The organism is Labrys miyagiensis, from assembly GCF_030160835.1.
Classification (GTDB): Bacteria; Pseudomonadota; Alphaproteobacteria; order Rhizobiales; family Labraceae; genus Labrys; species Labrys miyagiensis.
Genome location: NZ_BSPC01000005.1, coordinates 228,615 through 284,334, shown reverse-complemented (window position 1 = coordinate 284,334; position 55,720 = coordinate 228,615). Strand labels below are relative to the sequence as shown.

Below are 55,720 nucleotides of genomic sequence, written 5' to 3'. Positions count from 1 at the left end.
CCGGGCAAGAGCGGCGCGAAATATGCCTCGATCTGGGACAAGCAAGCCAACGCGTCGCCCTTGCTGGTGATCACGCAGCGCCAGACCGAGAAGCTGGCCGAGGCGATGGCGGCGCGCGATCCGCGCCTCATCGTCGATTTCGCCATGCGCTATGGCAAGCCCAGCATCGCCGAGCGTCTCGACGGCCTGCGCGCCAGGGGCTGCGACCGCATCCTGCTCGTGCCGCTCTATCCCCAATATGCCGCCGCCACCACGGCGACGGTCTGCGACAAGGCTTTCGAGCATCTGATGACCCTGCGCTGGCAGCCTGCGCTGCGCGTGGCGCCGCAATGGCATGACGATCCCGTCTATATCGAGGCACTGGCAAGCTCCGTGCGCCGGCATCTCGCCGGGCTCGATTTCGAGCCGGAGGTGCTGCTCGCCTCCTTCCACGGCGTGCCCAAGACCTATCTCATTCAGGGCGATCCCTATTACTGCTTTGCCATGAAGACGGGCCGGCTGCTGGGCCAGGCGCTCGGCCTCGACGAAAGCCGTTTCAAGATCACCTTCCAATCCCGCTTCGGCAAGGAGGAGTGGCTGAAGCCCTATACGGACGGGACGGTGGAGGCCCTCGCCAAGGCAGGCACCAAGCGCCTCGCCATCGTCGCGCCTGGCTTCGTGGCCGACTGCCTGGAGACGCTGGAGGAACTGGGCGAAGAGAACCGCGAGGTCTTCCAGCACAATGGCGGCGAGAAGTTCGCCTATCTGCCCTGCCTGAACGACAGCCCCGAGGGCCAGCGCGTGCTCGAGCATGTGGTGACGCGGGAGCTGGCGGGCTGGGTGTAGTGCCTGGGTGGGCGGACGTCTCGTCCGCATCTTCCTATCTGTAAACGCACTGCCTCCAAGATGCGGACGAGACGTCCGCGCACCCGGGAATCTAAGGCCTCCCGTGCCGCACCCCACTTGAAAAACCACACAAAATGTTCCAAGTCCAAAAAATCGGCGGCGTGCCCGCCGTTTTAGCGTGTGGGTGACCTCCATGGCCGGGACTCTTCGTAAACGTGACCGGCAGCAGGCAATCCTGGCCGAGTTGCATGCCTCGCCCTCGATCCGCATCTCGGAGCTCGCGCATCGCTTCGATGTGGTGACCGAGACCATCCGCCGTGATCTCGACGAACTCAGCGAGCAGGGCCTGCTCAGCCGTACCTATGGCGGCGCCGCCGGGCCGCCACTCGACCTCGAGCCCTCGCTCGACGACCGCTACCGCACCAAGGTCGACCAGCGCTCGGCCATCGCCCGCGCCGTGCCCGGCCTCCTGCGCAATGGCGACACCATCATGATCGACGCCGGCGCCACCACCATCTATGTCGCGAGACGCCTGGCGGCCGAGCTGAAGAACCTCACCGTCATCACCACCAGCTTCGGCGTCGCCTCGGCGCTGGCCGTCAACCCGAGCATCCGGGTGATCGTCTGCCCCGGCGAGTTCGACATGGGCGATGGCGGCGTCGGCGGGCCGGATACGCTGGCCTATCTGCGCAAGTTCAACCCCACCTACGCCATCATCGGCGCCAGCAGGGTCGACGCCAACGGCCCGAGCGACGAGAACTCGATGTCGGCCTGGAACAAGCGGGTGATGATCGAGCGGGCGGAGGCGGTGATCCTGGTGGCCGATCATTCCAAGTTCGAGCAGGCGGCGCTGGAGCATGTCTGCGCCCTGGACGAACTGGACTATCTGGTGACGGACGGCAGCCCTTCCACGCAATTCGCTGCGGCGCTGAAAAAGGCAGGGGTCGGGGTGAAGGTGGCGGAGGCTTAGGGGCGCGAAAGCGTTTTCTGTGACGCCGGCGGTCGGATGAACACATCGCCGTCTTGTCCATAAAAGGCGCGGGTCATCCTTCCCCGACTGCGGGGAAGGTGGCTGAGCGAAGCGAAGTCGGAAGGGGTAGGGTGGCGCCTGCCTGGCTTGAAAACCGGCTCCGTGGCGTCACTCTCCCCCTTCCGGCCCGGCTACGCCGGTCCACCTTCCCCGGAGTCGGGGAAGGATGATCCGCGCCCTTTGCTGCAATGTGCGAACCTGACAGCCTCGAGGAAGGCCTACTGCGCCCTCGCCCCGATCAGCGCCTCGACGAACTCCGCAAAACCCTGGCCGCCCCGCTTCGTGGTCACCCATCTCGGCGGCGCGCTGAGCTGGTCACGGAAATCGAGTACATTGGCCACCCCTACCGAATTGGCGAAGAAGCCGAACATCGGCATGTCGTTGGGGCTGTCACCGACATAGGCGACGGCTTCCGGCGTCCGGTCCACGTCGACGCCCAGGACATCGGCGAGAAAGGCCCTGCTCGTGGTCAGCTTGTCGTAGTGGCCGAACCAGCCATTGACATGGATGGAGGAGATCTTGGCCGTGGCGCCCGCCTGCTCGAAGAGCTCGACGATCCGCCTGACGGCCGATGGCGGCAGGCGTGGCACATCCTCGCAGAAGTCGATGGCAAGGTCCGCCTCGCGATAGGCCTGGTCGGCCGAGACGGCGGCTCCGGGCACTTCGGCGAGCACCGTCTGGCGGATGGCCTCGAGCTTCTCGCGGTCGATGCGCCTCTCTGCCCGGTCCCTGGCGTAGTGGCGGATCATGGTGCGGCTGGCATCGTCATAGCGGAAATAAAAGGCACCATTCTCGCCCACCACGCCGGCCACCGGCCATTGCCGGGCGATGAGGTCGCACCAACCGGCAGGGCGGCCGGTGACGGGCACCACTGCGATCCCAACCTCGGCCAGCCGCGCCATGGCGTCATAGGCGATGGGGGGCAGGCGACCGTGATCGGTGAGCGTATCGTCGATGTCGGTGAGCACCACCCGCACGATGCGCCGGGCGGCAAGCGGGAAACCGGCCAGCGGATCAAGCATGGGCGGCAGGCCGGGCCGTCTCGGCCGCGATGAAATCGTCGAGCTCCCCGGCGGCCTCGGCGAGATCCAGCACACCGAAGCGGTCGCGGATGCGGCGGGCATTGCGCAGCGCCTCGCGATAGAAAGGCTCGGGAATGCCGACATCGGCGGGTTTGACCGGCGCGTTGACGTTTTCGAGCGCCGCCTTGACCTCCGTCGAGGGGCGGCTGACGGCAAGGAGGCGCCGACGAATGTCGGGCCAGTCGGCGGCAAGGCGCCGGTTGAGCGCGGCGGCGCCCTCCTCGTCCAGCAGCTTGGGCTCGAAGGCGTTCCAGCATTCGGCACCGAGCTCCGCCCCGAATTCGCGGGCGAACACGGCCGGGGTGTCGGCGTTCGCCCGGATGGCAAGGCTGGTCCGGCCGAGCACGCGCTCCTGCAGCCGCGCCACCGTCACCGTGGTCACCGCGATATGCTCGCCGTGATAGGCCATCGGCAGGTTCTGGCCACGCATGTCGATATAATGGGCGATGAGATGCTCGCCCTGGCTGGCGGGATAGGATCCCCCCGCCAGCGTCATGCCGAAGCCGGAAAGCACCAACATGCGGGCGAGCAGGGCGACGGCCGCGCGGTCGCCGGCTATCAGACGGCCTGGATCGGCCATCAGCGCCGCCTCCTCCTCCCTCTGCAGCGCGAAGGGGGTGTCGCGATAGGGCGTGCCGCGGATGAGATGCGACATCAGCCAGTCCGTCTGTGCCGTGCAGCGGCAGATGGAATCGCCGAAGCCGGCAGCGATCAGGCGCTTGGGCGCCGCCGCCAGCACGTCGAGGTCGAGGAAGACGCCCTGCGCGGCGGTGGAGGCGAGCGACTTCTTCAGCCCCTTCTCGGTGATGGCTGCGGAAGAGGAGGTGTAGCCGTTCATCGACAGCGCCGTGCCGAACACGGCATAGGGCTTGCCGGCCAGATGCGCCGCGTGCTTGACGATATCGTTGATCGAGCCCGAACCGACCGCGATGAGCCCATCCGCCTCGCGGCTCCTCGCCCGGACCTCCTCGACCACCTCCATGTCCGGATGGGGATGGGGATCGAGCACGATGCTTTCGACCAGATGCCCGGTGGACAAAGCTCCGGCCACCGCCTCACCCATGGCGCGGCGCGTGTCGGCGTCCATCACCACGGCAAGGCGCCGGCCGAGACCGAGCGGCACCACCAGCTGAGCAGCGACAGGCGCGAGACCCGTACCGATCGTCACCTTGCGGACAGGTACGGACAGGCGCTCGCCGGTTTCGCTATCGGTGAGGGTTCCTTCGAGAAGCCGGTCGAGAAACAATTGCGACATGGGTATTCACACGGGGGTCAACGGGGGGGCTGTCATCGATCGGTCGAGGCGCGACGTCTGAAACTCCCTTCCCCTTGTGGGGAAGGGTCGGAGATGGGGGTCAAGCGGGATAAGGTGAATCCCTCGCCGATGGGCCCCCGCCCTTATATTCCCTCCAGCACCTTCAGCCTGTCCGCCGTTCCCCGGCTTCGCTGCCGCAGGCTGCGAGAACGTCGGCGAGCTGGGACAGGGTCGAGCCCTTGGTCGGGCTGAACGAACCGTCGAAGACGGCCGAACCGATGGTGAAGGCGTCGGCCCCGGCCGCATCGAGGGCGCGGATCTTCTCCACCGAGGTGACGGAGCCGGCAGCAATCAGGAGGCCCGAACCAAGGCCCCGCCGCGCTGCCCGCACAAGCTCGAGCGGATCGGCCTCGGTGGCGCGATAGGCGAGAAGGTCGGCGCCGGCGCAGCCCTTGCGCATGAAGGTGCGGCAATGCTGCTCGATCTCCGGCGCGTGGCCGCCGAGCTTGGTGGGATGGCCTACCGGCCGGCCCGGGAAGGGAAAATAAGCGGTGGGGCTGCCGGCAAGGATCTCGAGCGTCTCATCCACCAGCGTGCCGCCGAGCAGACGGTCGATGCCGAGATTGCGGGCGATGCGGGCCGAGCGCAGGCAGTCCTCCGGGCTGGTGGAGACCACCTCCATATAGGAGGTCGCGCCGGCATCGCGGATCGCCTGTGCCAGGCGCTCCAGCACGGGCAGCGGCACGCCGACATCCTTGAAACCGACATGGCCGAGGCGGAGCGGGGCGATCTCGCGCACCAGCTCCAGGCAATCCTCGACCGTCCGGTCGCTGCGCGTCAGCATGAAGATGAAATCCATGGCGGCGGCTTCTCCTGGTATCGGCGACTGATAGTTGGAAATATCACATTTTATTTTGGAAGAGCAACAAATATCCAACAAAAGATATGCGACAATTGGGCGAGGGGGCGCAACCGGCTCACCTTATCCTCAGGCTCCTCATCTCGCCCAACCCCTCCGTCAAAACATCGGCGTCAGGGCGTCGAACAGTGTCCGGTAGCGTTGATAGGCCACCTCATAGGCTGGTACATCCGCGGCAACCGGTTCAGTGCGGCTGGTCGGGAGCGGCAGACGGGCGGCGGCTTCGGCAAGGGAAGGTTCGAGCCCGGCGGCGGTTGCGGCCAGCAGCACGCCCGCCATCGGCGCGGCATCGACGCTTTCGGCCCGCTCCACCGCCTGGTCGAGCACGCCCGCCCGGATCTCGGCCCAGAGCGTGCTGCGTGCGCCGCCGCCGACGAGGAGGATTCGATCCGTGGCGACGCCGAGCTCGCGCAGCCGGTCGATGACATCGCGCATGGCGAAGGCACAGCCCTCCAGCACCGCCCGCGCGAGGTGGCCGCGATGGTGGTGGGCGGCCAGTCCGTAGAACACGCCCCGCGCGCCCGGCTGCCAGACTGGCGCCATCGCCCCGTTCAGCGCCGGGATGAAGGTCACGCCCCCACTGCCCGCCGGCACGCCGGCGGCAGCCTCGGTGAGAGCGGCCGGATCGGCAAAACCCACCAGATGGCGCAGCCAGGTCACCGCGCCGCCCGAAAGCCAGCCCGGATTCTCGATGAATGAAAAGCCGGAGACAAAGCCATGCGTCTCGACCAGATTGAGGGGATCGATGACCGGATGGGGGTGCACCGCTCCCACCACTTCGGCCGTGCCGAGAGAGCACACAACCGTGCCCGGGGTGACGATGCCGGCACCGAGCGGTCCGGCGAAATCATCGCCCGTCCCGACCGCCACCGGGATGCCTTCGCGCAGGCCGGTGAGCGCGCTGCCCGCTGGCGTCAACCCGCCGGCGCTGGCGCTGGCCTCGCCGATTTCCGGCAGCTCGCTGGCCGAGACGCCGAAGCCCTCCAGCAATTCCGGGCGGAAGCAGCGTTCCGCGAGATCATAGAGCATGGTGGTGGAGGCCAGGCCATGATCGAACACAGCTCGGCCGGTCAGTCTTTCCACCACATAGGAGACGGGCTGGTGGAAACGCACGGCACCCGGCCGGCGCTGCTTCAGCCAGCGGATCTTGGCAGCCATGTGCGAGGGATCAAGCACGCTTCCCGTGCGCTCCCGCACCAGGCCGGCCGGGATATCGGCAATCTCCATTTCGGCGCGCCGGTCCATCCAGATCAAGGCGGGCCCGAGGGCACGGCAGGCGGCATCGACCGCAATGCAGCCGTCGAGCTGGCCGACAAAGCCGAGCGCGGCGACATCGCCGGCTCTCGCTCCTGCGGCATCGAGGCAACCCGCGATCGCCGGTCTCAGGGCGTCGAGCCAGAGCTGGGGGTCCTGCTCCGCTTCGCCTGGCGCCGGCGTCTGGAAGGGATAGGCGATGGAAGCGCTGCCCAGCGGGTTGAGGTTGCGATCGGCGGCCACCGCCTTCAGCGACTGCGTGCCGATATCCACCCCGATCACGATCATGCAGGCGCTCCCCCTGTAGCAAAAGGCGAATCAACGCCTACCTCCGCGGTAAAGGCGCGACGCAAAGGACTCCCTTCCCCCTTGCGGGGAAGGGTAAGGGGATGGGGGTCCCTTAGGAAGGGCTGTTCCCTACCGTCAGAGACCCCCACCCTCTAATCCCTCCCCACAAGGGGGAGGGAAGCAGCAAGCGAATCGCCTTTCCTGTTCAAGCCCTGCTCGATTGGCGCTCCGGTGGGCCTGCAGAAATGACAATCTGTCATTGTTGGAATATTCCACAATAAATATTGCAAGTCCAACATTCTTGGCGCAGTCTGTCACAAGTTGATGTTTGCAGCCGGCAGCCCGTCCAAACGTCCCTGCCGCCGCGAACCGACAAACGAAAGAGGACCATCAACGGTCCCGCGTGCCATCAGCGGAGATCCTTCCATGTCGTCAGTCACTTCGGCAGAACCGGCGCAGCTCAGGCGCAATTCTGTCGGCCTCGCCAGCGCGGTGATCATGTCCGCCGCCATCATGGGGCCGGCGGTCTCGACCTTCTTCAACCCGCAATTCTCGACGCCCTTTTCGGGTGAAGCCACGCCTTTCGTCTATGTCGCCTGCCTTATCGTGATGCTGATCACGGCGAGCGGCGTGATGGAGATGGCGGCGGTCGCCCCCAGCGCGGGCTCCTTCTACACCTATGTCTCACTCGGCCTCGGCCCCACCATGGGCTTCGTCGCCGGCGGGCTGATGTTCGTGGCCTATGCGCTGCTGCCGCCGATCGAGATCGCGCTGATCGGCGCCTATCTGCAACAGACGATCAAGCAGGCCTTCGGTTTCGACATACCCTGGATCGCCATCTCCATCCTGCCCTGGATCGCCATGACCGTGCTGGCTCTGGAGGGCATCCGCTCCACCCTGCGCACCGCGATGACGCTGTTCGTCCTGGAAGTGGCCATCGTACTGCTGATGGCGGTGATCGTCATGGCCTCGGGCGGCGCGCATGGCGTCACCGCCACGCCGCTCACGCCGTCAGCCTCGCCCAGCGGATTGCAGGGCCTGATAACGGGCGGCGTGTTCGCGGCGCTCAGCTTCGTCGGCTTCGAGGGCGCCACCACCCTGGGCGAGGAGGTACGCAACCCCCGCCGCAACGTGCCGCTCGCCATCGCGCTTTCCACCCTCGCCGTCGGCCTCATCTATGTCTTCTGCATCTGGGCCGAGGTGATCGGCCTCGGGCCGGACAAGGTCAACGCCCTCACCGGCTCCTCCACGCCGTGGAACGACCTCGCCTCCCTCTACGCACCCTGGATGACACCGCTGATCATCGTCGCCTCGGTGTCGTCAATGGCGGCGGTGATGGTCAACGGCAACACCGGCGTGGTGCGCGTGCTCTTCGCCATGGGCCGGGAGGGCATGCTGCCCTCAGCGCTTGGCTTCATCGATCCCAAGCATGGCACGCCGCGTAACGCCGTCTATTTCCAGAGCCTGTTCAGCGCCTTGGTGGTGATCGCGGTGGGCGCCGTTTCGGGGGGCCTCGCCAATCCGGACGGCGGCAGCAATGTCTATGGCTATTGCGGCTTCGTGCTGACGCTGGCGATCCTGCTGGTCTATATCCTCGCCAATCTCGCCGCGATCGCCTTCTTCCGCCGCCGCGGCGATGCCCATCCGCTGCGCCAGATGCTGTTGCCGGCGCTCGGAGCGCTGCTGATCGCGGCGCTGTTCATCGCCCAGATCATCTTGCAGACGGACCCACCCTATACCTGGATGCCCTGGATGATCGTAGCCTGGCTCGTCCTGTGCATCGCTGGCGCCGGGTGGCTGCGCATGAACCGGCCCGACGTGCTGGCGAAAGCCGGTGCCGTGCTGGCGGCGGAGGATTGAGGAAGGGCGCGGCGCGCCTCCCCCAGCTTCGTGGGCATCGAATTCACACATCTGCGCCGTCAGGAAGAGGCGCAGGTTATCCTTCCCCGACTGCGGGGAAGGTGGCTGAGCGAAGCGAAGTCGGAAGGGGTAGCGTGGCGCCTACCCGGCCTGAAAACCGGCTCTGTCGCGTCGCTCTCCCCCTTCCGTCACCGCTGCGCGGCGACACCTTCCCCGAAGCCGGGGAAGGATGAGCCGCGCCCTCTACTGCGATGTGTGAATTCGACGGTGACGAAGCTAGGGAAGGCTCAAGTCGCGCCTTCTTCTCGCTACTTCACGATGGCCAGGGCGCGATCGAGCGCCGTACCGAAGCCCTTGAGCGAGACGTTGAAGACCAGCGGCTTGGCCGTGGCGTCGATCGACTTGGTGTTGAGCTTGACCTGGCTGCCGTTGCGCAGCGCCGCGATGGTGCGGGCGTCGAGGCTTAGCGGCACCAGGCAGCCGGCGGGGATGCAGGTCTGGAAGGGCAGCGCCTGCCCGCTGGGATTCTGGTCGAGGGCGAGCGCGACGCCGGCCGAGAACAGGAGGCCGAAGGGCATCACCAGATTGCCCGTCATGCCGCCATCGGGCGTGGGTGAGAGCTCGACGGCCAGGACGCGCTGGCCGCTCTTCTGATCCGACAGCACCTCCTGGAGGGTGCATTGCTTGACATTGTTCGGCGCGCTGCAGAACACCCGCCAGTCCTCATAGGTCTCCTGGAGCGAGGAGGCGCCGCCCGGCAGCGGCGACGGTGCAGCGGCCGGGGTCTGTGGCTGAAGCGGTATCGTGGATTGGCCCTGGGTCTGGGGGGCGGCCTGGGCCGGCGGCGTCTGCGGCGGTGTTTGCGCTTGGGCAACGCCAGCCAGAAGAACGAAGGCAAGGCTCAGGGCGGTCTTCAGCATCATGTCCTCAAAGGGGCCGTGCGCACGCCCCGATTGCGAAAGGGAAGGCAGCCAATACACAGTTCTGGCGTCGTGGCTATAGGCTCCTGTGGAAAAGCAGCCGCTCTCCCTGGAGTATGATGCGACAACCGGATGTCATTGGCATGCCGGAACGGTGACAGCCTTTCGCCTTGACTTCGCACCCCTCCGAACTCAACTTCGGTGGGGATATTTTCTAGAGTGGGTGGCGATCATGGATGTTGAAAAAGCAATTGCGCTGGTCACCGCGGCCGGCATCGGGGTCACAGACCGGCGCCGCAACGAGGAAGACAGCGGCTGGCGCCTCTGCTTTGCCAATGGCGCCGAACTCGAAGTGAAGGACAATGGCGAGCTTGCCGCCTCCGGCAAGGGCGCCGACGACGTGGCCAAGCTTCTCGACCTGCCGGGCAATCCGGGCGCCAGCTGACGGGAGCGCGGACATCTTGTCCGCCCCTGTTTTTATCAGCGAATGCCGCAAACGACAGCGTTTCGAGGCGACGTGTCACATCCGTGACGCCTCATTTTGGCGCGCCGGTGCTTCCAAGAGCGGACGAGACGTCCGCGCTCCCAGGCTTGTACCCATCCGTCAGTGTGCCCAGGAAGGCGACGACATCGTCGATCTCGCTGTCGCTGAGCGCCGGCTTGTCGCCCTGGTGCCGGTCGAAGGGCGGGTCCATGTTGAGGTTGGCCTGTGCGCTCCTGGGCAGGTCGTTGTATTTGTCGACCGTGCCGTCGGGATTGCGCGGATACCATTTGCCCGGGTCGGTCTCACGGTCGACATAGAACGCCACCGCCTGGCGCAGCGAGTGGAAGACGCCGTTATGGAAGAAGGTCTGACGTAGCGCCACGTTGCGCAGGGTCGGCGTGCGGAACAGGCCACAATAGTTGGGCCGGTCACGAAAATCGGTGCGCAGAGGGCCGCACAGGCCGAGATCGTAATAGTTCGGATCCTTATTGGCGGGAATGTCCGGATTGCGCGGCACGCCGAGGGCGATCAGCCCGTAATCGGTGAACTGCGGAGGCGTGCCGTCATTGCCGCGCTGGCTGACATGGCAAGAGGCGCAATTACCCTTGTCGGCATCGTTGAAAAGCTGGAGACCGCGGGCTTCCTGCGCCGTCAGCGTTGCTGTGCCAGCCAGATAGGCGTCATATTTGCTCGAATAGGGATAGAAGGTCTTATAGTCCTGCTCATAGACCTCGATCGCCTTGAGCGCCGTCTGCAGCAGGAGGCGCGGATTGGACTGCGCCTGCGGACCGGCCAGCTCGGCGAGCTTCCCGGCATAGGTTGCCGCCCGCAGGCGGCCGATCAGCACGGCCTCGTCCTTGTTGCCCATCTCGAAATCGGAAAGCAGCGTGATCATCGCCTGGTCGCCGCCGCGGTCGACGCGCCCATCCCAGGTCAGGCCGCCTGTCGGGCCGTTGTCGATGCTCTCGTCGGCATCGTCCTCCGATTCGAAGAAATGCTCGGTGAAGGGCGGCACCACCTGCAGATAGGTGAGCGAGGGCACCGCGCGCAGGCCGGGCTGCCGAAGGTCACCTCCGCCCATCTGCACCGCCAGGGCATTGGCGGGGCCATAGGCATGGGCGGGATCATGGCAGGACGAACAGGCGACCTTGCCCGAGCCCGACAGCGAGGGATCGCGGAAGATGTCGTGGCCCAGCGCCGCCAGGGCCTCCACCTGCCGGTTCACCGCGGCCCGCGACATCACGGGACTGTCCGCTGCCTTGCCGGCAGGATCGTTCGCCGCAACCACGCCCGAGGCCAGGCCGACAGCAGCCAGCGCTAGCGTTCCCGCCACCCAGTGCTTTATTGTTGTGTCGTAAAGTGGCTTTATGTTGAACATACACCCTGGCCTGCGGCACGTTTTCGGACGTTTCGCGAGGTATGGTGCAGGATGCATATGAAGATATCAACACAGGTGGAATAGGAAGGGTGCCAGCATGCGGGCGCGGTTTATTGGAACGGTCTCGGCCCTCAGCCTTATCATCGGGGCGATGACCCCGGCACTTGCGGGTGGGTATAATGATGATCCTTCACTCAACCTGAAGCTGATCGACACCGTGGTGGTGATCTATGCCGAGAACCGCAGCTTCGATAATCTCTTCGGCAATTTCCCCGGCGCCAACGGCCTGCAGAACGCTTCTCCCACGGCCACGGTGCAGCTCGATCGCGACGGCACGCCGCTGAAGGAGCTGCCGCCGACCTGGGACGGCTTCACCGCCAAGGGCGTGACGCCGCCGGTGACGCAGGCCCAGACCGAGCATATGCCCAACCGCCCCTTCCGCGCCGACGATCCCCAGGGCTTCAACCTTAGCCTCGGCACCATCACCCACGACATGTGGCACCGCTTCTACCAGAACCAGATGCAGGTCGACGGCGGCAAGAACGACAAGTTCGTCGCCTATGCCGATGCGGGCGGTGCGGTGATGCAGACCTGGGACGGATCGAAGACAGCGATGTGGGGCGTCGCGCAGAAATACGCCCTTGCCGACAATTTCTTCATGGGCGCCTTCGGCGGCTCCTTTTTCAACCATCAATGGCTGATCTGCGCCTGCGCGCCCTATTACGCCAATGCCGACACCAATCCGGCCAAGCCTTCGATCGCCGCGGTCGAGGCCGATGGCGTGACGTTGAAATTGGCGGCCAATTCGCCGAAATCGGCCATGGACGGCATTCCGAAATTCGCCGCTGACGGCAACCTCACGCCGGACTTCTATGCCGTGAATACCATGCAGCCGCCCTACCAGCCGAGCGGCAATGATCCTGCCAAGGGCGGCGATCCAGCCATGGCCGACCCGGCCAAGCCCACCACCCTACCCCCGCAGACCGAGCCCACCATCGGCGACCTGCTCAGCCTCAAGCACATCACCTGGGCCTGGTATGCCGGCGCCTGGCAGGACGTGCTCGACCACGGCAACAAGACGCCGGTGCCGAACTTCCAGTACCACCACCAGCCCTTCAACTATTACGCCAATTTCGCGCCGGGCACCGCCGCCCGCAGCGAGCATCTGCGTGACGGCGGACTCGTCGGCGCCGAGTTCATCAAGGCGATCGATGCCGGCACCCTGCCGCAGGTTTCCTTCTACAAGCCGCAGGGCAACCTCAACGAGCATTCCGGCTACGCCGACATCCAGTCGGGCGACACCCATCTCGCCGACCTGATCAGCCATCTCGAGAAGAGCCCGCAATGGCCGCATATGCTGGTTGTCGTCACCTATGACGAGAATGGCGGCATCTGGGACCATGTTGCCCCACCCAAGGCCGACCGCTGGGGCCCCAGCAACCGCATCCCGGCGATCATCGCCTCGCCTTTTGCCCGCCGCGGCTTCGTCGACCATACGCCGATGGACACGACCTCGATCCTGCGCTTCATCACCCGCCGCTTCGAACTGCCGACGCTGCATGGCATCGAAGTGCGCGACAATGCGGTCGCCGCCAACAACGAGCCGCCGCTGGGCGACCTGACGAGCTCGCTGGATCTGAAGGGGAAGTAATCCTGGGAGCGCAGGCAGAGATGCCTTGGGCGCGGCTTTGCAAATCAGAGCGCGCCAAACACGGAGTGGCAGTCTCTGACTGCCATCTTGCCTCGGCATCAAACGCCTCGTTTCCAAGAATGGCGATCAGAGATCGCCACTCCACTCCTCCGCCTCACCCGGCAAAGTTAACGCCCATGGAGCAAAGATGCCCGCGATCCCAGGGCGTTACCCCCTCACGATCTCCAGGAACCGCTCCACCTCGCCTTCCTTCGTGGCGAAGGACGTGACCAGCCTCGTCAGATCGGCATCCTTGCCGAGGCGCTCGCTCTCCGGCAGGGCTGCAGCCGGCCATTCATAGAGCTTGGCGCCTTCCTGCCGCAGACGCGCGATCAGCGCCTTGGGCAGCACGGCGAAGACCTCGTTGGCTTCCGTTGGGAAGCCAAGCGCATGGCCTGATTCGACCAGCCCCTCCGACAGGGCCGTCGCCATGGCGTTGGCGTGGCGGGCGAGTTCGAGCCAGTGGTCGTTCTCCAACATGGCCAGGAACTGGGCGGCAATCGGCCAGGCCTTGGAGACGACGTGGCCGCTACGCTTGCGCAGCCACTCGATCTCGGCGGCCTTGTCGGCCTCGAACAGCACCACGGCCTCGGCCATCAGCGCACCGTTCTTGGTGAGGCCGAGGGAAAGCGCATCGACGCCCGCCTTCCAGGTGATGTCGGCGAGCCGCGCCCCGCGATCGGCCTTCTCCAGGAAGGCGACGGCATTGGCGAAGCGCGCGCCATCCATATGCACCTTGAGGCCGCGCGCCTTGGCAACGGCGGTGAGGGCGGAGATCTCCGCCTCGCGATAGACGGTGCCGCTCTCCGTCGCCTGCGCGATCGAGAGCGCCGCGGGTTTGGGGATGGGCGAGCCGGAGCCGCTGCCGCGCGCCACCGCCGCCTCCAGCACCTCCGGTGTCAGCTTGCCGGCAGGGCCAGCGAGCGGGATGAGGCGCGCACCATGGGTGAAGAACTCCGGCGCGCCGGCCTCGTCCCCCACGATGTGGGCGTCCTGATGGGCATAGATGGCGCCATAGGAGGGGCTGAGCGCGCTGAGCGCCAGGGAATTGGCAGCCGTTCCCGTCGCGGCGAAGAGCAGGCCGACATCGCGCCCGAACAGGCTCGACAGCCGCGCCTTCAATTCGCGCGTGAGATCGTCATTGCCATAGGCGGGAGCAATGCCACCCGCGCCGCGGGTGAGGGCATCGATGATCCGGGGGCTGGCTCCAGCCCAATTGTCACTGGCGAAATTCATGCTCTGAAGTAGAGCGGGCCGGTGTCAGGATGCAAGGGGATAGGTCGGACCAAATGTCGCTGGGTGTGCCGACCTCCAGGTCGGCATTCTTTTCTGAGGCGCGCGGCGTCTCCATGCCGATCTGGAGATCGGCACATCAAACGCGGTCCCAAGCCTCAGCGCCCCCGCACCTTCGCGATCAGCGCATCCAGCGAAAACAACCCGCCGCCCCATTTGATCAGCACCAGGCAGCAGACGGCCCAGGGCAGATGCTCGTTGTAGTTTTCGGGATAGATGCTCTCGATCACCGCCGTCATGCCGAGCAGGCCGAGCCCGGCGAAGCGCGTGCCGAGGCCTAAGACGAGCAGGATCGGGAAGAGATGCTCGCAGGTCATGGTGATGGCAGCCATCACGTCGGGCAGCGGAAAGCCGAATTCGATGCCGCCGGGCAGATGGACCTTGAACTCGTTCTCGAACAGATAGGTGGTGGAGTCGTTCAGCGTGAACCAGGTGCCGGGTACGACGCGCGTGCGGGCCGACCACCAGAACACCCGGATCAGGGCAATGCGGGCGGCGATCGCGATCAGCCAATAGGGCAGCAGCGTGCACAACTGGACCGCGCGGTCGAGCAGGGTCGTCGGCGCGGGCGCGGCGGCCGGCGCAGCGGAGGGCATGCTCATGATTTTGTCCTCGATGCCGTCAGCCCGGGAGAGCCGCGGTTTCAGGTTGAAGCTCGAACCGGCAGGCAATGCCGGCATTGACCAGCGCCGCCATGGCGCCGGGAAGATCGAAATCCGCCGCGTCGGCGAAGGCAGTTTCGGCGGCGACGCCCAGGGGCTCTCCTGCCTGCAGCGCGGCGAGGAAGGCATAGCCGCCGGGTGGCAGGATCTGCACGGCGACATCGAGATGTGGGCGCGTCACCAGCACGTCCTCGCCGGACCAGTCGGTGATCTCGCTGATCTCACCGCCTGAATTCATCTGCCAGATGGTCGCCGCCGGGAAGGCCGAGCGCAGTAGGCGCACCGCGGGATGAAAGATCACACGGACGTCGCCGAGCTGGTCGGGCGGCAGGGCGCTCAGCGCGTCGAGCGAGGCGGGCTCGGCATCGGCGGCGTGATAGGCCTGGCTGCGCGCGATCTCGAGCCGCATGACATCGGCGAGATAGGGCACCTCGCGCGCCGGCTCGAAGCCTTCCGTGAAACCGGGCAGCTCGTCGCCATAGGTCAAGAGCAGCGGCGAGCGCGGCGGATGGGCCCGCACGAACAGCGTGGCGAGCGCCCTGAAAAACTCCTCGCCCACCAGCGCGATCGAGGCGGGGAAGCGGCTCTCCACTGCTCCGGCGAGGCCGAGCGTGACGTTGTTGCGGTAGACGGCGAAACGCCGCTGCGGCGCCACGCCATTATGGGCCATGAGGCCGGAAGGCGTCGCTACCGCCGGATCGAGCACAGCCTTGCGGAAAGCGGATTGCAGATCGGCCAACATCTCAGGCCGCCCGCTTGTTGGTGGCCAATTTCTTGGCGGCACGATCCATAGCCGCTTCGGCCAGGGCGGCCTCGCGGGCAAGGACCGGCCATTCGGGCACGTCGTTGTCCCATTCGATCAGGGTGGGCAGGCGGCCTGCCTTGTGGATGACACGCTCATAGAGCGCCCAGACGGGATCGGCGACCGGACGGTCATGCGCATCGATGAGAAGCGGCGCACCGGCATCGTCGACCGTCTCGGCATGGCCGGCGAGGTGGATCTCCGCCACGAGCTCGAGCGGAAAGCGGTCGAGATAGGCCTCGGGCGAGGTGTCGTGGTTGGTGGAGGAGACGAAGACATTGTTGACGTCGAGCAGGAGGCCACAGCCGGTGCGGGCGGCGATGGCGCGCAGGAAATCCGTCTCCTCGATCGTGCTCTCCTCGAACAGGAGATAGGTGGAGGGGTTCTCCAGCAGCATCGGCCGGTTCATCACCGCCTGGACCTCGTCGATATGGTCGCACACGCGGCTCAGCGTCTCCTGAGTATAGGGCACCGGCAGGAGGTCGTTGAGGAAGACCTCCTCATGGCTCGACCAGGCAAGGTGCTCGGAAAAGCTCGCCGGCCGGTAGCGCTCGTTCAGCGCCTTTAGGCGGGCGAGATGTTCCTTGTCGAGGGGTCTGGCGGCGCCGATGGACAGGCCCACGCCATGCAGCGACAGGGGATAGGTCTCGGCGATGGCCCTGAGCTGGGTATGAGGCGGGCCGCCTGCGCCCATGTAATTCTCGGCATGGACTTCGAAGAAGCCCATCTCGGGCCTGCCGGCCAGGATATCTTTGATGTGCTCAGGCTTGAGCCCGGCGCCGGCGCGAAGGGGCAGCGTGTTGAAGCGGGCGGTGCTCATGGGACTCTCCGTGGCATTCGAAGCTTACTACGGCGGCGAGAGGAAAGGTGTTACGTCTCAAGATATGCGACCGGGAAAGTCTCAGGCCTCGACCTGTCATCCCCGCGGATCTTCCCCTCCCCCAACCAGGCTGGGAGAGGGGAAAGGCGCGGCGATCAGCTCTTGATCGGGGTCAGCGAGCCCATGCCGGTCGGTGTCTTCATGGTGACGCAGCTGCCCTTCGGCACGAGCTTGAAGGACTGGCCGTCATAGTCGATGCTCGAGGTGCCGGCGCAGGAATGGTTGCCGGCGGCGCAGTCGTTCTGGCCCTTGAGCGAGACGCCGTAGCACTTCTCCTTGGCGTCGTCGGCACGGGCGGGAGCCGAGAGCAGAGCCGCGGCGCTGGCGACGGCGCCAGCCAGAGCGAAAGCGGTGGTGGCCTTGGTGAAAACGGACATGGGGTGTTCCTTGTGTGTCTCTGGTGCAGGGACCGGGGGAAGGTTGGCGTCCTCTGCATGGACAGGACTATGCCGCGTTCCGCCCTTGCCGCCAAATCAAGTGAGCGTGGCGAAATACGCACTTTTTGCGCGAAAACATGTGATATTTCAGGTTGTAACAAAGGGAGTGGCAGGTTCGTAGGAGGGTGTTGGGCTTTCGAGGTGCTGGGAACGCAGCCCTCGGTGTGCCGGTCTTCAGACCGGCATGCTTTGTGAAGGGCGAGACCTTCTCGGATGTCGCATGCCGTTCCCGCCACATCGACTGAAAGTCGATGTGGCGGGAACGGCACACCGAGCCTGCGCCTCACTCCTAAACGGCGCGAAACTATCGCCTCTTCGATACCCCATAATCATTGACAGCAACATCAATGGCCCCGATATAGCCAGCGTTCCCTTAAACCCGCCCGCGCTCCTCGAGGAGGACCTGCCATGGCCGCCCTTTCCGATCTCGCTGACAAGCCGCACCAGGCCAGCGCCGTCCGTACCGTCTTCATCGACGGCGAGGCCGGCACGACCGGGCTCGGCATCCGCGAGCGATTGGGCTCAGTCCCGGGCGTGACCCTGCGCAGCATCGCGCCGGAGCTGCGCAAGGATGTCGCCGCCAAGAAAGCGCTGCTGCGCGAGGTCGACCTCGTGGTGCTCTGCCTGCCCGACGCTGCCGCCAAGGAGACCGTTGCCCTGGTGCGCGAGCTCGGCGCCGAGGGCCCGAAGGTGCTCGACGCCTCCACGGCCCACCGCGTCGCGCCGGGCTGGGCATTCGGCTTCGCCGAGATGGCTCCCGGCCAGGCCGAAAAGATAGCGAACGCCCGTTTTGTTTCCAATCCCGGCTGCTATCCCACCGGCGCCATCGCACTTCTGCGCCCGCTGGTCGACGCCGGCGCTATCCCGGCCGACTATCCCATCACCATCAATGCGGTGAGCGGCTATTCCGGCGGCGGCAAGTCGATGATCGAGGCCTATGAGGCGGGCACCGCGCCGGCCTTCGAGCTCTACGGCCTGACGCTCGAGCACAAGCATGTGCCGGAGATCCAGGAATATGCCCATCTCGCCCGCCGGCCGATCTTCGTGCCATCGGTAGGCAATTTCCGGCAGGGCATGCTGGTCTCCGTGCCGCTGCATCTCGATACCCTGCCGGGCAAGCCGAAGGCCGCCGACCTGCATGCCATCCTCGCCCGCTATTACGAGGGTGCGCGGCTGGTGAGAGTGCTGCCGATCGACGGCTCTGCCAAGCTGGAGCCCGAGGCGCTGAACGACACCGACCATCTGGAGCTGCGCATCTTCCCGCATGAAGCACACGGCCAGGCCGTCCTGGTCGCAAGGCTCGACAATCTCGGCAAGGGCGCTTCCGGCGCGGCCGTGCAGAACATCCAACTGACGCTGGGGATGTAACGGCCGACTCAACGGTCGGGTGAGCCCGGTCGCGCTGCCCGACGATTCGTATCGTCCTACCCCGCCAATACGTCGTCCACCCAGCCGAGCAATTGCGCTCGATCGAGCGGCTGGGTGGTATCGACCTCGAAGACCGGCCCGCAGCGCAGCGGTTCAGCGCGGCGGGCGAGGGCGTCGAGCTCGGGCAGGAAGGCCTCGCCCGGATGACCGGCATGGCGCAAGTGCAGCCGCGAACGATAGCGCTCGACCAGAACCTCCGGCGGAGCATGGCACCAGATCTCGGCCGTCATGCCGACGCCGGCGCGGGAAAGATGCGCCTTCAGTACCTCGCGGGGCTGGAAGCCGAACCAGGCGTCCGCGATGAAGGTCATGCCCTCCGGCGCATCCCCGACGATCGACCACATCGCCTGGTAGCTCGCCCGCCCGAGCTTGCGGTTGAACTCGCGGTCGCCGATGCCGAGATGGTCGAAGAAGGGCTCCTTGATGCTGTCGAGGGCAAGGATCGCCCAGCCCCGCGCATCCGCCAGGGCGCGGGCAACGCTGCTCTTGCCGCTGGCCGGCACGCCATTGACGAGAACGGCCTTCTTCATGACGTCAGCATATCCCGCTGCGCTCCGGCCAGGCCCGCGCCGATGACGCCGGCATCGTCGCCCAGGGTCGCCGGCTTTACCGGGCACTGATACCATGGTGACACGGCCGGCGCCCATTCCAGCGCTGCGCAGGCCGCCTGGCCGAGCCCGCCGCCGAGCAGGAAGAGTTCGGGATCGACAGCCGCGACGATGCTATCGACCGCCGCCCGCAGCGGCCCGGCCCAGGCCTGCACCACGCCGATCGCCCTGGAGTCGCCGCTACGGGCGAGGGCGAGCAGGCCATCGGCCGTGACGTCGGTGGGCAAGCCGGCCTCGGCGATGTGGCGGCCGAGGGCCGTGCCCGAACTCACGGTCTCGACGCAGCCCCGCCGGCCGCACTTGCACGCCAATCCGCGGGCTTCCACGGTGACATGGCCGAGCTGGCCGGCGCTGCGCCGGCCGCGCAGCACGGTTCCTTCCAGCATCAGGGCGCCGCCGATGCCGGTGCCGATGGTCAGCATGGCCACATGGCGGCAGCCACGCGCGGCGCCGATGGCGACCTCGGCGGTGAGCGCCATGTTGCAATCATTGTCGATGAACACGCGTTTGCCCGTCTCCCGGCCGATGACATCGGCGAGGGAGATGGCGGAAAGGTCGACATAGCCACCCGAGAGCACCAGGCCGCAGCGGGCATCGACCCGGCCGGGCACGCCGATGCCGACCGTGGAGATGCCGGGCCGGTCGAGCTGGCGGACCATGGCGACGAGCCGGGCGACAAGCGCAGGCGCCTCGCGGCAGGTCCTCTCGGTGACATAGTCGAGGATCTGCCCGGAAGCATTGACGCAGGCCGCCCGCACATTGGTGCCGCCGATATCGATGCCGATCGCCTGGGATGGGGGATGCATGACGGGTCCGGCGGCCTCAGGCCGCCTGCGCCGGATTGACGGCGTGGCGGGCGATCACGGTCTGGATCTCGCGCAGGCGCAGCACGGCGACAGTGGTGAGGCGTTTTGCCGTTTCCTTTCGGTCGAGCGAAATGCAGTCCTTCCACAGCGCGCGCCCGGCGATCACGCCGGAGGCGCCGTTGCGCATGGCCGTCTCGACCTGGCCAAGGAAGGTCGAGTGGTCGACGCCGGCCGAGAGCACCGCCCACGGCACGGAGCCGGCGAGCCGGGAGACGGCGGCACAGGCTTCCGGCGTGCCGGGATAAGGCAGCTTCAGCACCTTCGAACCAAGATCGAGGCAGATCCTGGTCCCTTCCACCACCAAGTCCGGTACCTTGGCGGCATAATCTTCCCGGCTCTCGCCCGGCAGGTCGTAGGTGAGGAACTCCACCACCAGTAGCAGGTCCTCGCGGGCGAAATCCTCGATGCAGCGGCGCAGGATCTCGATGTTGTGGCCGTTGGCCTCGGGCTTGTCGGCGCGCAGATAGACCATGATCTTGCCGCCGGTGCCGCCCAGTTCGCGCACACGGCGGGCGTCGATGCCCGGCACCAGGCGCGACAGACGGTAACCCTCCGCTGTCTTGTCGAAGCCGGAGGCATCAAGACCGACCAGCAGCGCCACATCGCGCGCCAGCACACCGTCATCGACCACCTTCGGCACGGCGCAGATGGGATCGAGCAGCACGCAGGAGGCCTGGTTTGCCAGATATTTCACGATATCGGACTTGGTCTCGCCGAGCGTAGCGTCACTGATCGCGGCCTGATCGGCAGGCTCGCTCGCCAGCAAGGTGCGCATGCCGCCCCGCTGGTCGCAGGCGACGACCATCATCGCCCCGTTGGGGCCGCAGATCTGTTGATAGCCGCGAAGTTCCGATGTCGTCATGCTGGCCATGGGCCTGTCCCTATCCTTGTGCTCGCGCCCCGCAAGAGGGGCGGATCGGCCTGCCGGAAAGCGCGCCAAAGGGCATGATAAACTTGCGGCCGATGATCGATTTGCATTGAGCAGGCAGCAAATTTGCTGCACCGCTCGTGTTCCGCCCAGAACGGACGGATGCTTCCCGTTTCACCGGATATCCTGTAACATATTTCTGAAAGGAATTGCAAGCTGTCTGACAATGCCTCCACGGATGGGTCGGCCACACGCAGGACGCTGCACATGGTCGCACGTCTCCACTACGAGTCCGACCTCTCGCAGATCGAGATCGCCCGCCGGCTCGGCCTCTCGACGGCCACCATCTCGCGCCTGCTGCGCCGGGCTCGCGAGGAGGGCATCGTGCGCATCGAGATCCGCGATTTCGCCGCGCCGGAGGAGATCACGCGCGAGCTGATCGAGGCGCTGGGCCTGAAGCAGGCGGCGGTGGTCGATACGGTCGAGGTGGGACTTCTGGGCTCGCTCGCCCAGCCGGTCGGCACGCTCCTCAGGACGGCCGGGCTGAAGGACGGTTCCGTGCTCGCCATCGGTTGGGGGCGCGCCGTGCGCGAGGTGATCCGCGCGGGCCTGCCGCGTATCCCAGGCGTCGTCACCGTGCCGGCCACCGGCGGCATGCAGCAATCCGCCCCGCATTTCCAGATCAACGAATTCGTGCGCCTGGCGGCCGAGCAGCTCGGCGGCGTGCCGAAATTCATCTTCGCGCCCTATCTGCCCTCCCCGCAATATCGCGACGCCTTCGTCAACGACCCGACCGTGCGCGACCAGATCGCACTGTGGGACCGCATCGACGTGGCGCTGGTCGGCGTTGGCCTGCCGCATGCGGTGGATCCGATCCATGCCGGCACCGTCACCTCCAGCGAGAGGGCGCTGGCCCATGTGGCGGGCGACGTGATCCGCCATTATTTTGACGAGGCCGGCACTATCGTGCCGTGGGACGGCGATAAGAGCCTGATCGCCGTCTCGCCGGCGCAGCTACGGGCCGTGCCGCTGGTCATCGGCGTTGCCGTCTCGCCCGAAAAGGCCAGGGCGATCATCGGCGCCGTGCGGGCTGGACTGATCAACGCCGTGGTGACAGATGTCGCTACCGCGCAGGCGATCCTCGGCGTGCTGCAGGGCTGAGAGGCGTGCGATCCGGCTTGAAATGCCGGCGGGAAATGGCGTCTGATGCGGCTATAGCGTTTTGCGATTTGACGGAACCGACAAGAATCGCAAAGACGCGTTAAAACAAGGAGTTAGAGCAATGGGCGTTTACGTGTAAACGCGCTTTGCTCTAGACCAATCAGGGGCGTTTGCCGGGATCGACATGAACATCCATTCCAATCTGCTCGACAGCGTGCCGGAGCTCGTGGCGATCCGGCGCGACCTTCATGCCCATCCCGAGCTTGGTCTCGAGGAGGTCCGCACCTCCGAGCTGGTGGCGCGTGAGCTCGAAAGCTATGGCTACAAGGTCACGCGAGGCCTCGCCAGGACCGGCGTGGTCGCGACGCTCAGCAACGGCACCAGCCGCAAATCGGTCGGCATCCGCGCCGACATGGATGCCCTGCCCATCTTGGAGGAGACCGGGCTCGATTATGCCAGCAGGACGCCGGGCCTGATGCATGCCTGCGGCCATGACGGCCACACCACCATGCTGCTGGGCGCCGCCCGCGCCATCGCCGAGCGCCGCGCTTTCGACGGCACCGTGCACCTCATCTTCCAGCCGGCCGAGGAGAATTTCGGCGGCGCCCGCATCATGGTCGAGGAGGGCCTGTTCGAGAAATTCCCCTGCGACGCGGTCTTCGCCCTGCATAACGACCCGCGCTCGCCCTTTGGCCAGTTCGCCCTGCGCGACGGACCGGTCTGCGCCGCGGTGGACGAGGCCCGGATCACCGTCAACGGCTCGGGCGGCCATGGGGCCGAGCCGGAGGCCACCGCCGATCCCATCGTCTGCGGCGCCAGCATCGTGATGGCGCTGCAGACCATCGTCTCGCGCAACATCCATGCCTGCGATCCCACCGTGGTGACGGTCGGCAGCTTCCACGCTGGCACAGCGAGCAACATCATTCCTGCACGCGCCGAGATGGTGGTGGGCATCCGCTCCTTCGATCCCAAGGTGCGCGACGAGCTGGAACGGCGCATCCGCCTGATCGCCACGGCGCAGGCCGAGAGCTACGGCATGAGCACCACGGTCAACCATGAGCGCTTCTTCGATGCCACCGTGAACCATACGGCCGAAACCGATTTCGTGCGCGAGCTTGCCCGACGCTTCGCCGGGCCGGAGAAGGTCACCGAGCTGCAGCGTCCCTTCATGGGCAGCGAGGATTTCGCCTTCATGCTGAAGGAAAAGCCGGGCTGTTATTTCTTCCTGGGCGGCAGCCGCGGCGAGGGCAGCGACAGGCCGCTGCATCACCCTGCGTACAACTTCAATGACGACCTGCTGCCTATCGGCGCGGCGTTCTGGACGGAGCTGGCTGAGGCGTATTTGAATGCTGGGAGCGCGGACGTCCCTACGACACTCTCTCGAGTGTCGTAGGGACGTCCGCGCTCCCAGCTACTTCACATATTCCCTCGCGGCCTGCTCGAGCTGGCCGTGCAGGTATTCGGCAAAGGAGCGCCAGACTTCGATGTGGAAGTCGTTCAGGCCCTTGCGCCAGAGCACGATCTCGGCCTTGACGAACAAAGTGCGCGTGGCCGTGCCGATCGGGAAGGCCTTGAGGTCGAGGTCGAGCATCACGCCGAAATTCAGCACGTCGGCGGCGAGCGAGCCGGAAACGAGGATGCCGACATTGCGGGGGCTGACATCGACGAGGGAATGGGGCTCGTCCACCGCGCCCTCGATGGCGCCATAGGCTTCCGCCTCACCATTTTCAGGGGCGAGCAGCAGCCATTCGTCCGGGCCAAGCTTGAAGGCGGTGCGGGTGCCGTCGGTGGAGGCCGTGTTGAGCCTCTCCGGCAACGCCAGACCGAAGCCCTGGCCGGCCGCCACCGCGGCGCTGTCGGGCCCGCGCAGCACCAGACGGGCGCCGCGCGGGGCGGCCTCGATGGTGAGGCGGCTGCGGGCCGTGAGCGGAGCGACGCCGTCGAGCGGATCGCGGCGGGTTGCGATATCAGCCATTGAGCCGCGTTCCTTCCTTGTCGATGAAGATGGGGTCGACCACCTTCACGGCGATCGAACCGCCGGGCATCGGCACATAGACCGTCTCGCCATAGCGCGAGCGGCCGCGTTCGAGATTGCACAGCGCGATGGAGCGGCCGAGATTGGAGCTCCAATAGGCCGAGGTGATATGGCCGAGGGCATGTTCGCCGATGGCGGGCTCCGCCATGTCGGTGATCTGGCCGCCCTCTTCCAGCACCACGCCGGGATCGGCGGTGAGAAGGCCGACGAACTGCTTGCGGTTGGCGTCCTTCAGGTCCGGTCGCATCAGGCCGCGCTTGCCGACGAAATCGGCCTTGGCCTTGCCGACCGCCCAGCCCACGCCCGCCTCGTCCGGCGTCAGCGTGCCGTCCGTGTCCTGGCCGACGATGATGTAGCCTTTCTCGGCACGCAGCACATGCATCGCCTCGGTGCCATAGGCGCAGCCGTCATATTTGACGACTTCGGCATGGATGGCCTCCCACACCGCGCGCCCATAGGCGCTGGGCACGTTGACTTCGAAGCCGGTCTCGCCGGTGAAGCTCATGCGGAACAGGCGGGTGGGAACGCCGCAGATGCGGCCTTCCTTCACCGACATATGCGGCATGCCGTCCCTCGAGATATCGATGCCCTCGACCAGCGGCGTCAGCACGTCACGGGCATGCGGGCCCTGCACGGCGATGACGGCCCATTGCTCGGTGGTGGAGGTCAGCCAGACCTTGAGATCGGTCCACTCGGTCTGGAGATAGTCCTCCATATGCGAGAGCACGCGCGGCGCGCCGCCCGTGGTGGTGGTGACATGGAAGCGATCCGCAGTCATGCGGCCGACCACGCCGTCGTCGTAAACGAAGCCGTCGTCACGCGTCATGATGCCGTAGCGCAGGCGCCCCGGCTCCAGCTTCATGAACGGGTTGACATAGATGCGGTGCATGAACTCGGCCGCATCCGGGCCGACCACCTCGATCTTGCCGAGCGTGGTGGCGTCGAACATGCCGACCTTGTCGCGCACCGTCTTGCATTCGCGGTTCACCGCCTCATGCATGCTCTCGCCGCTGCGCGGATAATACCAGGCGCGCTTCCACAGGCCGACATCCTCGAAGGCGGCGCCGAGCGCGGCTTCGGCGTCGTGCATCGGCGTCTTGCGCACGGGGTCGAACAGGTCGCCGCGCGCCGTGCCGGCGAAGAGGCCGAAGGTGGTGGGCGTATAGGGTGGGCGGAAGGTGGTGAGGCCGACCTGCGGCACCGGCTTGTCGATCGCCTTGGCGGCGATGGCGAGTGCATTGATGTTGGAGGTCTTGCCCTGGTCTGTCGCCATGCCCGTGGTGGTGTAGCGCTTCACATGCTCGATGGAGCGAAAGCCCTCGCGGGTGGCGAGCTTGATGTCCTTGGCGGTGACGTCGTGCTGGAAGTCGACGAAAGCCTTGACGCGGTTGGCATCGCGCTCATGCGGCAAGGCGCCGGTGTAGAAGCCCTCCGGATCGACGGCGTCGTCGACATCGAAGGTCTTGAGCGCGCCTTTGGAGAAGCCGGCGTCGCGGCCCGCCTCATGGCCGGCGGCAAAACCGTCATTGATGACGGCGCCGAATTCGAACACGCCGCGGCAGGCACCGGCGGAGCGTTCCTCGTCGCGAGCCGCGCCGGGGATGAAGATCTGTTTGGACTCGTCGAATTTGAGCTTGCCGCGCGACTGCGAGAACAGATGCACCGTCGGCGTCCAGCCGCCTGACATCAGCACGAGGTCGCAGTTCACCGTCTCGCGGTCATTGATGCTGACGCCGTCCGTGCCGATACGGCCGAGGCTGACGGCGCTGACGCGCAGGCGCCCCTTGGTGCCGCGCACCGTGGCGCCGGTGATGACGCGGATGCCCGCGCCTTCGGCTTCCTTCATCATAGCGCCGCCGTGGGGGCGGATATCGGCGATGACGGGCACCTCGACGCCGGCCGCCTTGAGGTCCAGCGCGGCCTGGTAGGCGCTGTCGCAGGCGGTGACAACAACGGCGCGGTTGCCGGGCTTGACGCCATAGCGGTTGACGAAAATGCGGGCTGCATCGGCCAGCATGATGCCTGGGCGATCATTCTCCGGGAACACCAGCGGGCGCTCGATGGCGCCGGCGGCGATCACCACCTGCCTGGCGCGGACCTGCCACATGCGCTCGCGCGGCATCCTGGCATCGGGCTCGGCGACATGGTCGGTGAGACGCTCGCACAGGGCGACGAAATTGTCCGAATACCAGCCGAAGGCCGTGGTACGCGTCATCAGGCGCACGCCGTCGTTGAGGGCCAGCGACATGATGATGTCGGTGGCCCAGTCGCGGGCGGCACGCCCCTCGATGGTCGCCTTGGTCTCCGAGAGCAGCGAGCCGCCGAGTTCGGCCTGCTCGTCGCACAGGATCACCGAGGCGCCGGTCTCTACGGCCGCAATGGTGGCGGCAAGGCCGGCCGGGCCGGAGCCGACCACCAACACGTCGCAATGAGCGAAGCGGTTGAGGTAGCGGTCGGGATCGGCTTCCTTCGGCGCCTCGCCGAAGCCGGCGGCGGCACGGATCTTCGGCTCATAGACATCCTTCCAGAAGCTCTGCGGCCACATGAAGGTCTTGTAGTAGAAGCCGGAAGCGAAGAGCGGCGAGAGCTTGTCGTTGATTTCGCCGGCGTCGACCTTCAGCGAGGGCCAGCGGTTCTGGCTGATGACCGTGAGGCCCTCATAGATCTCGACCTGCGTGGCGCGCAGGTTCGGCGTGGTGCGGCCGGCGTCGCGGATGACGGTGACCATGGCATTGGCTTCTTCCGACCCCGCCGCCATGAAGCCGCGTGGCCGGTGATATTTGAAGGAGCGCCCAACCAGGTGCACGCCATTGGCGATCAGGGCCGAGGCGAGGGTGTCGCCGCGTACACCCTGATAGGCGACGCCGTCGAAGGTGAAGTTAACAGGCTTGGAACGGTCTATGCGGCCGCCGGAACCGGTGCGGAAGGAGGCGCTCACGAGCGGGCCTCCCGATTCACCGGGGCCGAGGCCGCAAGCTGTTCGGCCAGGGCGGTAAGGTCGGGCTTGGGCTCACCCTGCTTGTAGGTCATCACGAATTTGTCGGTCACGGTATGGCGCACGGCGTTGAAGAAGCGGGCGCAGCCGTGGATGTGGCGCCAGCGCTCGGCGATCAGCCCCTTGGGATTGGAGCGGGTGTAGAGGAAGCCCTCCCACTCGACGTCGGTGATCGCCTCGGAAAAGGTCGGGCGGGCGATATGGGCCTCGCCCATGTTGCGGAATTCGAGCTCGGGACGGTCCTGCTCGCAGTAAGGGCAGCGGATGAGAAGCATGGCAGTCCTTAGAGCACGGCTTTGGGTTGAAACAAGAGCGGTTCCGCCACTTCACCCTCCCCTTGATGGGGAGGGTCGGACCAAAGGTCCGGGGTGGGGTGAGAGACGCCACGCCAGTACGAATAGCCGTCTCTCTTCAGAGTTTTTTCGTAAGAAGCCACCCCACCCCGACGCTTCGCGTCGACCCTCCCCATCAAGGGGAGGGTGGGCGTGGCGCTTATTGCCAGCGACCCCATCCCGAACCTCAGTGCGCAACGGCGGCGGCGGCCGCTTCATCGATCAGGCGACCGGTGCGGAAGCGGTCGAGGGTAAAGGGAGCGGCGATCGGATGGGGTTCGCCCGTGGCCACCGTATGGGCAAAGACGTGGCCGGAGCCGGGCGTCGCCTTGAAGCCGCCGGTGCCCCAGCCGCAATTGACGAAGAGACCGGGCACCGGCGTCTTGGAGAGGATCGGCGAGCGGTCCGGCGTGACGTCGACGATGCCGCCCCAGTTGCGCATCATGCGGGTGCGGCGCACGACAGGGAAGAGCTCGCAGATGGCGTCCAGCGTGTGGGCGGCGATGTGCAGACCCCCGGTCTGCGAATAGGAGACATACTGGTCGGTGCCGGCGCCGATGACGAGGTCGCCCTTGTCGGATTGCGACATATAGGCGTGTACGGTGTTCGACATCACCACGCAGGGCATGATCGGCTTCAAGGGCTCGGAGACCAGCGCCTGCAGGGGATAGCTTTCGAGCGGCATGCGCACGCCGGCCATGTCCATGACCACCGAGGTGTGGCCGGCGGCGACGACGCCGATCTTCTTGGTCCGAATGGTGCCCTTGGAGGTCTCGACCCCTTCCACCGCGCCGGAGGCATCGCGCAGGATGCCGGTGACCTCGCAGTTCTGGATGATGTCGACGCCGAGCGCGTCGGCGGCACGGGCATAGCCCCAGGCCACGGCGTCATGGCGAGCCACGCCGCCACGGCGCTGCAGGGCGGCGCCCATGATCGGGTAGCGGATATCCTTGGAGATGTTGAGGATCGGGCAGAATTCCTTCGCCTCTTCCGGCGTCAGCCATTCATTGTCGATGCCGGCGAGGCGATTGGCATGCACGTGGCGCTTGGCGACCTGTACGTCGTGGACATTGTGCGCCAGCATCATCACGCCGCGGGCCGAATACATCACATTGTAGTTCAGCACCTGGGAGAGGTTCTGCCACAGCTTCATCGCGTGGTCGTAGAGCTTGCCGCTCTCTTCCCACAGATAGTTGGACCGGATGATCGTCGTGTTGCGGCCGGTATTGCCGCCGCCGAGCCAGCCGCGCTCGATGACCGCGATGTTGCGCATGCCATGCTCGGAAGCCATGTAATAGGCCGTGGCGAGACCATGGCCGCCGGCGCCGATGATGATGGCATCATAGCTCGCCTTGGGCTCGGGCGAGCGCCATTGCTCGGGCCAGTTCTGGTGACCGCTCAGCGCGTTGCGCGCCAGGGAAAAGACAGAAAACCGCACGTCTTGCCGCCAGTTCGAGGAATCGTGAGGGGGCGACTATCAACATCCCCCCATCGCCCCGTCTAGCACGGAAGCGACGCGCCTTTTGTCGCATCGGAAGAAAATGTTCTGCGGCGGCTATCGCTGATGTCGCCAGAGCGGCGCTTTCAGGATAGTGTTTGACCAGGAGGTCGCAAACGCACATCTTGCATTTGTCAATTTACGACATTAAAAGCGACATCCCGTCGAGTCCAAATCAGAACTCTTCCAGAAATGTCGCAAGATCGCCCCCAGCCGTCGTTTCCAACAAGGCGGCTCAAAGCAACAGAAGTTGCACCCAGGACGCTTCAGACGTCCGCCACCAGTCCCGAGGGTGATCGCTCCATCCGGTGCGCTTTCCCGCTTTCTTTTGTTTCGCATGGCCGGTCTCGATCCGGTCGTGACCCAATGGAGAACAGCGTATGAACATCCGGCCGGATATCGGCGCCACGCACACCGTCGGCTTCCTGCTCACCCCCAATTTCTCGATGATCGCTTTCGCGGCGGCGGTCGAGGTCCTGCGCCTGACCAATTACGTCACGGGCGCCAAGGCCTTCGCCTGGCGACTCTATTCGCCGGATGGCCAGCCGCTCGAAGCCTCCAACGGGGTAGCCGTTGCCGTCGACGGCGCTTATGGCGATGTCGGCCCGATGCCCGAGATCATCGTCTGCTCCGGCTTGGATGTGCAGAAATACGACCACAGCTCCCTGATCGCCAAGCTGCGCAAGCTCGCCTTCTACGGCGTCTCGATCGGCGCGGTGTGCACCGGCACCTATATCCTCGCCAAGGCCGGCCTGCTCGATGACCATCGCTGCGCCATCCATTGGGAGAATTTCGACAGTTTCCGCGAGGAATTTCCGGAGATCGACGCCACGCAGGAGCTATTCGAGATCGACCGCAACCGCTTCACCTGTGCCGGCGGCACGGCCTCGATCGACATGATGCTCGCCTTGATCACCGCCAAGAAGGGTGCCGTGATCGCCGCCCTCGTCACGGACGAGCTGATTCACCACCGCATGCGCGATTCGCATGAACGCCAGCGCATGGAGCTGCGCGCCCGCCTCGGCGTCTCCCATCCCAAGCTCCTGGCCGTGATCGGCGAGATGGACAAGCGCCTGGAGCGCCCGGTCTCCTGCGCCCAGCTCGCCCGCACGGTGCGCCTGTCGCCCCGGCAGCTCGAGCGCCTGTTCCAGCGCTATCTCGACACCACGCCGACGCGCTACTACCTGGAAATGCGCCTCAACAGGGCCCGTCAGCTCCTGCGCCAGACCTCGATGCCGATCCTCTCGGTGGGCCTGGCCTGCGGCTTCGTCTCCGCCTCGCATTTTTCGAAGTGCTACAGCGAGCATTTCGACCGCACGCCCTCGGAAGAGCGCAAGGGCATGCGGGTGGAGCGCAATGTCGCGACGGCGATTGCGTGAGCTGGGAGCGCGGACGTCCCGTCCGCTCTTGAAACGATAACGCTATAGGAAGAGGCTCCAGCCAGCGACATGGCCGGAGCCTTCTTCTTTGACCATTCCGTTTCCAAGAGCGGACGGGACGTCCGCGCTCCCAGCGTCAATTCCCACCCAGCAACCCCGCGGCAATATTGATCGCCAGCGCCAGCACCGTCGCGTTGAAGAAGAACGAGAAGATCGCATGCGCGGCCACCAGCCGGCGCATCAGGCGCGAGTGCAGATTGGTGTCGGAGGTGGCGGACGAGGCACCGATCGTCACCGAGAAATAGACGAAATCCCAATAATCGGGCGGCGCATCGTCGCCGCCGAAGTCGAGGCACGGCTTCGCCGGATGGCCGCCGTCATTGTAGAAGACATGGGCGTAATGGATGGCGAAGATTGTGTGGATGAAGAACCAGGAGCAGACGATGGTCGCCACCATCAGCGGCAGGGCGAGCGCGCTCTGATTGGCGTGGCTGTGGATCGCCTGCAACTCGAAGACCACGCCGGCGAAGCTCGCGGCTGCCGCCAGCATGCTAAGGGCGAGGATGGTGACGGCGCCCTCATCGAGGTCATCGACCCTGCTGCCGAACCGCTGAACCGACAGCATGCCGAGCCTGTAGCTCACCACCACGACGAAGAAGGTGGTTGACAGGCACCAGCCGGCCAGCAGGCGCTCCAGCAGGGGCACGTCGGGCCAGACGAAGGCGAGCACAAAGCCCGCCACGAAGGACCACACCAGCGTCGGCCGGGTGGTGATCGACCGGACGATCTGCCTCATGAGCGCCGTTCCGCCGTGAAGTGCGCGGCAGCCCGCAGGATATCGGCTTCCTCGCCGAACAGCGCGAGGGCGTGCACAGCCTCGTCAACCAGGCGAGCGAGCTCCGCCTTGGCCTTGCCGAGCCCCCACAATCCCACCAGTGTGCCCTTGCCCCGGCCGGCGTCCTTGCCGGTGGCCTTGCCGAGCTCGGCGCTGGAGGATTCGACATCGAGGATGTCGTCGGCGATCTGGAAGGCAGCGCCGAGCGCCCGGCCATAGGAAAGAAGCGCCTGATATTGCTGGGCATTCGCCCGGCCGATAGTGGCGCCCATTTCCACCGCACACGACAGGATCGCGCCCGTCTTCATGGCCTGGAGCTGGCGGATGGCGTGGGCATTGAGCTCCACCTCGGCGCTGAAGCGGCCCTCCGCCTCGAGGTCGAGCATCTGGCCGCCAGCCATCCCGGCCCCGCCGGCGGCCCTGGCCAGCAGCAGGACGAGCTCCGCCCGCATGGCGGGATCGGTGCTGGTGGCGGGATCGCTTAGGGTCTCGAAAGCCAGGGTCTGCAGGGTGTCGCCGGCGAGGATGGCGGTCGCCTCGTCGAAGGCGAGATGCAGCGTGGGTTTGCCCCGGCGCAGGTCGTCGTCGTCCATCGCCGGCAGGTCGTCATGAGCGAGGCTGTAGACATGCACGAATTCGATCGCCGCCCCAGCGCGCAGGGCCGCGCCGGAGTCGCCATTGAGAAGGTTGGCCGTCTCCACCACCAGGAAGGGCCGCAAACGCTTGCCCCCACCCAGCGCCGCATAGCGCATGGCGTTGAGAAGGCGGGCTGGAACCGGCGGATCGGTGGCGACATCGAAGATCGTCACGAGCACATCCTCGATCTCGCTGGCAACCGAAGCGAGACGCTGATGGAAGTCGATATTCATGGAACGCTCATTGCAAAGGCCCGCCCAAGGTGAGCTTAGCGCGGATGGGCCTGCGGGCGAAGCAATTCCGAGCCGAATAAGGCGCAAGCCCTCCCCAGCTCTGTGGGGAAGGAGCCCGGCGCTTTACGCCTTGAAGTCCGCCCTTAGGCCATGTTCTGGCCGCCGTTGATGCTCAGCGTCGAGCCGGTGATGTAGCCGGAATCGTCCGAGGCCAGGAACAGCACGGCGCGGGCGATCTCCTCGGGCTGGCCGAGGCGGCCGGTGGGGATCAGCGGCAGGATGCGCGTTTCCAGCACCTTGGGATCGATCGCCTGCACCATTTCCGTGCCGACATAGCCTGGCGCAATGACATTGGCGGTGACGCCCTTGGCTGCGCCTTCCAGCGCCAGCGCCTTGACAAAGCCGATATCGCCGGCCTTGGCGGCGGAATAATTGGTCTGGCCGATCTGGCCCTTCTGGCCGTTGATCGAGGAGATCACGATGACGCGGCCGAAACCACGGTTGCGCATGCCCTCGATCACCGGGCGGGTCATGTTGAACAGGCCGTCGAGATTGGTGCGAATGACGGCCGACCACTGGTCTTTGGTCATCTTATGCAGGAAGCCGTCGCGCGTGATGCCGGCATTGCTGACCAGGATATCGACGGGACCCAGATCCTTCTCGACCTCCGCCACGCCGGCGGCGCAGGCGTCGAAATCGCCGACATCCCATTTATAGGTCGCAATCCCCGTCTCGGCCTTGAACTTGGCCGCCGCCTCGTCATTGCCCGCATAGCTCGCGGCCACCTTGTAGCCGTCGGCCTTCAGTGCCTTCGAAATGGCGGCGCCGATACCGCGCGTGCCGCCCGTGACGATCGCAACTCTGGTCATGGTTCCTCCTTGGTGATCTCGATGGTGTTCTTGAGGGGAGATAGGCGTCATCCCGGACGCGATGCGGCACGCAACGACGCTTCGCAGATCCGGGACCGTGGGCAGACTGGGGCGCCTAGCACGGCGCGGTCCCGTGTCTGCACCGCACCCTGCGGGTGCAGTGCGCACGGGATGACGTCGCGCTTACCGCTCCACGGTCAGCGCGATGCCCATGCCGCCGCCGATGCACAGCGTGGCGATGCCCTTCTTGCCGCCGCGGCGAGCGAGTTCGTGCAGCAACGTCACCAGCACGCGGGCGCCGGACGCACCGATCGGATGGCCGATGGCGATGGCGCCGCCATTGACGTTCACGATTGAGGGATCCCAGCCCATATCCTTGTTGACGGCAAGCGCCTGGGCGGCGAAGGCCTCGTTGGCCTCGACGAGATCGAGATCGCTGACCTTCCAGCCGGCCTTTTCGAGGGCGCGGCGGGAAGCCGGGATCGGGCCGGTGCCCATGATGGCGGGATCGACGCCAGCGGTCGCCCAGGAAGCGATGCGGGCGAGCGGGGTCAGGCCGCGCTTTTCGGCATCCTTGGCGCTCATCAGCACCACGGCGGCGGCGCCGTCATTGAGGCCGGAAGCGTTGCCGGCGGTGACCGTACCGTCCTTGTTGAAGGCGGGGCGAAGCTTGGCCATGCCCTCGAGCGTGGCGCCGTGGCGGGGATATTCGTCGGCGTCGACGATGATGTCCCCCTTGCGGCTGGCGATCGTCACCGCGGCGATCTCATCCTTGAGACGGCCGGCCTTCTGGGCGGCTTCGGCCTTGTTCTGCGAAGCGACGGCGAACGCGTCCTGCTCCTCGCGGGTCAGTTGCCACTTGGTGGCGATATTCTCGGCGGTGACGCCCATGTGATAGCCATGGAAGGCGTCGAGCAAGCCATCCTTCAGCATCGAATCAAGGAACTTCATGTCGCCCATCTTGGTGCCGGCGCGCAGATGCGCGACATGCGGCGCCAGCGACATCGATTCCTGGCCGCCGGCCACGATGATCGAAGCGTCGCCATTGGCGATCTGCTGCAGGCCGAGGCCGACGGCGCGCAGGCCCGAGCCGCAAAGCTGGTTGAGGCCGAACGCTGTCTTCTCCTGCGGCACGCCGGCTTCCATCGCGGCCTGGCGGGCGGGATTCTGGCCCTCGCCGGCGCTCAGCACCTGACCGAGGATGACTTCGTCCACCTCGGAACCCTCGACCTTGGCGCGGGCCATGGCTTCCTTGACCGCGATAGCGCCGAGCGTATGGGCCGGCGTGGCGGCAAAGGCACCGTTGAAAGAGCCCACTGGTGTGCGCGCGGCGCTGACAATGACGACATCACTCATGGCGATTTCACTCCTTTGAAGCTTTTGTCCGGCAGCCCGTTCGCGGGCCAACTCCCCTGGGCATATGGGCTGGTTCAGATGGCGGCGTCAATGCGGCAAGTGAGTTTACCGCGCTTGCACAAAGATGTTTTCGCGGTCGCGAAAAGAGCCTAGATTCAGGTTTCGGGTAGAGGCGGAGGCCTCTCCTTATGGCAAGGGCGACGGCGAAGGGCATGCTGGCATGGCGAAAGCGAAAGAGCCGACGACAATCAAGAAATACGCCAACCGGCGACTCTACAATACCGGCACCTCGACCTATGTCACGCTCGAAGACCTCGGCACCATGGTAAAGGCGGGCGAGGATTTCGTCGTGCATGACGCAAAGACGAATGAGGACATCACCCGGCAGGTGCTGACACAGATCATCTTCGAGCAGGAGAACAAGGGCCAGAATCTGCTGCCGATCACCTTCCTGCGCCAGCTGATCCGCTTCTATGGCGACAGCATGCAGGCCCTGGTGCCGAGCTTCCTGGAATTCTCCATCGACAATCTGACGCGGGACCAGCAGAAGCTGCGTGAGCAGATGACGCAGCATCTCACCTCGGGCTGGGGCCAGGCGCCCTGGGTGAATGGCGGCTTCGGCGCCCTCGAGGAACAGGCCCGCAACAACATGGTCGCCTTCCAGCGCGCCTTCCGGATGTTCTCGCCCTTCACCCAGCCCGGCGGCGACGAAGTGTCGGAACCGGCCGCCACCGCCACCTCGCGCGGGAGTGACGATCTCGACGACCTCAAGAAGGAACTGGCCGAGATGAAATCGCGGCTGGACCGCATGACGGACGAGAAGAAGTCGTAGGCCACCCGCCGTGCCTCACGTCCCCGTCAGCGCCATCGGTGTCTGCCGTCCGGCGCCGCGCAGGCGCGGTAGATCCAGCCGCAGCGGGCCGGCCACCGTGCCGAGCAGCCCGTCACAGCCCCAGCCGGCAAGCTGGCGGGCGATCGTTTCGTCGTCGACCCATTCGGCGCCGATGCCGATATCCTGGCTGATTGCCGCCTCGATCAGGCGACGCAGGGCATAGCGTCCCTGGGCGACCTGGCCGGCGGTCTCCACCAGCGCGCCATTGAGGGTAACGTGGCTAACGCCGAGGCCTTTGAGATCGGCGAAGGAGAGATGGCCGCCGCCAAAACCGGCGACGGCGAGCCGTGCGCCCGAAGACAGGATGGCGCGGCAGTAGCGGCCGTTGTTGTGGAGATCGGCCTTGGCCAGCGCCTCGTCGAGCTCGATGGTGAGCCGGTCATAGGCATTGCCGCTGCGTCGGGGCGGCTCGACCACCACAGGCAAAGGTAGCATCACCTCGGCGCCGGGATGGCGGGAAAGCGCCGCGCCCGCAAGATCGATCAGGCGCAAGGCAAAGCGGCGGGCAAGGGCGCGGTCGCAGTCAGGCGTCAGATGGGCCAATTGCCAAGGCGCCACCCCGCTGGCACCGCGGATGAAGGCACGGGCGCGGAACAGGGCCGGTCCCGCCTGGCGCGCTCTGAGCACCGGCTCGAAAGCAAGGAAGATGCGCTCTTCGTTCAGCGCCGCTGCAAGCCGCTGCGCCGCGCCGGCGGCGGCAATCCTGGCATCGTCCTCGGCAAAGGCGGCGAAGCTCCCGGGCGTCTCGCGCTCGCAGCGGTCGAGAGCACATTGCGCGGCATGGAGGGCCGTACCGGCATCAACGGAGGCCGGCGCGATATGGACGCCCCCGATGGAAACGGTGGGGCCGATCTCGCCTTGCCCAGCCTCGATGCGCACCCTGCCGACGGCACGGTGCAGGCGCTCGGCGGCCTGGGGCAGATCCTCGGCACCGCAGCCGGAGAACACGAGGGCGAACTTGCCGTCGGCGACGCTGGCCAGGCTGTCGCCAATGCGCAGCACGGCGCGCAGGCCGCGCATCACCTGGGCACTGACGGCGTCGGCGACCACCGGGCCGAATTCGGCATGGATGCGGCCAAGCCCATCGATCGAGACCAGAAAGAGGCCGGCCTGCCGCCCGCTTTCGCAGGCCTTGGCGAGGGAGGCGGCGAAGCCATGGTCGAGAATGCCGCCGGTGGGCCCACGCAGGGCGCCGGTCTCCTCGTCGGCGCATTCGGCCACCACCCGCACGAGGCCGCGCGCATTGGCCGGGCGACCGTCCGGACCCGCGAACCAGCGGCCGCGGTCCTCAATCCAGCGCTTCTTGCCCGTGCCATGCGGGCGATAGGCATAGCGCAGGCAATAGGGCACGCCCTCGACAGGGCCTCCCGAAAACCCCTGAATCATGGCCTCGTGCCGGCCGCCGGGCGTATCGAGATCGATCAGGCCGGCAAAGGCCTTGCCGCTGGCGATGGCGCTCTCGTCATAGACGCCGAGCACTTTGGCCGCTCCGGCACTCCAGGCGAGGCGGTCCGTTTCCAGGCACCATTCATAGCTGGCCTGGCCGAGGGCAATCAAAAGGGCTCGGGGATCGAGCTTCGCCTTTTCAACACAAGTGCCGAAGCCCGGCACGGCACTATCAAACATCTTATGCGTCCTGCGCCCGAGCAAGCGAACACCATCGGGAAGCAAGAACAGTGCCGCAAAAGAATTAACGGGCGGTGTTGGCAAACGCACATGGCAGCGTTCGGAGCATGGGCGGTGTGCCGGCGGGTACGCCGTCCTTGTGTGCCGATCTCCAGATCGGCATGGAACCGCCAACGGTGCTTCTTTGTGCGGTGGGAAGAAGTACCGACCTGGAGGCCGGCACACCCGCTACACGCTGCCCGCCACCATGGCGCGGATGACCACACGCAGGAGACGGGCCAGGCGCTGGTCGAGTTCGTGACGATTGGCGTCGCGGTCGGCGTGGATGGCGACGGGCTCGGTGAAGCGGTGCAGCGCATCGGCGAGGAAGGCGATCAGCCTCTCGTTCGAGCGGGCGCGGAAGAGCTCGATGGAGCGCCCCTCCTCCACCACCCGCTCGATCAGGGTACGGATGCGGCGGCGATGCTTGCGGACCACAGCCCTGTTCTCGCCGATGGCCGAGAGCCAGGCGGCGTAAAGATTGGGCTCATGGTCGAGCCGCTCGCGATAGAGCCGGGCGAGCAGCAGCATCATGCGCTCGAGCTTGTCGTCGGCCGGATCCGGCGCGTCGGCGACCACGGCGAGCTGCGTCTCCACGGCCTTGTGCCAATCGGCGGTGATGGCGTCGATGAGGGCGTCCTTCGAGGCGAAATAGCGATAGACCGCCGCGTGGCTCACCTGCGCCTCGCGCGCCACCGCCACCACCGAGGTGCGTTCCAGCCCATGCTTGCGCACATGATCGGTGGCGATGTCGAGCAGCCTTGCGCCGGTGGGTTCCGCCTTGCCCATGGTCTAAAGCAAAATGCGTTCAGGTAGAATTGGCATTCGAGTGTCGCTCATCGGCATTAAAGCATTTTGCGATTCAGGGTGATTCAATCCGAAGGTGGAACACACGCCTAGAGCAAAGCGCGTTCAGGCGCAAACGCTGCTTTGCTCTAACTCTTTGTTTCGACGCGTCTTTGCGATTCTTGCCGATGCCGTCAAATCGCAAAACGCTTTAGGTGTCGACCAGGGAGGATTTGGGCGGCGCCTGGTGCGGCTGCGCCAGATAGGCCTCGGAGCGCATCTCGATCAGACGCGATTCCGTGCGCTGGAATTCGAAGGCCTCGCGCCCCTCCTGATAGGGGTAGAGTCCGCCGGGTTCGGCCGCCGCCGAGACCACCAGCTTGACGCCACGATCGTACAGACAGTCGATCAGCAGGATGAAGCGCTTGGCCTCGTTGCGCTGCGCCTGAGCGATGACGGGCACATCGTCAAGCACCAGCGTATGAAAGTGCTCGGCCAGGGCGAGAAAGTCGGCCGCGCCCCGGGGCTGGTTGCAGAGTTCGTCGAAGGAGAAACGGGCGACGCCCATCGCCGCCTGCGGCACGACGAGCTCCCGGCCCTTGACGGCGAGCACCACCCGCTCACCCTCGCGCTGGCCGGTGAGGCGCTCGAAGGCGTCATCCATCCTGGCCCGCACCTGAGGGCCGCTGCCGGTGATGTAGGTCTCGCCGCCCGAAAGCTTCTCCAGCCGGTAATCGGTGCGCGCCTCCAGCTTCACCACATCCATATGCTGCTGCAGCAGGTCGACGAAGGGCAGGAAGAGCGCGCGGTTGAGCCCGCCTTCATAGAGCCGGTCCGGCACCACATTGGAGGTGGCCACCACGGTGACGCCGCGCTCGAAGAGATGCGTGAACAGGCGCCCGAGAATCATAGCATCGGCGATGTCGGTGACCGAGAACTCGTCGAAGCAGAGCAAGCTCGCCTCGTCCGCCAGCACCTGGGCGACGGGGCCGATCGGATCGTCGCCCTTGATGCGTCCGGCGCGCACTTCGTTGCGATAGCGGAAGATGCGCTCATGCACATCGTTCATGAAGGCGTTGAAATGCACGCGCCGATGGGAAAAGCGCGCCGGCACGGCCGCGTTGAAGAGATCCATCAGCATGGTCTTGCCGCGTCCGACCTCGCCCCAGATATAGAGTCCCTTTGGCCGCTCCGGCGGCTTGGCACGTCCGAAAAGGCGGCTGAACATGCCGGATTTTGCGGCCGGCGCCCCCTCGCCGAGCCGGTCGAGCAGGACCTGCAGGCGGGCGAGCACCGCCTCCTGCGCCTTGTCACGCTCCAACCCGCCGGACGCGACAAGGGCGAGATAGCGTTCGAGCAGGGAGGTCGGGGCAGGCGCGTGCAAGATCAGCCTCTCGCCTTGGGCGCGTGGGGCACCATGTTATAGGGTGCCTTCCAGCCGGGCATAGCGGCGATGCGGGCGCGCCAGGCGAGGATGTTGGGATAATCGGCGAGATCGATGCCGGTCTCCTCATCGAAGAAGATGTAGCCAGCGAGGGAGAGGTCCGCGATGGTCAGGCGATTGCCGACCAGGAACGCGCTCGCGGCCAGATGCTTGTCGACGATGCCGAAGGCAGCCTTGGCCCGCCCGCGCAGGAATTCGGTGACCGGGCTCTCGCCGCTCTTCTGCAGGCCCACCAGGAAGCGCAGCGTCGCGTAGTAGGAGGTGAATTTGTGGTTGTCGAACAGCATCCAGCGCAGGATCTCGCGCCGCTCATCCTCATTCTCGGGCCCGAAACGGCCGGTCTGAGCCGCCAGATAGTCGAGAATGACGCCGGACTGGCTGAGCACCTTGCCCTTGTGCAGCAGGACCGGCGCCTCGCCCATCTCGTTGATGGCCCGGAAAGCCTCGCCTCGGGTCTCGCCGTTGAAATAGTCGACCGGCAAGCGCTCCCATTCCGTTCCGGTGAGAGCCAGCATCATGGCCACCTTGTAGCAATTGCCAGATTCGCCGAAGGCATAGAGCTTGTAGTCGGCCATGCTGGTCTCCCTGTCCGCAGCGCCAGTCATAGCCAATGATAGGGCGGCGGCATAGGGGCGGCGTGCCGCTCTTGACGGCTTGCACGAAAGCATCATCCCTTCGGTGGGGAACCGTCAGTCGGCATTTCCCGGCGGTCCGGCCCACACGGGAGAGGTCGCGAATCTCGAACGTCTAACTAAGGTTCCATCGTATCGGAGTTCACCGATCCAAACGGAGAACGGACATGCTGGAAGCTCTCACACTCGGCATTGCCATCGACAGGCCCTGGCGCGAACTCTATGACGCGATCTGGCGGCCGGACTTCTTCCCCAAATGGGCCTCGGGCCTCAGCCAGCCCTCCCTGCAGCGCGAGGGCGAACGCTGGCGAGCGCAGGGGCCGGAGGGCGCGGTGTGGATCCGTTTCACCGATTATAACGTTTTCGGCGTGATGGACCATTTTGTCGACACCGGCAGCGGGCCTGAGGTCTACATTCCGGTGCGGGTGATCGGGAATGGCGAAGGCGCCGAGGTGATCCTGACGCTGTTCCGCCAGCCCGGCATGAAGGACGAGAAGTTCCAGGCCGATATCGACTGGGTGAAGCGCGATCTCAAGGCGCTGCAGGCGCTGATGTCGCCTTAGTGAATTTTACCTTCGGATGGAATCACCAAGAATCGCAAAATGCTTCCGGTTCCAAAGCTTTAGACTGGAAACCCGGTGGTGCTTGTGCATTTTGCTTTAGTGCGTGTCGAGCGGCGGCAGCTTCAGATGCTGCTCCATGCGGCGCACCCGCGCTTCTAGCTCGCTGATGATAACGCCGTGGCCGATGACGGAGGTGTGGTATTCCATCACCGCCCGACGTAGGCCGACGATCTGCTCGCTCGTTTCCTTGCGCGTCACCAGAAGATCCGAGGCGACATCCGCACGAAGGGAACGAATATCGGACTTCAATTCCGCCCTTACATCGGCGACTTCGGATTTCAACTCGTTCTTCGTATCGTCGATCTTGCCGTCCACGCGCGCAAGATCATCGCGGATACCGCGAAGCATTTTCAGGATCAGGCTATCAGGTTCGTCGCTCATGCTATGCCCTATACCATGTCGCTTTCCGTTCGGATAGCCGATCAGCCGGCACCCAGGCCGTTGACATCCCGCTGCCTCGCAGCTAGAACCCCGCATCTTTCGAATTTGGGAGCTCCTGCGGTTCATCGCGTGCTCCAAGCTGAGGCACGAGAACCATGAAGATCCGCAACTCGCTCAAGTCGCTGCGCGGTCGCCATCGCGACAACCAGCTGGTCCGTCGCAAGGGCCGCGTCTACATCATCAACAAGACCCAGAAGCGCTACAAGGCCCGCCAGGGCTGAGCCTTCTCCGGCTTGCCGCATTTTCAAAGCCCGGTCACGGTGACGTGACCGGGTTTTTTGGTTTGAAATCGCCACAATCGGCCGGCACACTGGCGCTCATGAAGATCGCGATTCTCGCCTTGATGGGGCTGCTTGCTAGCCCCGCGGCTGCGCTGGCGCAGGACCAGCCGGCGGCGGCGCCGACGCTCGACCATCTCTATGAGCGGCTCGGCAAGGCGCAGTCGGAGACGGAGGCGCGCAACATCGCGCTGCAGATCGAGCGGATGGAGCTGAAATCCGGCAGCGATACCACCGATCTCTTGATGGACCGCGCGCTCACCGCCATCCAGGCCTCGAACACCGGCAAGGCGATCAAGATCCTCAGCGCCATCATCCACCTCAAGCCCGATTACGCGGAGGCCTGGAACAAGCGCGCCACCGCCTATTTCATGCAGAAGGACTATGTGCGCTCAATCGCCGACATCGCCGAGACCCTGCGGCGCAATCCGCGCGAATACGGCGCCTGGAGCGGGCTTGGCATGATGCTGGCCGACATGGGCGACAAGAAACATGCCTATGAGGCGCTGAAGAAGGCGCTGGAGATCAACCCGCAGATCCCGGGCGCGCAGAAAGTCTTCGACGAATTGAAGACCGACGTCGAGGGGCGGGATATCTGAGGGTTTCCTGGGATCGCGGGCATCCTATCGGCGCAGACTTTGCTGGTGGGGCGCGCCAAACACGGAGTGGCAGTCTCTGACTGCCATCTTTCCTCGGCATAAGACGCCTGGTTTTCAGGAATGGCGATCAGAGATTGCCATTTCACGCCCCGCCTCACCCAGCAAAGTTAGCGCCCATAGGCAAGGATGCCTGCCGCGATCCCAGGAATGGGCTTCCAGCGTCTCGTCAAACCGATTACGTTTGGGGACGAAGCGCGGGCGGTCGGCCTGCGAACCCGGATTCCCCGAAGGCCCTGATTGACCGTCTTTCTGCTCTTTCTTCTCGTCCTTGTGATCGCCCATGTGCTTGGCGCCATCCAGGCTACCCGTATCATTGCGGCTCGCATTGCCAAGGAGAACCCACCCGAAGGGGTCTTCGAACCCGTCGAGGGCGGGCGCGTGCATCTGTTCGATCTCGGCGTCGGCCATGGCGACGGGCGTCTGCCGGTGGTGCTGTTGCATGGCGCGACTTCCAATGCGCGCGACATGGTCTATGGCCTGGGCGAGGAATTGTCCTGCCGCCGGCGCGTGATCGTGCCGGACCGGCCGGGCCATGGTTGGAGCGACCGGCCCGGCGGACGGCTCGATGCCTCGCCTGCCGAACAGGTCAAGCTGATCGCGCAGGCCCTGAAGCAGCGTAGCGTCGATCGCTTCATCGTGGTGGGCCATTCGCTCGCCGGCTCGCTGGCCGTCAACTTCGCCCTGGAACACAAGGACAAGGTTGCCGGCCTGGTGGTGCTGTCCGGCGCCACCCATCCCTGGCCCGGTGGCATATTGTGGTATTACCGCCTCTCGGCCATGCCGGTCCTGGGACGTATCTTCGTCCATACGGTGATGACGCCGGTGGGCAGTTGGGGTCTGCAGAAATCCGTCGCGGAGGCTTTCATTCCCGGCACCGGGCCGGCCGATTATGTCGGCCGCACCAGCGCCGCCCTCGTGCTCCGGCCGAAGGAATTCCGCTGGAACGGCCAGGACGTCGCCATCCTCAAATCCTTCCTCGAGGTTCAGTGCAAGCGCTATGGCGAGATCGAGGTACCGACGGCGATCGTCGCCGATCCCGACGACCACGTCGTCTCGACCGCCTTCCATTCCGAGGCGCTGCACAGCCAGGTCGCGGGGTCGCGGCTGGTCCTGATCCCCGGCGTGGGACACCAGATCCATTATGTCGCCAGGGATCAGGTCCTCGCGGAAATCGAGTGCGTGGCCGGCGAGGCCGAGGAATTGGAGCAGGATGGACTGCGCAAGGCCGCGGAATAAGGAACCGACTGCCGAGGTTCAGGACGCCTGCGCCAGTGCATGTTGAACCGCCACACGATATCGCGAGACGATATTATTTGCCGGCTATTCACTATGGGCCCAGGGAGGCATTTTGCCGACAACATAGCGAACGAGCCAGCTTAGCGAAGATCGGTTGCCATCTGCCCGACGCCTGAAATAGCGAGAAACTATGTCGGGAAAGGTAGAAAGTGGCAAATTGATATCGGAGTCATCTAATTTGCCGGCAAATAAAAAGGCGCGATGAAAGCACCGCGCCTTTGCCGAATGGAATTGTGAAGACAGGTCTCAGGCGCCTTCGGCGTCCTCGCCTTCCACCACGGCGATGCGCACCATGTTGGTGGCGCCGGGGGTGCCGAAGGGAATGCCGGCCATGATCAGCACGCGCTGGCCGGGCTGGGCGAAGCCGTCGCGCGAGGCGTGGCGGCAGGCGCGGTGGACCATGTCCTGCTCATCGCGCGCATCGTCGGTGAGCACGGCGTGGACGCCCCAGACCAAAGCAAGGCGACGGGCCGTCGAGACATTCGGCGTAAGCGCCAGCAGCGGCTTCTCGGCACGCTCGCGCGCGATGCGCAGGCCCGTCGAGCCCGAGGCCGTCCAGGCGATGAGGGCGGCGATGTCGAGCGTCTCCGATACCGTGCGCGCGGCGGCGGCGATGGCGTCGGCGCCGGTCTGCTCGGGCTCGTTGCGCTGGGCATTGATGATGGTGCGGTGAAGTGGATCGCGCTCCACCTCCTCGGCGATGCGGTTCATGGTCGAGACCGCCTCAATCGGGAACTCGCCCGAGGCGCTTTCGGCCGAGAGCATCACCGCGTCTGCGCCTTCATAGACGGCTGTCGCCACGTCGGAGACCTCGGCGCGGGTCGGCACGGGCGAGGCGATCATCGATTCCAGCATCTGCGTGGCCACCACCACCGGGCGGCCGAGGCGACGGGCGCCGCGCACGATGCGCTTCTGCAGGCCCGGCACCATTTCGAGCGGCAGCTCGACGCCGAGATCGCCGCGCGCCACCATGAGCGCGTCGGAGGCCGCTATGATCTCGTCGAGGCGCTGGATCGCCTGGGGCTTTTCGATCTTCGACATCACCAGGGCACGGCCACGCACGATGTCGCGCACCTCGTGGACATCCTCCGGCCGCTGTACGAAGGACAGCGCGATGATGTCGATATTCGCCGGCAGGGCGGCTTCGAGATCGGCATGGTCCTTCGGCGTCATGGCCGAGACGGGAATCTCGGTGTCGGGCAGCGAGACGCCCTTGCGGTTCGACATCTTGCCGCCGACGATGACTTGCGTCACCGCGCGATTACCGGTGGCCTCCGTGGTCTTCAGGCGGACCTTGCCGTCGTCGAGCAGCAGCGTATGGCCGGGGCGCAGGGCCGAGAGGATCTCGGGGTGAGGCAGATAGACACGCTCGACCGTGCCGGGCGTCGGATCGGAGTCGAGCACGAAGCTTGCGCCGTTGACGAGCTGAACCGCGCCCTCGGCGAACTCGCCGATGCGCAGCTTCGGTCCCTGCAGGTCGACGAGGATGCCGATGGGGCGGCCGAACTCCTTCTCCACATCGCGGATCAGGCCCACCATCTCCCGCATGCGGTCATGCGAAGTGTGGCTCATATTGATGCGAAACAGGTCGGCGCCGGCGCGGAAAAGCTTGGCGATCATTTCCCGCGACGCGGAAGCAGGCCCTAGGGTGGCGAGTATCTTGACTTTTCGCTGGCGTCGCATGCGGCTACTTCTCTCTTTTCCTAAAGCAAAGCGCGTCTAGGCGGAAACGCATCTTGCCTTACTTCTTTATTTTGACGCGTGTTTGCGATTCGACGGGTCCGTCAAATCGCAAAACGCCTGGGGCATTTTGTGCGGATGTCGCCGCCGCAAGGCAACGCACCCACAAGGGTGAGTTCGAACTCTAACCTCATTTTCACGCCAGAAACGTGACATAAAAGTCACGGCCTGGCGCTAATTCGCTTGAGGTGACGCTCCGGGAGGGGCAGGGGGCTTTTCCGGAGCGGGAGTCGGCGTCTGCGGCGCCGGCGCGGCTGGTGAAGCTGGAACGGGTGTGGCAGGGGTCACCGGTGTGGCAGGCGCCGGCGTCACCGTGGGAGCGGGTGTTGCCGGCTGCGCCGCGGGTCCGTCGGGTGCGGGCGGTGTATCGGCGGGCGCATCCGATTTCGGCCTGGCCCCGTTTTGGGCCTGTTCGGAGAGCTGCACCGTCCAGGCTTTCTGCTCGCCGGTGTCGATCTCGAAATAACCGGTGCGGTCATAGCCGCGCGCCAGGCAGTTCTCGAAGCCGCGGATGGTGAATTCCTTGTCGCGGGTGCACATGAAGGCACTGCCGCTCCATTCGCCGCCCTGGTCGTAGTCGACCGCATAGACATAGTAATAGCGCGAGGCCAGCGAGCCCTTGAGGATGGATTCGCAGCTGCGCGCCGCCACGTTCCACCATCCCTCCGTCAGCCAGCCCTGCTTGTCCTTGTAGCCGACGGCCACCCCCACACGGCTCGACGTGTTGTTGCAAAGGCGAAAATCGGCCCAGGCGGGGCTAGTGACCAGGAAGGGCGCCAGGCAAATGGCAGCAACCACAGGCAAGAGGCGGGCAGTAAAGCGTTTCATCCGGAGCGATTCGACCTTGGGGCTGCCATCATTACAGATTCGTTCGGGCGCAAGAAAGGCGGCAAAACGGCGTATGCTTACGCCGTCCGCGGCCGTGCGATCCAGATGCCGGCGATGATGACGAGGCCGCCCAGCGTCTGCAGCGGCGAGACGGCTTCGCCCAGGATGAGCCAGCCGAGCGCCGCGGCCGCCACCGCCTCCAGGAAGATCACCAGCGAGGAGAACACCACCGGCAGCGAGCCCAGCGCCACCGACAACAGGCCCTGGCCACCGGCATGGCTGACCCAGGCGAGCGCGAACAGAGTAAGCCAGCCGAGAGCGCTCGAGGGCAGGAAGCGCTGGCCGAGACTGTAGGTGGCCCACAGCGCCACCAGCGCCAGGATCGCGGCGGTGAGAACGGACATGGAGAAGGTGAGACGCGCGGCCCGGTGGCGCAGCCGTGCCTTTTCCACCGCCAGGAAATAGAGACCAAAGAACACCGCGGTCGCCTCGGCGAAACCGTCACCGATGAGGTGGCCGGGCGCGAAGGCGAAGGACTGGCCGACCAGCGCCAGGCCACCGAGCAGGCAGAGGCTGAGGCCGACTAGGGCGCCGCGGCTCGCCTTTCGTCGGAAGAACAGCCAGCCAAAGATCACCACCCAGACGGGCGCCGTGGTGGCGAAGAAGGTGGCGTTGGCGACCGTGGTCTTGGCGATGGCGAGATGCCAGAAGAAGAGGTCCGCGGCAAAAGCGAGGGCGGTGGCGATCACCGGCAGCGAGAAGGCGGGACCGGTATCGGGCGTACCGGCTTGTCGCTCCTCCAGCCGCATCCAGGCATAGAGCACCGGCAAAGCGAGGAAGACGCGGTAGAAGGCGCTGGCGAAGGGGCCGACATCGGACAGACGCACGAAGATCGGCGAGATCCCCATCGCCATGGCGCCACCGAGCAAGGCAGCGAAGGCGGGCCAGAAGGCATTGCGTGCGGGGCTCGCCGGTTGCGCGGCAGTGCTCATTGCGATGTCCGATGCGAACTATACTGAGTGAGGGCACGTCTTTATGCTGCCGTGCTCGATCCCACAATGTCAGTGATTCCGTGCAGTCCGATTTTCCGCCTATCGAAACGCTGGATGGCCATCCCGAATCCGGCCTGATTCTCCTGTGCGACCACGCCTCCAACGCCTTGCCGGAAGAATATGGCACGCTCGGCCTGCCGCCCGCCCAGCTCGAGCGCCATATCGGCTACGACATCGGCGCACGCACCATCACCCACGCGCTCTCCGCTCACCTGCGGGCCCCGGCGGTGCTCACCCGTTATTCGCGGCTGCTGATCGACCCCAATCGCGGCGCCGACGACCCGACCCTGGTGATGCGCCTGTCCGACGGCGCTCTGGTGCCGGGCAATGCCCGCATCGGCCATGACGAGATCGTCAGCCGCATCGAGCGCTTCTACCGGCCCTATCACAAGGCGATCGCCGATCTCGTCAACGCCCGGCTGGAGCGTGGCATCGTGCCGGTGATCTTCGCCGTGCACTCCTTCACGCCGGTCTGGCGCGGCGTGCCCCGGCCTTGGCATGTGACGCTGCTATGGGACAAGGATCCGCGCGTCGCGAGGCCGATGATCGAGGCCTTCGCCAAGGATGCCTCCCTGGTCGTCGGAGACAACGAACCCTATGACGGGGCGCTGGAAGGCGACACGCTCTACCAGCACGCCACGCTGCGCGGCCTGCCCAACGCCCTCATCGAGGTGAGGCAGGACCTGATCGACACACAGGAAGGCGCCGAGGACTGGGCCTTGCGCATCGCCTATGTGCTGTCGCCCCTCATCATCGACCCCGCCATCAGGCGCATAGAACATTGGGGAACGCGCACGGGCACTTGACCCGACTCGGCTTTTTCAGCCACATCGCGCCCAAATTTCTCAGGAGTAAGACATGACGGACGCAACCTCGGTCGCCGCCGACCAGCTGAAATCGATCATCGAGCGCATCGAGCGCCTCGAAGAGGACAAGAAGGCGATCGCCGACGACATCAAGGAAGTCTATGGCGAGGCGAAGGCCAACGGCTTCGATGTCGCCATCCTTCGCAAGATCGTGTCGCTGCGCAGGAAACCCGCCGCGGAGCGCGCCGAGGAAGACGCCATCCTCGAACTCTACCTCCAGGCGCTGGGCATGGAGGGCTGAGGCACGCCCGGCCGCTGATTTCTGCTGAGCTTGGGTCCAAGGCGCATAGGCCCCGACTTTGAGCGGGAAACGCGCTAAACACGGAGTGGCAGTCTCCGACTGCCACCTTCCTTTCTTACATGACACTTCGGTTCCAAGAGTAGCGGTCAGAGACCGCCATTCCAAACTCGCGCCTTGTCAGTCGCCGAGAAGCGCCCTCGGCTGGGATTGCGTATCGCAGATCCATGGTCGCACGGCCTGATATATTATATGGTCAATGGGATTATTATCCTAAAATAATATATTTTTTATTGACATATATAATCCAGGTGAGAAGCTTCCCGCATCGGTGTCGGATGCAGGAAGCCCTCCGCATGTTGGAAGCCAGCCGCAACGCCAAGGCCGCCTTGCGTGAGGTGATGATCGATGTCCGCGGCGTGTCGAAATCCTTCCCCACGAGGGATCTCGGCATGGTCAAGGCGCTCAACACCGTCGACCTGACCATCCATGGCAACGAATTCTTCACGCTGCTCGGCCCCTCGGGCTGCGGCAAGACCACCTTGCTGCGCCTGATCGCCGGCTTCGAAACCGCGACGACCGGGGCCATCGCCATCGCCGGGCTCGATGTGGCCGCCCTGCCGCCACAGAAGCGGCCCGTCAACACCGTGTTCCAGAACTACGCCTTGTTCCCGCATATGAGCGTGGCTGAGAACGTCGCCTTCGGCCTGCAGATGCTCAAGGTGCCGGCAGCCTCGATCAAGACCCGTGTCGCCGAGGCGCTCGACATGGTCCGGCTTGGCGGCTTTGCCGAGCGCCGCCCGAGCCAGCTCTCCGGCGGCCAGCAGCAGCGCGTCGCCCTGGCGCGGGCGCTCGCTCCGAAACCGCGGGTCATGCTGCTCGACGAGCCGCTTTCGGCTCTCGACCTCAAGCTGCGCAAGGAGATGCAGAGCGAGCTCAAGCGCCTGCAGCAGGAGACAGGCATCACCTTCGTGCTGGTGACGCATGACCAGGAGGAAGCGCTCGCCATGTCGGACCGCATCGCCGTGATGCGAGGCGGCAATATCCTGCAGGTCGGCGAGCCCCGGGAGATCTACCACAATCCCAGCAGCCGCTTCGTCGCCGACTTCATCGGCGAATCCAACCTGCTGCCGGGTGCGATCCTGGGGCGGAACCCCGATGTCACCGTCTCGGTCCGGCCGGAGCAGATCGCCATCACACCCGCCATCGAGGGCAGGCCTGGCCGCGTCAAGGGCGAGATCGCCTCCGTCACCTTCCTCGGCCTCGACACGCTCTATGAGGTCGCCCTGCCCGACGGCAGCCGGCTGCGCACCCGAACCCGCGAGGCGGCTGCACCTCTCGCGGAGGGGGAGGATGTCGTCATCGACTGGCCCGATACCGTCGAACGCGAATTGCTGAACTGAGCGGGAGGATGACGCGCATGAACCGCACGCTCCTCCTCATCGCCCCGGCCGTCCTGGTCATCGGCATCTTCATGGTGCTGCCGCTCTGCCTCGCCGTCGGCTATTCCTTCATGACCGCCAATCCCTATGGCGGCGTGACCGGGCCAGCGACTTTCGACGCCTACATCCAGTTCCTGTTCCAGCGCGATTTCGACGACAGCCTGGTCTATACCTCCAGCTATCTCATCATCATCGCGCGCTCGATCTATCTGGCCGCCGTCACCACGCTGATCTGCCTGGTGCTGAGCCTGCCGGTCGGCTGGTACATCGTCTGCCAGGACGAGCAGCGCCGACGCCTCCTCCTGTTCCTGGTCACGCTGCCCTTCTGGATCAACACGCTGATCCGCACCTATTGCTGGATCCTGATCCTCCGGGACGAGGGCCTCGTCAACAACCTGCTGCGCGCCACCGGCCTCACCGGCCAGTCCCTGCCGTTGCTCTACAATGACGGCTCGATCCTGCTCGGCCTCGTCTACACCTTCCTGCCCTTCATGGTGCTGCCGATCTATTCCACCCTGGAGCGCATCGATCCGCGCCTGATCGAGGCGGCACACGATCTCTACGCCAGCAAGTTCGAGGTCTATCGTCGGGTGATCTGGCCGCTCGCCAGGCCCGGCGCTCTGGCGGGGGCTACCTTGGTGTTCGCACCAGCGCTCGGCTCCTTCCTGGCGCCCGACCTACTCGGCGGCGGCAAGAAGCTGCTGATCGGCAGCCTCATCCAGATGCAGTTCACCTCCTCGCGCAACTGGCCCTTCGGCGCGGCGCTTTCGACCATCATCACCGCGGCCATCCTGATCATCTTTCTCATCCGGGCCCGCAGGAATCCAGCGGAGGTCCGATCATGACCGAAGCCATGAGCCGAGTCGCGAGCCAAGCCGGGGGCCGAGCCAGAAGCAAGGCCAAGGCCTTCGACTGGCGGCATACGAGAGGCCTGTTGCCGATCACGGTGGCGATCCTCGCCTTTCTCTACGCGCCGCTGCTGATCCTCGTCATCTATGCCTTCAACGCCAGCCGCCTGGTGACGATCTGGGGCGGCTTCAGTCTGCAATGGTTCGTGGCGGTGGCCCACAATGGCGACATTCGCGGCGCGGCGCTGAACAGCCTGATCGTTGCCGTCGCCGCCACCATCGCCTCTACCCTGATCGCGGTCTGCGGGGCGCTGGCGCTCGAACGCGGACGCTTCGCTTTCGGGCGCGGCATCGTCACCTCGATGATCGCGCTGCCGCTGATCGTGCCGGAGATCATCGTCGCCATCACCACGCTGATCTTCTTCTCGGCGCTCGGCATGCATAACGGGCTGGTCAACCTGATCATCGCCCACACCGTCTTCTGCATCCCCTTTGCGCTGCTGCCGATCCAGGCGCGGCTGCGCGACATGAGCGGCACTTTCGAGGAGGCGGGGCGCGATCTCTATGCGCCCGAACTGGTGCTGTTCCGCCGGGTGACGCTGCCCTTGCTGGCCCCGGCCATCTCGGCCGGGGCGATCATGGCCTTCGTGGTGTCGCTCGACGATTTCCTCATCAGCATGATGGTGTCGAGCGCCGGCTCGACCACGCTGCCGGTCTATGTCTACGGCATGATGCGCCTGGGCGTGACACCCGAGGTCAACGCCATCTCCACCATCCTGCTCGTGATTTCACTGATCTTCGTCTCCGTCGCTCTGCTGCTGGGGCGCCGGCGGGGGGCTTCACACTAAAAGACTGAACGGGACCAGAGGAGAATGACCATGCAGATCTGGAAGGCCGGCCTTCTCGGCGGCTTGCTTGCCGCCGCGAGCTTCACCACGGGCGCCCTGCCCGCTGCCGCGGCATCGGGCGAATTGCACATCTACAATTGGACCGACTACACCTCGGACGAGCTCGTCAAGAAGTTCGAGAAGGAGACGGGGATCAAGGTCACCATCGACACCTATGATTCCAATGAGACGGCGTTGGCCAAGCTCAGTTCCGGAGCCGCGGGCTACGATGTCATGATCATCAGCAATGATTTCGTGCCGATCTTCGTCAAGCAGGGCCTTTTCCAAGCCGTCGATGCGGCCTCCATGCCCAATTTCAAGAACATGGATCCGAAATGGCGCAACCGGCCCTGGGATCCCGATGCGAAATACACCGTGCCCTGGATGTGGGGCACGACCTCCTATTCCGTCGACACCGCCGTCTATAACGGCCCGACCGACAGCCTGAAGCCGTTGTTCGAGCCGCCACCGGAGCTGAAAGGCAAGGTCGGCATGTTCGGCTCGCCGAGCGAAGTGATGTCGCTTGCGCTGGTCTATATGGGCAAGCCGCAATGCAACACCAATCCCGATGACCTCAAGGCCCTCAACGCCCTGCTTCAGGCCCAGAAGCCCTTCGTGAAGGTCTATAATTCCGACGGCATCGTCGAGCGTCAGGTGGCGGGCGAGACGGTGATGCATGAGCAATGGTCGGGCAAGGCGCTAGCGACGCGCCAGCAGAAGGCCACCGTCAAATATGTCTATCCGAAGGAAGGCGTGGTCGGCTGGATGGACAATGTCGCGGTGCCAACCTCGGCGCCCGACCTCGACAACGCCAAGGCCTTCCTCAACTTCCTGATGGACCCGGAGAACATCGCCCTCCAGCAGAAGTCGACGGGCTATCAGAGCGCCATCGCCGGCTCGAACAAATATCTGTCGCCGGATCTCGGCAATTCGCCGGAATTCAACCCGCCCGCCGACCTGAAGATCACCTTCGCGCCGGCTTGCGAGGAGAAGGCGACGCGTGCCTATGACCGGATCTGGACGGACCTGCGCCAATAGGCGAGCGCATAGTCGGAAGGGCGCGCTAATCCTTCCCCGACTTTGGGGAAGGTGTCGCCGCGCAGCGGTGACGGAAGGGGGAGAGCGACGCAACTGAGCCGATTTCGGGACAGGCAGACGCCGCCCTACCCCTTCCGGCGCTTCGCGCCACCTTCCCCGCAGTCGGGGAAGGATGACCTGCGCCTTCTCTCTGCAATAGGTAAGCGGATACGATTTTGAGCCCCGCCATGACCTCGCCTGCCGATCGCGCTGTCGCCCTGACGCGGGATCTCGTGCGCTTGCGCTTGATCAACCCACCGGGCGACGAGGAGCCCTGTGCAGTGCTGCTGGCGGGCCTGCTGGAAGCGGCGGGCCTCACGGTCGAAAGCCACAGCTTCGGCGCGGGGCGCGCCTGCCTGGTGGCGCGGCTCGACGGCCCGGCCGGGTCAGACCCGATCTGCTTCACCGGCCATCTCGACACCGTGCCGCTCGGGCTCACCCCCTGGCGCGTCGACCCCTTCGCGGCAGAGATCGAGGGCGACCGGCTCTATGGCCGTGGCTCGAGCGACATGAAGAGCGGCGTGGCGGCGATCACCGCCATGGCCATCGCGCTGGCGCGCCTGCCTGGCCGGCGCGCGGGGCTGCTCCTCGTCTTCACCGCAGGCGAGGAGACAGGCTGCGAAGGCGCGCGCTACCTCGCCGGCCTGCCCGGCGTGCTGCCCCGCGCTGGTGCCCTGGTGGTGGGCGAGCCCACCGGCAACTATCCGCTGATCGGCCATAAGGGGGCGCTCTGGCTCAAGGCGAGCTTTACGGGCCGGACAGCGCATGGCTCGATGCCGGAACTCGGCGACAACGCCGTCTACAAGGCGGCGCGCGGCGTGCTGCGCGTCGCCGGCCATGATTTCGGCCCGTACCGCCACCACCATCTGGGCGCGCCCAGCCTTAGTGTTGGCTCCATGCATGGCGGGCTCAACGTCAATTCGGTGCCTGACCTCGCCGAGGTCCAGATCGACATCCGCACGGTGCCAGGCCAGTCCAACGAGATCATTTGCGATGACGTGGGCGCGGCGCTTGGGGAAGGCGCCACCCTCTCCCGCATCGTCGATGTCGACGCCGTGGCCAGCGATCCCCAGAACGAGTGGATCAGCGGCGTCTTCGATCTCTATGAACGCCACACCGGCGCCATCGTCGACCCCAAAGGCGCCGCCTTCTTCACGGACGCCTCGGTGCTGGCGCCGGCGCTCGGCGGCGTCCCGACCCTGGTGATGGGGCCCGGCGAAGCGAGCATGGCCCACAAGACCGACGAATATTGCCTGGTTCCGAGGATCGGCGAGGCCGTGGAGTTCTACACGGAGATCGCCCGGCGGTGGATGGGGGTGTGAACGGCTGGGCGAGATGAGGCGGGGAAGGATGGGGCGTGCCCTCGAAGTCCCCTCGCCCCGTTCTTACGGGGAGAGGATAGAGGTGAGGGGCGGCGCGACCTTACAAGGTGTCCCGCTCTTCGAGCATCATCAGGATATACTCACAGACGCCGTCGAGGTTCTCGTAGACATCGGCATTCTGTACACGGATGACGCGATAGCCCTCGGCTCTCAGGAAACGTTCCCGTGCGACGTCTTTGGCCTTCTCGGCATCGGTCGAATGCGTTGCACCATCGACCTCCACTATGAACATCCGATCACGACAGACGAAGTCCGGGAAGTACGGCCCGACCACTTCCTGTCGAACGAATTTGTATCCACCGAGCGTACGGTTTTTCAGTCGCGACCACAGCAATCTCTCCGCTTTGGGTGCACTCCTGCGCAAACGTTGGGCTTGGGTATGCTTTGGCAAATCAATAGTGCGCATGACTATTCCCGACAGGTGGCGTAGCCCCTCACCTCTATCCTCTCCCCATAAGAACGGGGCGAGGGGGCACAATTGCCGCGCTTCAGTTTGCGGCGCCTCATCTCGTCCAACCGGTACACGTTTTCTCTCACCCCGCCTTCACGTCCCATTTCGGCGCTGCCGCCTCGTCCGGCTCCGCGGAGAGCAGGATATCCGTCGTCGCGCCCAGATGCGCCTTCAGGAGCGCGATGGCCTTGTCCGCGTCACGCGCCAGCGTGGCCTCGGCGATGTCCCTGTGTTCCTGGGCGATGTTGCGGGCGTTCGGCGCCAGCGAGACCGAGAAGCGGCGGTAGCGTTCGCTCTGGTCGTAGAGCTGGCTGCGCAGGCGCAGGAGCCAGGGGCTGTCGCAACCATCGACCAGCGCCCGGTGGAAAGCGGCATGGGCGGCGGCCCACTCGTCGCTCGAATGGGTCGGATCATCCGGCGTGTGCTCGGGCGTGCGCGAGAGTTCATGCAGCGCCGCGACCAGCCGGGCCTCCCAGCGCACATCGCCCACTTCGATGGCGCGGCGAAGGCACAGGCTCTCGATCTGGATGCGCACGCCGGTGAGGTCCTTCAAATCCTCTGCCGAGATGGGCGCCGCCCGGAAGCCGCGCTGCGGCTCGGCGATCACCAGCCCTTCCGAGGTCAGCCGCGACAGGGCCTCGCGAATGGCGCCGAGGCTGACAGACAGCCGCTCGCAGAGCTCCTGCACCTTCAACCGGCTGTCCGGGGGAATGCGGCAGGACAGGAGATCGGCCCGCAGAGCCTCATATGCGCCTTGGGTGAGATTGACTGCAGCAGGCCGGACCATTGTGAACCTTAACCGGAGGAATCTCGCAGTAGAATATATTATGTGGCTCAGATATCAAACTCGCAAAATAATATATTCTATGTTGACATATATATAATATCGAGACAAGGTTCGTCGTCCACGAGGGAGGATGATCAGTGCGTTTTGCTGCTTACAAGTCGCCCGGCGGCGCAGGGCTTGCCATCGAACTGCCGAGCGGAGAGCTCCGTGGCCTGACGGAGACGGACGCGGCCTTCCCTGGCCATCTCGCCCAATTGCTCACGGCCGATGGTGGTGCGCTGCAGGCGGCGGGCAAGCGCCTGGAAGCTGGCCGGAGCATCGATCCCAAGGCGGTGGAATGGCTGCCGCCTTTGCCCACGCCGGGCAAGATCATCTGCGTCGGCCTCAATTATGTCGACCATTCGCTGGAGAGCGGCTTCACGCCGCCAACCTACCCGACCATCTTCGCGCGCTTCAACACCAGCCTGATCGGCCATGGCGCGGCGATCCGCCGCCCCACGGTGTCCATCCAGCTCGACTATGAGGGCGAGATGGTGGCGGTGATCGGCAAGGCCGGCCGCCATATCCCCGAGGCCCGCGCCCTCGACCATGTCGCCGGCTATTCCGTCTTCAACGACGCCTCCATCCGCGACTTCCAGACCCGCGCCCCGCAATGGACGGTGGGCAAGAATTTCGACGGTACCGGTTCCTTCGGCCCCGTCTTCGTCACGGCCGACGAGCTGCCCGCCGGCGGCAAGGGCCTGCACATCCAGACCCGCCTCAACGGCCAGGTCGTGCAGGATGCCTCTACCGACGACATGATCTTCTCCATCGCCTCCCTGATCTCGATCCTGAGCGAGGCGATCACCCTGCTGCCGGGCGACATCATCGTCAGCGGCACGCCATCGGGCGTGGGCATGGCCCGCAAGCCGCAGCTCTTCATGAAGCATGGCGATGTCTGCGAGGTGGAGCTCGAGGGCGTCGGCATCCTGTCCAACCACATTGCCGACGATCCCGCGCACGAGCCGACTTTGAACTAAAGCGTTTTGCGATTTGCCGGAATCGGCAAGAATCGCAAAGACGCGTCGAAACGAAGAGTGAGAGCAAAGAAGCGTTCACGCTTGAACGCGCTTTGCTCTAGTGCATTTCCCGAGGGAGTCGATAGGCTCCCGGGCCAGAAATAGTTGTCAAGACAAGGCGTTATGGAAAGTTGCGTCTCCGTGAGACCGCAACTTTTCTTCAAGCAATGATTGATCGAAACCACAGAGG

54 protein-coding genes (1 of these 54 running past the window's edge) are annotated in these 55,720 nt (G+C 65.3%); 22 read left to right on the top strand and 32 right to left on the bottom strand.

The features are described from left to right. Window positions 1-825, top strand: partial view of a ferrochelatase gene (gene hemH / locus QQL24_RS02060; RefSeq protein ID WP_284310215.1) — the 3' portion only. It extends 225 nt beyond the left edge of the window; 825 of the gene's 1,050 nt are visible here — the last part of the coding sequence; its start codon lies beyond the left edge, outside the window; it ends in the stop codon at window positions 823-825. A 193-nt stretch (window positions 826-1,018) separates the two neighbouring features. Continuing rightward, window positions 1,019-1,795: a DeoR/GlpR family DNA-binding transcription regulator gene (locus tag QQL24_RS02055; RefSeq protein ID WP_284310214.1), complete on the top strand. Its 777-nt coding sequence runs from the start codon at window positions 1,019-1,021 to the stop codon at window positions 1,793-1,795. Window positions 1,796-2,073: 278 nt separating this feature from the next. Here the strand turns inward: QQL24_RS02055 and QQL24_RS02050 are convergent, their stop codons facing one another. From QQL24_RS02050 to QQL24_RS02035, 4 genes are all read right to left on the bottom strand, one after another. Then, the gene (locus QQL24_RS02050) at window positions 2,074-2,877 is read right to left on the bottom strand and encodes an HAD family hydrolase (RefSeq protein ID WP_284310213.1); all 804 of its coding nucleotides are present in this window, start codon (window positions 2,875-2,877) and stop codon (window positions 2,074-2,076) included. Continuing rightward, a complete protein-coding gene (locus tag QQL24_RS02045) occupies window positions 2,870-4,192 on the bottom strand; it encodes an iron-containing alcohol dehydrogenase (RefSeq protein ID WP_284310212.1) in 1,323 nt (440 codons plus the stop codon). Before QQL24_RS02045 ends, QQL24_RS02050 begins: the two co-directional genes overlap by 8 nt. Window positions 4,193-4,355: 163 nt before the next feature. After that, entirely contained in the window at window positions 4,356-5,051 is a 696-nt protein-coding gene (locus QQL24_RS02040; protein WP_284310211.1) for a 4-hydroxythreonine-4-phosphate dehydrogenase, read from the bottom strand. A gap of 159 nt (window positions 5,052-5,210) precedes the next feature. Then, window positions 5,211-6,653: a xylulokinase gene (locus QQL24_RS02035; protein WP_284310210.1), complete on the bottom strand. Its 1,443-nt coding sequence runs from the start codon at window positions 6,651-6,653 to the stop codon at window positions 5,211-5,213. Between the two features lie 426 nt (window positions 6,654-7,079). Between QQL24_RS02035 and QQL24_RS02030 the strand changes: the two genes are divergently transcribed. Then, window positions 7,080-8,513 carry an APC family permease gene (locus QQL24_RS02030; RefSeq protein ID WP_284310209.1) on the top strand — a complete coding sequence of 478 codons (1,434 nt, stop codon included), beginning with the start codon at window positions 7,080-7,082 and terminating at the stop codon, window positions 8,511-8,513. Window positions 8,514-8,821: 308 nt separating this feature from the next. Here QQL24_RS02030 and QQL24_RS02025 read toward each other — a convergent pair whose 3' ends face one another. Then, complete coding sequence (locus QQL24_RS02025) at window positions 8,822-9,433, bottom strand: invasion associated locus B family protein (RefSeq protein ID WP_284310208.1); 612 nt, start codon at window positions 9,431-9,433, stop codon at window positions 8,822-8,824. Window positions 9,434-9,665: 232 nt separating this feature from the next. Here QQL24_RS02025 and QQL24_RS02020 point away from each other — a divergent pair, with 232 nt between their 5' ends. Further along, window positions 9,666-9,878, top strand: a complete 213-nt coding sequence (locus tag QQL24_RS02020) for a hypothetical protein (protein ID WP_284310207.1) — start codon at window positions 9,666-9,668, stop codon at window positions 9,876-9,878. Window positions 9,879-9,969: 91 nt separating this feature from the next. Here QQL24_RS02020 and QQL24_RS02015 read toward each other — a convergent pair whose 3' ends face one another. Further along, window positions 9,970-11,295, bottom strand: a complete 1,326-nt coding sequence (locus tag QQL24_RS02015) for a cytochrome-c peroxidase (RefSeq protein ID WP_284310206.1) — start codon at window positions 11,293-11,295, stop codon at window positions 9,970-9,972. A gap of 151 nt (window positions 11,296-11,446) precedes the next feature. Here QQL24_RS02015 and QQL24_RS02010 point away from each other — a divergent pair, with 151 nt between their 5' ends. Then, window positions 11,447-12,946: an acid phosphatase gene (locus tag QQL24_RS02010; RefSeq protein ID WP_284310609.1), complete on the top strand. Its 1,500-nt coding sequence runs from the start codon at window positions 11,447-11,449 to the stop codon at window positions 12,944-12,946. A gap of 207 nt (window positions 12,947-13,153) precedes the next feature. Here the strand turns inward: QQL24_RS02010 and QQL24_RS02005 are convergent, their stop codons facing one another. The 5 genes from QQL24_RS02005 to QQL24_RS01985 form a co-directional block, all read right to left on the bottom strand. After that, window positions 13,154-14,221 (bottom strand): threonine aldolase family protein, encoded by a 1,068-nt coding sequence (locus tag QQL24_RS02005; RefSeq protein WP_284310205.1) that lies wholly within the window; start codon window positions 14,219-14,221, stop codon window positions 13,154-13,156. A 155-nt stretch (window positions 14,222-14,376) separates the two neighbouring features. Then, a complete protein-coding gene (locus tag QQL24_RS02000; RefSeq protein WP_284310204.1) occupies window positions 14,377-14,880 on the bottom strand; it encodes a DoxX family protein in 504 nt (167 codons plus the stop codon). Window positions 14,881-14,899: 19 nt separating this feature from the next. After that, window positions 14,900-15,682 carry an HvfC/BufC N-terminal domain-containing protein gene (locus QQL24_RS01995; protein WP_284310203.1) on the bottom strand — a complete coding sequence of 261 codons (783 nt, stop codon included), beginning with the start codon at window positions 15,680-15,682 and terminating at the stop codon, window positions 14,900-14,902. A gap of 1 nt (window position 15,683) precedes the next feature. After that, on the bottom strand, window positions 15,684-16,562 hold the full coding sequence (bufB, locus tag QQL24_RS01990; protein WP_284310202.1) for an MNIO family bufferin maturase: 879 nt from the start codon (window positions 16,560-16,562) through the stop codon (window positions 15,684-15,686). A gap of 155 nt (window positions 16,563-16,717) precedes the next feature. Continuing rightward, on the bottom strand, window positions 16,718-16,999 hold the full coding sequence (locus QQL24_RS01985) for a BufA1 family periplasmic bufferin-type metallophore (RefSeq protein WP_284310201.1): 282 nt from the start codon (window positions 16,997-16,999) through the stop codon (window positions 16,718-16,720). 468 nt (window positions 17,000-17,467) lie between these two features. On the opposite strand from QQL24_RS01985, the gene argC reads away from it, so the two are divergent. Continuing rightward, window positions 17,468-18,427, top strand: a complete 960-nt coding sequence (gene argC, locus QQL24_RS01980; protein WP_284310200.1) for an N-acetyl-gamma-glutamyl-phosphate reductase — start codon at window positions 17,468-17,470, stop codon at window positions 18,425-18,427. A 56-nt stretch (window positions 18,428-18,483) separates the two neighbouring features. On the opposite strand, the gene QQL24_RS01975 is transcribed toward argC, so the two are convergent. The 3 genes from QQL24_RS01975 to QQL24_RS01965 are packed head-to-tail and all read right to left on the bottom strand — an operon-like array spanning window position 18,484 to window position 20,832. Then, window positions 18,484-19,017 carry a P-loop nucleotide/nucleoside kinase family protein gene (locus tag QQL24_RS01975; RefSeq protein WP_284310199.1) on the bottom strand — a complete coding sequence of 178 codons (534 nt, stop codon included), beginning with the start codon at window positions 19,015-19,017 and terminating at the stop codon, window positions 18,484-18,486. Then, window positions 19,014-19,901, bottom strand: a complete 888-nt coding sequence (locus QQL24_RS01970; protein ID WP_284310198.1) for an ROK family protein — start codon at window positions 19,899-19,901, stop codon at window positions 19,014-19,016. The genes QQL24_RS01975 and QQL24_RS01970 overlap by 4 nt, the downstream gene beginning before the upstream one ends. Before the next feature lie 16 nt (window positions 19,902-19,917). Next, window positions 19,918-20,832 (bottom strand): tagatose-bisphosphate aldolase, encoded by a 915-nt coding sequence (locus QQL24_RS01965; RefSeq protein ID WP_284310197.1) that lies wholly within the window; start codon window positions 20,830-20,832, stop codon window positions 19,918-19,920. Between the two features lie 264 nt (window positions 20,833-21,096). Between QQL24_RS01965 and QQL24_RS01960 the strand changes: the two genes are divergently transcribed. Both QQL24_RS01960 and QQL24_RS01955 read left to right on the top strand, forming a co-directional pair. Continuing rightward, window positions 21,097-21,990 (top strand): sugar-binding transcriptional regulator, encoded by an 894-nt coding sequence (locus QQL24_RS01960; protein ID WP_284310196.1) that lies wholly within the window; start codon window positions 21,097-21,099, stop codon window positions 21,988-21,990. Between the two features lie 184 nt (window positions 21,991-22,174). Next, the gene (locus QQL24_RS01955; RefSeq protein WP_284310195.1) at window positions 22,175-23,383 is read left to right on the top strand and encodes a M20 aminoacylase family protein; all 1,209 of its coding nucleotides are present in this window, start codon (window positions 22,175-22,177) and stop codon (window positions 23,381-23,383) included. An 18-nt stretch (window positions 23,384-23,401) separates the two neighbouring features. Here the strand turns inward: QQL24_RS01955 and QQL24_RS01950 are convergent, their stop codons facing one another. The 4 genes from QQL24_RS01950 to QQL24_RS01935 form a co-directional block, all read right to left on the bottom strand. Continuing rightward, window positions 23,402-23,965 (bottom strand): sarcosine oxidase subunit gamma, encoded by a 564-nt coding sequence (locus QQL24_RS01950; RefSeq protein ID WP_284310194.1) that lies wholly within the window; start codon window positions 23,963-23,965, stop codon window positions 23,402-23,404. Further along, window positions 23,958-26,963 carry a sarcosine oxidase subunit alpha family protein gene (locus QQL24_RS01945; protein WP_284310193.1) on the bottom strand — a complete coding sequence of 1,002 codons (3,006 nt, stop codon included), beginning with the start codon at window positions 26,961-26,963 and terminating at the stop codon, window positions 23,958-23,960. Before QQL24_RS01945 ends, QQL24_RS01950 begins: the two co-directional genes overlap by 8 nt. Then, a complete protein-coding gene (locus QQL24_RS01940) occupies window positions 26,960-27,295 on the bottom strand; it encodes a sarcosine oxidase subunit delta (protein WP_284310192.1) in 336 nt (111 codons plus the stop codon). Before QQL24_RS01940 ends, QQL24_RS01945 begins: the two co-directional genes overlap by 4 nt. Before the next feature lie 244 nt (window positions 27,296-27,539). Further along, window positions 27,540-28,790, bottom strand: a complete 1,251-nt coding sequence (locus tag QQL24_RS01935) for a sarcosine oxidase subunit beta family protein (protein WP_284310191.1) — start codon at window positions 28,788-28,790, stop codon at window positions 27,540-27,542. 440 nt (window positions 28,791-29,230) lie between these two features. On the opposite strand from QQL24_RS01935, the gene QQL24_RS01930 reads away from it, so the two are divergent. Beyond that, window positions 29,231-30,229 (top strand): GlxA family transcriptional regulator, encoded by a 999-nt coding sequence (locus QQL24_RS01930; protein ID WP_284310190.1) that lies wholly within the window; start codon window positions 29,231-29,233, stop codon window positions 30,227-30,229. A gap of 136 nt (window positions 30,230-30,365) precedes the next feature. On the opposite strand, the gene QQL24_RS01925 is transcribed toward QQL24_RS01930, so the two are convergent. The 4 genes from QQL24_RS01925 to QQL24_RS01910 all read right to left on the bottom strand — a co-directional run bounded on the left by QQL24_RS01925 (window position 30,366) and on the right by QQL24_RS01910 (window position 34,158). Then, window positions 30,366-31,025: a DUF1345 domain-containing protein gene (locus QQL24_RS01925; RefSeq protein WP_284310189.1), complete on the bottom strand. Its 660-nt coding sequence runs from the start codon at window positions 31,023-31,025 to the stop codon at window positions 30,366-30,368. Further along, the gene (locus tag QQL24_RS01920; RefSeq protein ID WP_284310188.1) at window positions 31,022-31,933 is read right to left on the bottom strand and encodes a polyprenyl synthetase family protein; all 912 of its coding nucleotides are present in this window, start codon (window positions 31,931-31,933) and stop codon (window positions 31,022-31,024) included. The genes QQL24_RS01925 and QQL24_RS01920 overlap by 4 nt, the downstream gene beginning before the upstream one ends. 143 nt (window positions 31,934-32,076) lie before the next feature. After that, the gene (gene phbB / locus QQL24_RS01915) at window positions 32,077-32,802 is read right to left on the bottom strand and encodes an acetoacetyl-CoA reductase (protein ID WP_284310187.1); all 726 of its coding nucleotides are present in this window, start codon (window positions 32,800-32,802) and stop codon (window positions 32,077-32,079) included. A 183-nt stretch (window positions 32,803-32,985) separates the two neighbouring features. Further along, entirely contained in the window at window positions 32,986-34,158 is a 1,173-nt protein-coding gene (locus QQL24_RS01910; protein WP_284310186.1) for an acetyl-CoA C-acetyltransferase, read from the bottom strand. Between the two features lie 220 nt (window positions 34,159-34,378). Between QQL24_RS01910 and phaR the strand changes: the two genes are divergently transcribed. Continuing rightward, window positions 34,379-34,990, top strand: coding sequence for a polyhydroxyalkanoate synthesis repressor PhaR (gene phaR, locus QQL24_RS01905; protein ID WP_284310185.1), 612 nt, complete (start codon window positions 34,379-34,381; stop codon window positions 34,988-34,990). A gap of 15 nt (window positions 34,991-35,005) precedes the next feature. On the opposite strand, the gene QQL24_RS01900 is transcribed toward phaR, so the two are convergent. The 4 genes from QQL24_RS01900 to QQL24_RS01885 form a co-directional block, all read right to left on the bottom strand. Beyond that, window positions 35,006-36,676, bottom strand: coding sequence for an EAL domain-containing protein (locus QQL24_RS01900; RefSeq protein WP_284310184.1), 1,671 nt, complete (start codon window positions 36,674-36,676; stop codon window positions 35,006-35,008). Window positions 36,677-36,904: 228 nt separating this feature from the next. Continuing rightward, entirely contained in the window at window positions 36,905-37,504 is a 600-nt protein-coding gene (locus QQL24_RS01895; protein WP_284310183.1) for a TetR/AcrR family transcriptional regulator, read from the bottom strand. Between the two features lie 208 nt (window positions 37,505-37,712). Beyond that, window positions 37,713-38,885, bottom strand: a complete 1,173-nt coding sequence (gene zapE, locus QQL24_RS01890; RefSeq protein ID WP_284310182.1) for a cell division protein ZapE — start codon at window positions 38,883-38,885, stop codon at window positions 37,713-37,715. 2 nt (window positions 38,886-38,887) lie between these two features. After that, the gene (locus QQL24_RS01885; protein WP_284310181.1) at window positions 38,888-39,520 is read right to left on the bottom strand and encodes a glutathione S-transferase family protein; all 633 of its coding nucleotides are present in this window, start codon (window positions 39,518-39,520) and stop codon (window positions 38,888-38,890) included. 224 nt (window positions 39,521-39,744) lie between these two features. Here QQL24_RS01885 and QQL24_RS01880 point away from each other — a divergent pair, with 224 nt between their 5' ends. Beyond that, entirely contained in the window at window positions 39,745-40,140 is a 396-nt protein-coding gene (locus QQL24_RS01880; protein ID WP_284310180.1) for a polyketide cyclase, read from the top strand. Window positions 40,141-40,236: 96 nt separating this feature from the next. Here QQL24_RS01880 and QQL24_RS01875 read toward each other — a convergent pair whose 3' ends face one another. Further along, complete coding sequence (locus QQL24_RS01875) at window positions 40,237-40,581, bottom strand: hypothetical protein (RefSeq protein ID WP_284310179.1); 345 nt, start codon at window positions 40,579-40,581, stop codon at window positions 40,237-40,239. A 155-nt stretch (window positions 40,582-40,736) separates the two neighbouring features. Between QQL24_RS01875 and ykgO the strand changes: the two genes are divergently transcribed. From ykgO to QQL24_RS01860, 3 genes are all read left to right on the top strand, one after another. Further along, window positions 40,737-40,862 (top strand): type B 50S ribosomal protein L36, encoded by a 126-nt coding sequence (ykgO, locus tag QQL24_RS01870; protein WP_150941987.1) that lies wholly within the window; start codon window positions 40,737-40,739, stop codon window positions 40,860-40,862. A 98-nt stretch (window positions 40,863-40,960) separates the two neighbouring features. Further along, window positions 40,961-41,518, top strand: coding sequence for a tetratricopeptide repeat protein (locus tag QQL24_RS01865; RefSeq protein ID WP_284310178.1), 558 nt, complete (start codon window positions 40,961-40,963; stop codon window positions 41,516-41,518). 297 nt (window positions 41,519-41,815) lie between these two features. Further along, the gene (locus QQL24_RS01860) at window positions 41,816-42,814 is read left to right on the top strand and encodes an alpha/beta fold hydrolase (protein WP_284310177.1); all 999 of its coding nucleotides are present in this window, start codon (window positions 41,816-41,818) and stop codon (window positions 42,812-42,814) included. Between the two features lie 306 nt (window positions 42,815-43,120). On the opposite strand, the gene pyk is transcribed toward QQL24_RS01860, so the two are convergent. The 3 genes from pyk to QQL24_RS01845 all read right to left on the bottom strand — a co-directional run bounded on the left by pyk (window position 43,121) and on the right by QQL24_RS01845 (window position 46,434). After that, the gene (gene pyk / locus QQL24_RS01855) at window positions 43,121-44,557 is read right to left on the bottom strand and encodes a pyruvate kinase (RefSeq protein ID WP_284310176.1); all 1,437 of its coding nucleotides are present in this window, start codon (window positions 44,555-44,557) and stop codon (window positions 43,121-43,123) included. Between the two features lie 231 nt (window positions 44,558-44,788). Next, window positions 44,789-45,442: a DUF1036 domain-containing protein gene (locus tag QQL24_RS01850; RefSeq protein ID WP_284310175.1), complete on the bottom strand. Its 654-nt coding sequence runs from the start codon at window positions 45,440-45,442 to the stop codon at window positions 44,789-44,791. A gap of 77 nt (window positions 45,443-45,519) precedes the next feature. Continuing rightward, window positions 45,520-46,434: a DMT family transporter gene (locus QQL24_RS01845; RefSeq protein ID WP_284310174.1), complete on the bottom strand. Its 915-nt coding sequence runs from the start codon at window positions 46,432-46,434 to the stop codon at window positions 45,520-45,522. Between the two features lie 80 nt (window positions 46,435-46,514). Here QQL24_RS01845 and QQL24_RS01840 point away from each other — a divergent pair, with 80 nt between their 5' ends. From QQL24_RS01840 to QQL24_RS01810, 7 genes are all read left to right on the top strand, one after another. Next, entirely contained in the window at window positions 46,515-47,300 is a 786-nt protein-coding gene (locus QQL24_RS01840) for an N-formylglutamate amidohydrolase (protein ID WP_284310173.1), read from the top strand. A 52-nt stretch (window positions 47,301-47,352) separates the two neighbouring features. Next, entirely contained in the window at window positions 47,353-47,601 is a 249-nt protein-coding gene (locus QQL24_RS01835; protein WP_284310172.1) for a DUF2312 domain-containing protein, read from the top strand. A gap of 353 nt (window positions 47,602-47,954) precedes the next feature. Continuing rightward, window positions 47,955-49,001 (top strand): ABC transporter ATP-binding protein, encoded by a 1,047-nt coding sequence (locus QQL24_RS01830; protein WP_284310171.1) that lies wholly within the window; start codon window positions 47,955-47,957, stop codon window positions 48,999-49,001. A 17-nt stretch (window positions 49,002-49,018) separates the two neighbouring features. Next, a complete protein-coding gene (locus QQL24_RS01825) occupies window positions 49,019-49,885 on the top strand; it encodes an ABC transporter permease (RefSeq protein ID WP_284310170.1) in 867 nt (288 codons plus the stop codon). Further along, window positions 49,882-50,736, top strand: coding sequence for an ABC transporter permease (locus QQL24_RS01820; RefSeq protein WP_284310169.1), 855 nt, complete (start codon window positions 49,882-49,884; stop codon window positions 50,734-50,736). Before QQL24_RS01825 ends, QQL24_RS01820 begins: the two co-directional genes overlap by 4 nt. Before the next feature lie 30 nt (window positions 50,737-50,766). Then, entirely contained in the window at window positions 50,767-51,813 is a 1,047-nt protein-coding gene (locus QQL24_RS01815; RefSeq protein WP_284310168.1) for an extracellular solute-binding protein, read from the top strand. A gap of 227 nt (window positions 51,814-52,040) precedes the next feature. Continuing rightward, window positions 52,041-53,174 carry a M20 family metallopeptidase gene (locus QQL24_RS01810; protein WP_284310167.1) on the top strand — a complete coding sequence of 378 codons (1,134 nt, stop codon included), beginning with the start codon at window positions 52,041-52,043 and terminating at the stop codon, window positions 53,172-53,174. Window positions 53,175-53,274: 100 nt separating this feature from the next. On the opposite strand, the gene QQL24_RS01805 is transcribed toward QQL24_RS01810, so the two are convergent. Beyond that, entirely contained in the window at window positions 53,275-53,640 is a 366-nt protein-coding gene (locus QQL24_RS01805; protein WP_284310166.1) for an endonuclease domain-containing protein, read from the bottom strand. A gap of 127 nt (window positions 53,641-53,767) precedes the next feature. Next, on the bottom strand, window positions 53,768-54,472 hold the full coding sequence (locus tag QQL24_RS01800) for a GntR family transcriptional regulator (protein ID WP_284310165.1): 705 nt from the start codon (window positions 54,470-54,472) through the stop codon (window positions 53,768-53,770). A 137-nt stretch (window positions 54,473-54,609) separates the two neighbouring features. Here QQL24_RS01800 and QQL24_RS01795 point away from each other — a divergent pair, with 137 nt between their 5' ends. Beyond that, complete coding sequence (locus QQL24_RS01795) at window positions 54,610-55,491, top strand: fumarylacetoacetate hydrolase family protein (protein WP_284310164.1); 882 nt, start codon at window positions 54,610-54,612, stop codon at window positions 55,489-55,491. The last annotated feature ends 229 nt before the right edge of the window (window positions 55,492-55,720 follow it).

Coding starts and splice junctions, on each gene's coding strand:
- QQL24_RS02055 (WP_284310214.1), top strand. CDS start 1,019: ATGGCCGGGACTCTTCGTAAACGTGACCGGCAGCAGGCAATCCTGGCC.
- QQL24_RS02050 (WP_284310213.1), bottom strand. CDS start 2,877: ATGCTTGATCCGCTGGCCGGTTTCCCGCTTGCCGCCCGGCGCATCGTG.
- QQL24_RS02045 (WP_284310212.1), bottom strand. CDS start 4,192: ATGTCGCAATTGTTTCTCGACCGGCTTCTCGAAGGAACCCTCACCGAT.
- QQL24_RS02040 (WP_284310211.1), bottom strand. CDS start 5,051: ATGGATTTCATCTTCATGCTGACGCGCAGCGACCGGACGGTCGAGGAT.
- QQL24_RS02035 (WP_284310210.1), bottom strand. CDS start 6,653: ATGATCGTGATCGGGGTGGATATCGGCACGCAGTCGCTGAAGGCGGTG.
- QQL24_RS02030 (WP_284310209.1), top strand. CDS start 7,080: ATGTCGTCAGTCACTTCGGCAGAACCGGCGCAGCTCAGGCGCAATTCT.
- QQL24_RS02025 (WP_284310208.1), bottom strand. CDS start 9,433: ATGCTGAAGACCGCCCTGAGCCTTGCCTTCGTTCTTCTGGCTGGCGTT.
- QQL24_RS02020 (WP_284310207.1), top strand. CDS start 9,666: ATGGATGTTGAAAAAGCAATTGCGCTGGTCACCGCGGCCGGCATCGGG.
- QQL24_RS02015 (WP_284310206.1), bottom strand. CDS start 11,295: ATGTTCAACATAAAGCCACTTTACGACACAACAATAAAGCACTGGGTG.
- QQL24_RS02010 (WP_284310609.1), top strand. CDS start 11,447: ATGACCCCGGCACTTGCGGGTGGGTATAATGATGATCCTTCACTCAAC.
- QQL24_RS02005 (WP_284310205.1), bottom strand. CDS start 14,221: ATGAATTTCGCCAGTGACAATTGGGCTGGAGCCAGCCCCCGGATCATC.
- QQL24_RS02000 (WP_284310204.1), bottom strand. CDS start 14,880: ATGAGCATGCCCTCCGCTGCGCCGGCCGCCGCGCCCGCGCCGACGACC.
- QQL24_RS01995 (WP_284310203.1), bottom strand. CDS start 15,682: ATGTTGGCCGATCTGCAATCCGCTTTCCGCAAGGCTGTGCTCGATCCG.
- bufB (WP_284310202.1), bottom strand. CDS start 16,562: ATGAGCACCGCCCGCTTCAACACGCTGCCCCTTCGCGCCGGCGCCGGG.
- QQL24_RS01985 (WP_284310201.1), bottom strand. CDS start 16,999: ATGTCCGTTTTCACCAAGGCCACCACCGCTTTCGCTCTGGCTGGCGCC.
- argC (WP_284310200.1), top strand. CDS start 17,468: ATGGCCGCCCTTTCCGATCTCGCTGACAAGCCGCACCAGGCCAGCGCC.
- QQL24_RS01975 (WP_284310199.1), bottom strand. CDS start 19,017: ATGAAGAAGGCCGTTCTCGTCAATGGCGTGCCGGCCAGCGGCAAGAGC.
- QQL24_RS01970 (WP_284310198.1), bottom strand. CDS start 19,901: ATGCATCCCCCATCCCAGGCGATCGGCATCGATATCGGCGGCACCAAT.
- QQL24_RS01965 (WP_284310197.1), bottom strand. CDS start 20,832: ATGGCCAGCATGACGACATCGGAACTTCGCGGCTATCAACAGATCTGC.
- QQL24_RS01960 (WP_284310196.1), top strand. CDS start 21,097: ATGGTCGCACGTCTCCACTACGAGTCCGACCTCTCGCAGATCGAGATC.
- QQL24_RS01955 (WP_284310195.1), top strand. CDS start 22,175: ATGAACATCCATTCCAATCTGCTCGACAGCGTGCCGGAGCTCGTGGCG.
- QQL24_RS01950 (WP_284310194.1), bottom strand. CDS start 23,965: ATGGCTGATATCGCAACCCGCCGCGATCCGCTCGACGGCGTCGCTCCG.
- QQL24_RS01940 (WP_284310192.1), bottom strand. CDS start 27,295: ATGCTTCTCATCCGCTGCCCTTACTGCGAGCAGGACCGTCCCGAGCTC.
- QQL24_RS01930 (WP_284310190.1), top strand. CDS start 29,231: ATGAACATCCGGCCGGATATCGGCGCCACGCACACCGTCGGCTTCCTG.
- QQL24_RS01925 (WP_284310189.1), bottom strand. CDS start 31,025: ATGAGGCAGATCGTCCGGTCGATCACCACCCGGCCGACGCTGGTGTGG.
- QQL24_RS01920 (WP_284310188.1), bottom strand. CDS start 31,933: ATGAATATCGACTTCCATCAGCGTCTCGCTTCGGTTGCCAGCGAGATC.
- phbB (WP_284310187.1), bottom strand. CDS start 32,802: ATGACCAGAGTTGCGATCGTCACGGGCGGCACGCGCGGTATCGGCGCC.
- QQL24_RS01910 (WP_284310186.1), bottom strand. CDS start 34,158: ATGAGTGATGTCGTCATTGTCAGCGCCGCGCGCACACCAGTGGGCTCT.
- phaR (WP_284310185.1), top strand. CDS start 34,379: ATGGCGAAAGCGAAAGAGCCGACGACAATCAAGAAATACGCCAACCGG.
- QQL24_RS01900 (WP_284310184.1), bottom strand. CDS start 36,676: ATGTTTGATAGTGCCGTGCCGGGCTTCGGCACTTGTGTTGAAAAGGCG.
- QQL24_RS01895 (WP_284310183.1), bottom strand. CDS start 37,504: ATGGGCAAGGCGGAACCCACCGGCGCAAGGCTGCTCGACATCGCCACC.
- QQL24_RS01885 (WP_284310181.1), bottom strand. CDS start 39,520: ATGGCCGACTACAAGCTCTATGCCTTCGGCGAATCTGGCAATTGCTAC.
- QQL24_RS01880 (WP_284310180.1), top strand. CDS start 39,745: ATGCTGGAAGCTCTCACACTCGGCATTGCCATCGACAGGCCCTGGCGC.
- QQL24_RS01875 (WP_284310179.1), bottom strand. CDS start 40,581: ATGAGCGACGAACCTGATAGCCTGATCCTGAAAATGCTTCGCGGTATC.
- ykgO (WP_150941987.1), top strand. CDS start 40,737: ATGAAGATCCGCAACTCGCTCAAGTCGCTGCGCGGTCGCCATCGCGAC.
- QQL24_RS01865 (WP_284310178.1), top strand. CDS start 40,961: ATGAAGATCGCGATTCTCGCCTTGATGGGGCTGCTTGCTAGCCCCGCG.
- pyk (WP_284310176.1), bottom strand. CDS start 44,557: ATGCGACGCCAGCGAAAAGTCAAGATACTCGCCACCCTAGGGCCTGCT.
- QQL24_RS01850 (WP_284310175.1), bottom strand. CDS start 45,442: ATGAAACGCTTTACTGCCCGCCTCTTGCCTGTGGTTGCTGCCATTTGC.
- QQL24_RS01845 (WP_284310174.1), bottom strand. CDS start 46,434: ATGAGCACTGCCGCGCAACCGGCGAGCCCCGCACGCAATGCCTTCTGG.
- QQL24_RS01835 (WP_284310172.1), top strand. CDS start 47,353: ATGACGGACGCAACCTCGGTCGCCGCCGACCAGCTGAAATCGATCATC.
- QQL24_RS01830 (WP_284310171.1), top strand. CDS start 47,955: ATGTTGGAAGCCAGCCGCAACGCCAAGGCCGCCTTGCGTGAGGTGATG.
- QQL24_RS01825 (WP_284310170.1), top strand. CDS start 49,019: ATGAACCGCACGCTCCTCCTCATCGCCCCGGCCGTCCTGGTCATCGGC.
- QQL24_RS01820 (WP_284310169.1), top strand. CDS start 49,882: ATGACCGAAGCCATGAGCCGAGTCGCGAGCCAAGCCGGGGGCCGAGCC.
- QQL24_RS01815 (WP_284310168.1), top strand. CDS start 50,767: ATGCAGATCTGGAAGGCCGGCCTTCTCGGCGGCTTGCTTGCCGCCGCG.
- QQL24_RS01810 (WP_284310167.1), top strand. CDS start 52,041: ATGACCTCGCCTGCCGATCGCGCTGTCGCCCTGACGCGGGATCTCGTG.
- QQL24_RS01805 (WP_284310166.1), bottom strand. CDS start 53,640: ATGCGCACTATTGATTTGCCAAAGCATACCCAAGCCCAACGTTTGCGC.
- QQL24_RS01800 (WP_284310165.1), bottom strand. CDS start 54,472: ATGGTCCGGCCTGCTGCAGTCAATCTCACCCAAGGCGCATATGAGGCT.